We start from the raw sequence: 57671 nt of genomic DNA, 5'->3' as shown, positions 1-57671 counted from the left end.
TGAAGTACCCGAGGTATCCTGAACCGTACCACCTTGTGGTGTGGTTCCCGTTGCAATAGCTGTATTACTGATTTGTCCGGCGTTAATATCCGTTTGTGTCAATACATAGGTAGCCGTTGCGGTACCAGTTGCTCCCGGTGCTAATGTAGCCGGTGTTACCGCTGCATTCGTCAGTCCGATCTGCGTATCGTTGATGACCAATCCGTTTACCGTTACGTTTCCGGTGTTCGTTACCGTAAAGGTGTACGTGATCGTTTCACCAACCTGGGCAAATGTATCAGTATTCGTATCGTTAAATACTGCTGTTTTTACTAAAGCGATAGCCGGATTTTGTGTTAATGGTGTTACTGTACATTTTGGACATGAAGGGTCATATCCGTTGTCACCCGGTTGAGCCGGATTTGTCGGATCTTCCGATTCGTCTGTAACTGTTCCTCCAACGGGATCCTGACCGGTTACTGTTGCCAGATTGTGTACAAAACCATTATTCAAATCTGCTTGTGTAATCGTATGTGTTGCTGAAACTGTTGTATGTTGTCCGGCACCCAAAGTTGCTATTGTTGCCGGAGAAATACTTCCTGCATCGGCATTATTATCTGTAACCAAAAGGTTTGTAATAGCCACATTTCCGGTATTTGTTACGGTAAGTGTATAGTTAATAATGTTTCCTACAGCATTATAAGTACCGTTTAAGGCTTCTTTGGTTAATGTGATTTGCGGAGTCATTACAAAAACAGTAACTACTGCCGTATCACAATTGGTCGGATTTGCAATTTCACATATCTGATAGGTTAAGGTATGTGTACCTCCAGGCGTACCCGGAATGACATCCACGCTTCCGTTTGGATTTAAGATCAGGTTCGGGTTAGAAACCGTAGTCGTTAACGTTACCTGAGATGGGGTTACTGCTGTTCCGTTTAAGGTATCATTCGTATACACATTCACCACGTTTGTTGCGCCGGTATAACCGTTTACGTTTGTTGCCGAATCGTTAACCGCATCAATTACTGGTGCTACCACCGTTACCGTTACTGTTGCCGTATCACAATTGGTTGGATTGGCAATTTCGCAGATCTGGTAGGTCAAAGTATATGGTCCTGCCGGTGTGCCCGGAATAACATCCACACTTCCGTTAGGGTTTAAAATCAAATTCGGGTTGGAAACCGTAGTCGTAAGCGTTACCTGAGATGGGGTTACCACTGTTCCGTTTAACGTGTCGTTGGTATACACATTCACCACATTCGTTGCTCCGGTATAACCGTTTACGTTTGTTGCCGAATCGTTAACCGCATCAATTACCGGTGCTACCACCGTTACCGTTACTATTGCTGTATCACAATTCGTCGGATTGGCAATTTCACATATCTGATAGGTTAAAGTATATGGTCCTGCCGGTGTACCCGGAATAACATCCACACTTCCGTTAGGGTTTAAGATCAAATTAGGGTTCGAAACCGTAGTCGTCAGCGTTACCTGAGATGGAGTTACTGCTGTTCCGTTTAAGGTATCGTTGGTATATACACTCACCACGTTTGTCGCGCCGGTATAACCGTTCACGTTTGTTGCCGAATCGTTAACCGCATCAATTACCGGTGCTACCACCGTTACCGTTACTGTTGCTGTATCACAATTCGTCAGATTGGCAATTTCGCAGATCTGATACGTCAAAGTATATGGTCCTGCCGGTGTGCCCGGAATAACATCCACACTTCCGTTAGGGTTTAAAATCAAATTCGGGTTCGAAACCGTAGTCGTTAACGTTACCTGAGATGGGTTTACCGCCGTTCCGTTTAAGGTGTCATTCGTATACACATTCACCACATTCGTTGCACCGGTATAACCGTTTACGTTTGTTGCCGAATCGTTAACCGCATCAATTACCGGTGCTACCACCGTTACCGTTACTGTTGCCGTATCGCAATTCGTTGGATTGGCAATTTCACAGATCTGGTAAGTCAAAGTATATGGACCTGCAGGAGTGCCCGGAATAACATCCACGCTTCCGTTTGGATTTAGCGTTAAATACGGATTGGAAACTGTAGTCGTTAACGTTATCTGAGATGGAGTTACCACTGTTCCGTTTAAAGTGTCATTCGTATACACATTCACCACGTTTGTTGCGCCGGTATAACCGTTTACGTTTGTTGCCGAATCGTTAACCGCATCAATTACTGGTGCTACCACCGTTACCGTTACTGTTGCCGTATCGCAATTCGTTGGATTGGCAATTTCACAGATCTGGTAAGTCAGAGTATATGGTCCTGCAGGAGTACCCGGAATAACATCCACGCTTCCGTTAGGGTTTAAGATCAAATTCGGGTTGGAAACCGTAGTGGTTAATGTAACCTGAGATGGGGTTACCGCTGTTCCATTTAAGGTGTCGTTTGTATAAACGTTTACCACATTCGTTGCTCCGGTATAACCGTTTACGTTTGTTGCCGAATCATTAACTGCATCAATTACTGGTGCAACCACTGTTACTGTTACTGTTGCCGTATCGCAATTGGTTGGATTGGCAATTTCGCAGATCTGATACGTCAATGTGTATGGACCTGCCGGTGTACCCGGAATAACATCCACACTTCCGTTAGGGTTTAAGATCAAATTCGGATTGGAAACCGTAGTCGTTAACGTTACCTGAGATGGGGTTACCGCTGTTCCGTTTAACGTATCATTCGTATAAACATTCACCACGTTTGTTACGCCGGTATAACCGTTTACGTTTGTTGCGGAGTCATTAACCGCATCAATTACTGGTGCTACCACCGTTACCGTTACTGTTGCCGTATCACAATTCGTTGGATTAGCAATTTCGCAGATCTGGTAGGTTAAAGTATATGGTCCTGCCGGTGTGCCCGGAATAACATCCACACTTCCGTTTGGATTTAAGATCAAATTCGGGTTCGAAACCGTAGTGGTTAACGTTACCTGAGATGGGGTTACAGCCGTTCCGTTTAAGGTATCGTTGGTATAAACGTTTACCACATTCGTTGCTCCGGTATAACCGTTTACGTTTGTTGCCGAATCGTTAACCGCATCAATTGCAGGTGCTACCACCGTTACCGTTACTGTTGCCGTATCGCAATTCGTTGGATTAGCAATTTCGCAGATCTGGTAGGTCAAAGTATATGGTCCTGCCGGTGTACCCGGAATAACATCCACACTTCCGTTTGGATTTAAGATTAAATTCGGGTTCGAAACCGTAGTGGTTAACGTTACCTGAGATGGAGTTACCGCTGTTCCGTTTAACGTATCATTGGTATACACATTCACCACGTTTGTTGCGCCGGTATAACCGTTTACGTTCGTTGCCGAATCGTTAACCGCATCAATTACTGGTGCTACCACCGTTACCGTTACTGTTGCCGTATCACAATTCGTTGGATTGGCAATTTCGCAGATCTGGTACGTTAAAGTATATGGTCCTGCCGGTGTGCCCGGAATAACATCCACACTTCCGTCAGGGTTTAAGATCAAATTCGGATTGGAAACCGTAGTCGTTAACGTTACCTGAGATGGAGTTACCACTGTTCCGTTTAACGTATCATTAGTATACACATTCACTACGTTTGTTGCGCCGGTATAACCGTTTACGTTTGTTGCCGAATCGTTAACCGCATCGATAATGTTTAATCTTCTTGTCGGTATGATAGTCGATGTGTTGTTCGTTACATTAGGATCTGTTTCAGCTCCGGTAATGGTAGCTGTATTTCCATAATTTCCTGTTGCCGTAACGGTAGCCGTGATCGTTAATGTTGCTGTTGCTCCATTGACTAAGTTACCAATTGTCCACAAACCGTTATTAGCATTATACGTTCCTGTAGTAACTGTAGAAGACACATACGCATAGCCGTCCTGTAACTGATCGGTAACGCTTACGTTAGTCGCATTGTTCAGTCCGTTGTTTGTTGCTACAATAGTAAAAGTTATCGACTCACCTACCATAGGTGTCATATTATCGGCTATTTTTAAAACTGCCAGATCAGCAGTAACAGCCGGTGTGATCGTATTGTACTTGATATTATTACAATTCTCGGTTGTTGTTCCGTTCAAACATTCCACATGTGGATTTGTTGGTGGATTCGTTCCCGGATTTGTCGCATCCGGATCGGTTACATCGGCCGGTCTGATAATACTCGCCTCCACAGTTAACGGTTGTCCGCCTAAAGCAGCACCAACCGTTCCGGTAAAAGTGAACACAATCTGTCCGCCATTGGTCATATCCAGATTAGCCGTATAGTTCCCGGTAACCGGATCGATTGTGCCATTCACAACCACTACTGTTCCCTGGCTATTTACATAGGAAACCGTATTAATTGTAAAACCGGAAGGTACTATAAAGGTAAAGCCTGCACCGGTTACCGCACTCGGTCCGTTATTGACTACCGTTACGGTATAGTTCATTTGCTGCCCGACATTGACAGTTGTTGTGGAAGGCGTAATACTCACCACTTCTAAATCGGCTGCAGCAACAACCACATCCAGATTTTTTACAATTACCTGACCCGGAACAAAGCTCCAGGTATCCATTGATTTTTCATTTCCGAAACTGGAAGAACCGGTACCGCTATTTCCGCTGCCGCTGCTTCCGGAAGTATACAAGCCCCATTTGTGCCCGTTACTGTTACTGGAAATTCCGGTAATTCCGGATGCAATCGGGTTTGACTTATGTGTTGCCATACCGCCGGTTACATCGGAATCATCCCAATATACCAAATCACGGGTCGGCACATATACATCATAATTGGTATCCAATTGTTCAATAATAATTCCGCCGGGATTAATTTCCATATCAATAAAAGGGAAATGGACTTCCGCTCCGAATAACTGTACTCTGATTTCGCCAATGTTCGTTCCGGCCGGAAGTATGTTCCCGTTACCGTCTTTACCATCCCAGAATACCGTATTGGTTCCTACCGTACAGTTTCCGTTGATAATTCTCGTTGGAAAATCTCCTATAATTTCTATTCTGTATGTTCCGGAAAGATTGGAATCAAAGCCGATATGGGCTCCTTTATTACCGGACAAATCCGGTGTTCCTTCTACTCCTGTATAGGTAATATTTGTAGCTGTTGGTGTTAGCACGGCATTTTTCAGCCAGGTCATTCCACCACTCATATTACCGCTTGTTGGTAAATCTAAAGCAGGTTTACCGTAAAATATCTTATGGGTCACATTGGAAGCAGCATCAGCACTTCTCGGATCGTGAATCCGGAACTGGCTGTCCAACGGATCAGAAATATTCAAACTCTTATAAGACGGTGAGTTTGCCGTATTTAAAAATCCTTTGTTGTTTACAAAGAATGTAAATCCAACACCATTCGAACCATTATTAACTACTTTATAAGCAATACCGTCTCTTGTTAACACATACATGCTTCCGTAGAATGCTTTGTTAGCCGTGAATGCGCTTCCGGATATATGCAGGTTTAATACGTTTGTATAAACACGTCCGTTAACCCAGGCCGAGTTGCCGCTGTTTCTAACCGAAACATCCCAGGCAGCAATAAGTTCCGTATTGGTTCCCTGTGTCCAGTTGGCATCTGCTGCCACATCGGTTACACCCGGCGTACTGCTGCTGGTCTCTGAACCGGATGGCAGAAATTCAACTCTCCATACTCCTTCCTGTCCGGTACCAACAACCGTATTGAACGGCTGGTAACGGTTACCGCCTGCGGCCTGACCCGGATATAAAGGTCCGGCAAGCTCTTCTGTTCTGCTGGCAATCCTACCGATATTATTACTTGCCGTAATATAAACCGTTCCATCCGGAGCAATCAGTCTTATCTTACCGTTTCCGGCATTTTGAGCACTGGAAGCTACCGCAATCGTTTCGCCAACTTTGGCATAAACATAGTGCGTCCCTAATGTTTTAAACGGCCATGACCTGATAGTCGTTCCCCCGGCTTCATAACTATTACTGTATAAAAAAGCCCGGTTTCCGCTAACGCCGGACGGGTAGAAATCTTTACTACCTTCCGCCGACATTTGTGTCCAAAAACTGGTAATAACTGAAATAAAGAACAAGAAAATCATTTTTTTCAAAACCATTGTAAAGGATTGAAAAAAATCACTTCTCTGTCGATAGGACAAATGCTTGTCGCTATAACTGTAATTTTCGTTCATTTTTTTTGTTTTTAAATTTTACACCCTTGTAAGATTTTACAGGTGCGAAATTCCATAAACAAAAGGTTTTTAACGTTTCAGATATGTGGCGTGGCGTACATCCCACACAATTGAAACGCTTTAAAAAACACATAAAAACCTACAAATCAATACCTTACAAATACACCGCTAAAAAACACGTATTAATACGGGTATAAAAAAACCGGAACTGCTGTCCGGTTTTGTATTCTTTGTTTTTTTATTAATGATACTGCTGCCGGTATTCCGACGGTGTGCAATTCATCTGTGTTTTAAAATAGCGGTTGAACGATACTTTTGAGTTAAATCCGCTTTGAAAAGCAATTTCTTCCAACGTAATTTCCGTGGCTTCTTTTAAAAGCTGACAGGAATAGGTTATTCTGAAAGTATTGATGTATTGATAAAAAGAACGGTTGATTTTTGTGTTGAATAATTGCGTCAGATGGTGCTTCGGAATTTTGACTTTTTTGGAAAGGCTTTCCAGTGAAAGTTCCGTATCCAGAAAAACCAGATCGTCATTCATGGCTTTGTCCAGCCGTTCTTCATATTCTTCCAGCATGGCTGGTGTTAATGCCGATTTTTTATACTGTTGATTTTGTTTCTCGGTTTCCTGGTTCTGTGCTGCTGCTCCGGCACCGGCAAGAAGCCTCCCAATGCTGTATTTAAAAATAAGTGCCGATACCAAAAGCATACTTCCGTAAATGACAACACCCGGCAGCATAACCCCGATGTCTTTTCTTTCCAGTACTCTGGAAATCATGATACTGGCAAACAAACTGGCGATCAAGATCAGCCAGATAGCAGCAGACTTGACAAGGTTCCGCAGACTAAGATCGTTCGTTATTTTTTTCTGATTAAAGAAAATCACAAGGACATACACGAACATTGAGATTGTCTTGCTTCCGTAAAGCACTGCATAATAGGCTGAAAGATGCGCATTTCTAAAATCCGTTTCCGATAAAAACACGATATAACAAACGGTTGCCAGCAAAAAGGGAAAGGCATGCAACAGGATATTTTTCTTTTTTAGTTTTCCGGCATCATTTGAAAATGCAGCCAGGTATAAAAGCGGCCCGTACATCAATCCGAACGGTGCTCCCCTGTCGACAAAAGGAAGCGCATCAAAAAAATACCGCGCTATTAAAGCATACGCGGCATGCAGCATTAAACAGGCTGTAGCACAAAACAGTACTTCATTAAAGGAAGAACCGGATCTTGTTTTTTGGAGCACATATAATGTTAGTCCGCAAATGCAGACAATCATGATTAAAAGAAGAAAAAGCATAAGGGTTTTCCTTTTTATGAATGGTGTATAATTGTTTTATAATACGACGGAAGGTATCCCGTATATTCTTTAAAATAGCGGTTAAATGAGGTTTTGGAATTAAAGCCGCATTCGTATGCCAGTGATTCTATTTTTATTCCGGCATCATTTTTCAGACAGCCAAGTGCATATTCGATCCTTAACTCGGCGATATACTGATAAAAGTTTTTTCCTAAATAAACATTCAGCAGCCGGGTTAAATGGTGCCTGGGTATGGTTGTCTGACTGGCAAGCATGTCTAACGAAATATCCGGATTGCGGTATAAATCCGTTTCTCTGACACATTTGTCCAATGTTTCGATATAATTGGCAGACATCGTGTCGTCAAAACACTGCTGTGGTTCTTTTTTCGCGGTAAGGCTAATGGCTGTCTTGTCCTCATAGCACAATAAATAGATTCCGATAAGGAGCATAAAAGTGCCCAGCAGGAAAAACAGCATCCAGTTAAGGTCAAAGCCAAAATCGGTAGCATGCCATTTCTTTTTAAAGACCAGTAATCCGATTAACAGGGACGATATCAAACCGCCATAGGCTAACAATTGCACCAGCTCCTGTCCGATACTGATTCCTTCGGTTTTTGCGATATTTTTTTTATTGGATTTCCATATCAGGCAGGAATAAACAAACAGCGAAATCCCCACACTGATAAAATACAGCAGGAAATAGTTTACCCAAGGACCGGCATTTACATCCTGTTCTTTAAATTTTAAAATCGAGAAGGTCACGCTGCTTATTGCAAAAGGCAGGTAATGCAGCCAATACCCTTTTTTAATTGATTTCGCCACCGTTAAAAAAAGTAACGGTCCGTAGAGAAGTCCCAATGGCGGACGCTCATTAAAATAAAAACAACTAAAATGTACAGCTGCCAGTAATAAAACAAATGCCAATATGCTTTTTAAAGTTGTCATATTAAACATTGATTTTACATACCTGTATGCATAAATTAGGATTGACTTCATCTAAATTAAAATTAAGGTTTAATTAAAGTATCAATTCTAAATTTGGGGGACTACAAATATCAGAACTTATATAGGAACCCGATATAGCCATCCTTCTATTTTCTTGTAGAATTATTTCTACAAGAAAAAAAATTCCTACTAATATATTTTTTGTAATATTGAGCACTTTGGCAAAATCCATTCAAATTTCTACACTGTTCCGAAAAAAGCTATGAATGCTCTCACCCGATTTCTTTTTTTCCTTACTATCTTAAGCATTCAGCAGAGTTTTTGTCAGAACAGGTTGCCGTCATACTGGTTTACATCCGATAACGGCGAACTTCCTCAAAACAGCATTAAATCGATTGCACCGGATAAAGACGGCTTTATCTGGATGACCACAGAAGACGGCCTGGTCAGGTTTGACGGGCAGCAGTTTAAAGTGTATAACAGTGACAACATAACCGGATTGCGTTCCAACAGGATGATGTTCCTGAAAAAATCCCGGTTTAGTGATGGTTTATGCGTTAATACAGATGTAGGACAGACAGTACATGTTAATCAGGTACCGGAAGTATTACCTCAAAAGACAAAGGACCGCAATGAAAATCAGGAATTAGGGTATTTATTCAGCAACAATGTTGACATTTATACCTCCTATTTTAAAAACAGCCCTACATATAATATCCTACTGAAAAACTATTATTATAGTGTTACCAGGGACAGTATCCGCTTATATGACCTCAAACACAAGCGTTTGGGTGCCTTCAGCAACCGGTTCGTTAACGGAACAAAGTTCTTTGTTATTGACGATAAGCTCTTTTTAAAAAATAAAAAAGACTATTTTATCGTTTCGCCCACCAGACTGGTAAAGATCAATTTCAACATGCCCACCAACGGAGACGAAACTATTTATGCCAATAATGCCATCGACCAGGCTTTTATGTATCAAAATGGAAAATTATATTACCTGACGGCCGGCAAAAACGGTATAACGCCCAAACTGATACTCTCCGATTTTAATACCGTAAAAAATAATGTCAGCACCCTTTACTACGATCCGAAGTTAGGCATAGTCTATATCGGAAGCCTGACAAAGGGTTTTATGATTGTCCGCCCGCAAAACTTTAAAAGCTATACCGACATTCAGGATCCGGTGGTATACTCCAGTTTTGCTTATGATTCGGTTAGTGTTGTGACCGGAAGAGGGCAAATTATCAGCTCCAACGGAACGATCAGGCATTTAAAAACAGTCCTGAAAACCGATAAATTTTTCTCCATACTGGATAATAACGGGGATTTGTGGACCATTAATTATGAAAACAGCTTTCACCGCTATAAAAAGAGCAGCAACTACAGTTTATCTGATGACTGGTCCTTAAAATTCACGCCCAGTTTGCTTTATAAAGATGACAAAGGACTGATGTGGATTGGCGCTTCCAATTATAAAAAATATGATGAAGGAAAATTATACTATATCGATCCGGATGATGATGCTAAAAAATTAAACTGGGCAGCCGATTTTAATTTCTTGCCGAACAGTGCCCAAAAAATCGGGGCTCATAAATTTGTAATCGGTTCCCAGAACGGATTATATATAGTCGATTTAAAACAAAAAAGCATCGTTAAAAACCAGCTCATCGGCAATGCCTATATTCGCGGGATTCAAAGTTCCAGGGCAAATGAAATCTGGGTTAATACCTATAATAACGGTTTTTTCCTGATCCGGAACAACGTCACCACCCATTTTCCTTTTGACAGAAACAAATACATCCGTTCGGCTCATTGTATTGTTGAAGATGCAAAAGGATATATGTGGATTACAACCAATAAAGGTCTTTTTCAGGTAGCGAAAAGCAGCCTGATTGCGTATGCCGATAAGAAAAAAAGCACGATCTATTATCACTATTATGATAAGGCTTCCGGTTTTAAATCCAATGAGTTTAACGGCGGCTGTTCGCCCTGCGCTACAAAACTAGCCAATCATTATATCGCATTGCCGTCATTTGAAGGAATGGTCTTTTTCGACAGTCAGTCTGTGAGGCCGATATTGCCCACAAATCCTATCTATATCAATGAAGCCCGTATAGACAATAAACTGGTAACCTTTAAAGATACTATTGTTATAAACCGCAATTTCAGCCGTGTTACGTTTTTCCTGAACAGCCCTTTTTACGGAAATCCTGAAAATCTGAACATCGAAGTAAAACTGGATAATGCCGATAACCAGTACTGGACAAAAACCAATGATAATTATACCATTTCCTATACGTCATTATACCCGGGAGAATACAAATTAACCGCCCGGAAACTAAACGGATTTGATTCTGAATACCAATACAAGACCATCACGATCATCATACCGCCTGCTTACTGGCAGACCATCTGGTTTAAAATTTTGGTCCTGATCACATTCCTGCTGCTGCTGTATTTCGGTTTCCGGCAGCGAACAAAATACATCCGTCACCGAAATCTTTTATTAGAAAAGAAAATCATTTACCATACCACGGAATTAAAAAATACGATTAATGTTTTAACGAAGACCAAAGCAGATTTAAGCGAACAGATCCACTCCCATAAAAAACTGATCGGATCGATTACGCACGATATCAAAAGCCCGTTAAAATACATGGCTTTAACCGGTAAATACCTGTATGAAAACCTGGATCGTGACAATCCTGACTTTCAGGAGAACATCAAAACGATGTATACTTCTTCTTTTGAGCTCTTTCATTTTGTGAATAACCTGCTGGAATATTCCAAAACATACCTCAACAAGAATGATATCCATACGGAACGATTCAGCCTGCACCAGCTGATTAACGAGAAAATAAAGTTATTTGAGCCAATTGCCAAGTCCCGGAAAACGGTACTGGAAAATAATGTATCGGAATTGCTGCATTTAACGCTCAACAAGCAATTGTTTACAATTATTATTCATAATCTCCTGGATAATGCCGTTAAGAATACGGAAGCCGGCACGATCACTTTTAGCGGCTATAAAACCCTGGACACGATTGGCATTATTCTTACCGATACCGGAATTGGAATGAACCCGGAACTGGTAGCCTATTACCAGACTTTATCCCAGCGAATAAAATCGGAGCATTATGAAAAGCAGTTTACAAAAGGGATTGGTTTTACGATTATCATCGAGCTATTAAACCTGCTGAACGGTGATATTAAAATTGAAAGTGAGGAAAATAAAGGAACGGTAATCACCCTCCTTTTCAAACGTTAGCAGTACTAAACGCTTTCTTCATATAATTTGAAAAGATCGGCAAGGGAAACTACATTTTTGACATCCAGTTTTTCAAATATCCGTCCTTTATAGGTACTAACGGTCGACATCTGAATGTTCAGATGATTGGCAATTTCCAGATTGCCGTATCCGCTTACCAATAACCGGCTTATTTCCAATTCCCGATTGGACAGTTTTTCCAGCGGATTTCCCGATTTGTTTTTATTGAGTAAGTCGTTGATGAGTTTTTCTTTCAGATTCTCACTGATATAGTTGCCCGTTTTTAATACTTTTCCAACCGCCTCTACAATTTCTTCTTCATTGCCAAGCTTGTTAAGATAGCCGTTTGCCCCGGCATTAATATAGCGTATGGCATAAACATCTTCTTCGAAAGCAGAAAACATCAGAATCTTGATTTCCGGACGGATGCTTTTTATTTTTTCAATCATCGAAACGTTATTCCCGCCGGGAAGATTGATATCCAGAATCAGCAAATCGAAAGGTTCGTTCCTTAGTTTCTCCAATATACCGTTTAAAGTATCGGTCTGGACAATTTTAATATTTGGCAGCGAATATTTAAGAATCAGGGAAACGCCCTGTCTAACAACACTATGATCATCAGCTAAAAGTAAATTATATTCAGAAGTCATCGCTCAATTGTTGTATTTAGTAGCAAACATTAGTTAACCTTACAAATATATTGTTTTTTTCATGTTACCATCCGTTTCCTGTACGAAAAGGAAGAAAATCAAAAAAAACGTTCCTAATCAACTGTTCTTAAACCAATTAAAAAAAAAGTCTGTTTTTTTATGCAATTATAGTATTTTATCCAATGTATTGTCTTACTTTTGCAGCGAACGCACAGTAAATGTGGTTACACGTTCACCATAAAAGTCGACTGCTCCAGGTCGGCTTTTATACTTTTAAGCCCTTTCTGTCAGCGCTTTTTGCTTACTTTATCAGTATCTCTTTCATTTTTTTATAAAAATCTCAATTATTTTCAAAAGTAACGGAGAAAGAATCCTTTTGTTTAAATTTTTTTCAATAAAAGAGAATCTCCGGTAAAAAGTTTTCATAAAAAAGAACTTCGGTTTCGATATATAGCCTACCTTTGTCTTAATTTTAATTTTATATAAAATGAACATTTTTGTTGGAAGTCTTCCATTTAACGTAGAGGAAGCAGATTTAAGAGGATATTTTGAAGAGTATGGTACTGTTGACTCGGTTAAACTTATTACAGATAAATTCACAGGTAGAAGTAAAGGATTCGGTTTTATCGAAATGCCAAATGATGACGAAGCTCAAAAAGCTATCGATGAATTGAACGGAGGACAAATCGACGGTCGTACAATTGTAGTGAATAAATCAGAACCAAGACCACAAACACAAAGAAGCAATGGCTTTGGCGGTAACAACCGTGGTGGTAATGGTGGTTATAACTCAAACAGAGGTAACAATAACGGAGGCGGCAGAGGTCGTTACTAATTATTGGAATAGCCCAAAAAAATATAAACCATCTGTAGTAGATGGTTTTATTTTTTTACAGGCCTTTTTAAATACAGTAATTATCGTCATCCTGCGGTTCGCAAGCCGACAGTAATAATTCGTATTCCTCATTTTTCATGTTGTGAACATACTGATTGAGTTCCCGGGTATACAAATTCAGTAAGGCAGCCGATTTTTTCATGCCGTTAATCAATATCCGTAATTCTTCCTGATTGAGCTGGGTATCGTTTAAAAGATCCGAAACACCTAATATCTGCGTGACCGGCTGGCGGACTTCGTGTGAAATCTTAAACAGTATCTTTTCAAGTCGGCGAATTCTTTTTTCCCGCTGCTCTTCCTGTTTTCTTTTTTCGTCTATCGGCACCCGGATTGAAAAATATTGGATGATGGCGTTGTTTTCATCAAAGACCGGGAAGATAATCGAATAGACCCAGTAAAAGCTTCCGTCTTTGGCTTTATTGCGCACCTCTCCATCCCAAACGTTGCCGTTGCCTATGGTTTCCCACATCTCTTTAAAAAATTCCCTGGAATGATACCGGGAATTCAATATACGGTGGTTTTGCCCGATCAGGTCTTCTTCCCTGTATTTCGAAATCTCACAGAACTTCTGATTGGCATAAAGGATCGTTCCTTTTTTGTCGGTAATGGATGAGATTATATTAAAGTTGATATCATCTGAATTTTTATCTAATAAGATCCGGAGATCTTTTATATTCTTTTGCATTATGAATGTAATTTACTCAATAATGAAGACCAAAGTCTTCAACCCCTAAAACAGTAACAAAATTACAAAATGCTTTACCTGTCAAAACTTAAAAAAAACATAATTTTAACTATAATTAACGAGAATTTTACAGTTAACACACATCGTTATATTCCTGTTTTTTTAAGACAAAACAGGAACAAATTCTAATATATCCCTTAAAATAATGGCAGAATCCGGCTTATTTCTCTTTTCTATGACCCCGTCATCTGAAAATTACAGGTGTTCATTTTAATCACAGAAATTAACAATAAGAAAAATCTTAAAATTTTATAGTTTTATTTATGATGATGGCAGTAACCACTCTCATCTTTGGTTATACATTTACACCTCTTACCCAGCTGGGTTTTTCCTTTACATCTTCTTGGCAATCCTTTACAGTCTTCTAACGCAGCAAGAATTTTAATCTGGTATTTTTTACCGTTAGTTACAAATTTTGTATATCCGTTAATATCAAAATGAATTTTCTTAAATCCTTTAATTACGGTATTATCGTCATTATAAATGGCTAATAAAAAATCGTTCGAAAGACGTACTACTAAATTTTTTGTATAAGCACTTTTCATATCATTTACAACAACTTTAGCACAGTAATCGCCATTTCTTTTATTAATTTCAGGAATGAAATTTACTATTTCTGAAGGTGTTGTTTTAATTTTTTCAACAGTGTTTATTCTTATCCCATTTTTTTTTGCCCATAGGATGTTAATAAGCATAGCAATAATATTTTTAATAGTATTTTTTTTCTCATAAGCGTAACTTTTTAGTGGACTTCTACTACCTGCGAATAACAAATAATGCAATCTGTATAGCATAAATAAAAAAGAACAATTGAATTGTTCTTTTTTATTTATGCCGCCAGCAATAACCGCTCTCATCCAATGTTCTGGCTTTACAGCGTTTTCCTTTTTGTGTTTTACCGTAACATCGCTGCGAAATATTCCCTTTAAAACAATTTTCCATTTTATCCAGGATCCGGATCTGATATTCCTTTCCATTGGTTTCAAAAATCGAGTAACCGTCTTCATCAAAAAAAACTTTCTCAAAGCCTTCTACGACCGTTTTGTCTTCATTGTGAATTATTTTTAAATAACCATCTGCTATCGTAACCACAAGGTTCAGGTTGTTTGCACTATTGTTTTCCTTTACAGCAACATCGGCGCAGTAATCGCCATCCCAGTCTTTGGCACACGTTCTGGTATCCCTCACTCTGGATATAGTAGTCATAATACCCAATCCTTCCGTTTCTTCCGTTACCTCATCATTCGCATCGCCTTTACAGCCAGCCAGTAAAAGAAATAAAAAAGTGATACAAAAAAGTATTTTTTCTTTCATAAACATCCGATTTATATTAATAATCTTTTTGTTTACACCAACACATTATCAAACAGTTAGCTACCCTGCTTTTTTATAAGAACTACAATAGCATAAATGTAAAACATACCGGAATATGATCCGAAATTTTCCGGGCTAACGGCATCGTTTCAAAGTTTTTATAGAACAAATGTGTATTTTTAGTCAGCAGTTTTACTTTTTGTGAGTTGTAAAAAATATTATCAAACTCTGATGCCAGGCATTCCTGTTTTTTGCATTTTAACTTTAAAGAGGTCTTCTGATTCTTAAAAACCGAACGATATCCCATTGTTTTCAGCGGATTAAAAACGGTATGCGATTGCGGACAATTAAAATCCCCCACGAAAATCAGGTTGTTTTCAGGATACTGAGAAGGCAGTTTTTTAAAGTGCTTAATCTCCGTTTCCGGCTGTTTCTTCCGGGTTATCGCATGAAAGTTAACCACCGTAAATTCTTTCCCTTTATAGTCAAAACTTCCAAAATAGGGCTCTCTGTCAATCGCTAAATGGTATTTCTTTTCCAGCCAGATTTTCTTTTTCCGGACAGTGGCTGTTTTCCATATAAAAGCATAACGTTCTTTTTTATGAGAACTGCCCGAAGTAGGATCGCTAATCGCATAGTCCCACTGGGCACCTTTCCGGTTAAGTTCATCAGCCAAACGGGCTACAGCCTGCGCGCCGCCATATCCGGCAACAACTTCCTGAATTGCAACAACATCATACTGTTTCACTGTATTCGCAATAAAAGCAATGGTTTCATCACTTTTACTTTTCCCGAAATTGGAAAGGTTCCAGCTGCACAGTTTTACCTGTGACCAGGAAAGACAACTCCATAAAATAAAAAACAGGGCTATGATTTTCTTAGGCATATAGGCTCTATAAAGGGGTTAGAATCTACTAAAATAACTATTTGATCGTAATGTTTGGCGGTAAACTTATTTTCCTTTGTTTATAAAGTCTTTAATTACTTTTTCCATATTGGACGGTAATTCGGCTCCTCTGATCTCAAAGCGTTTCACTTTCATTTCCTGTAACCACTTTCCCCAGTAAGCTTTAATTACATCTTCTTCATAAGGATTTTTAGAATCCGGATTAATTCCCAGTACCAGTACTTCCAGGTTCGACAAATCCTCATTGGCTTTGATAAATCCAAAATCGTTATTGTTCATCTTTTCTTTCCATTGCGAAACGTTTAAACCGTTCTGTTTGATCGTTTTGGAAAGAAGGAAATTGGTTCTGTTTCCTTCTTTTATTTCCGAATTTTTATAAAAAATATAACCGTCCGTCAAAATAACCAAAATGTTCCGGTAATCTTCATCGATGCAATAATCGGTTACCTTATTCTTAAAAAAACGCCAGATATCGGAGCCCGGATAATCTTTTTCTTTTATAGCCAGTTCGTATATCTGTAACGGATTGGTTTCATAAGTAGTTTTTACGTTATCGAGCAGTTCTTTTGAAATATTGTCCTTATCAATCTTTGTTTTCAGCTTATCGGATATCGCATTGATTTCGGTATTACTCGGTTCGGGATCAAAAAACAGTTGCATTTTATCATTCGCCTGACGCACTCTTTTACCTCTAACGTGTTCGGTGAAAGCCTCCGAAACCGATTTGATATAACCGATATCCCTTACATAGTATTCCATTGTTTTATCCGGATGCTTAACCGGGTCAATCCGGTCTGATAAATCCAGGAGAATGCTCACGTTATAGTTTTCCGAAGCATTTTTAACGCCATTGCCTGGCTTATCCGTTACTTTATCTTCTTTACAGGAAACAAGGCATAAGGCAAATACTGCCAATGCAGCGAATTGTATCTTTCTTTTCATAATCTTAAATTTTAGCATAAACCAAATGTTGAAAATCCGGATCACTTAATCTTAAATCGCTTAAATGCCTGTCTGAAACCGATTCACAATCTTCCAACAATTCAGTTTTCTCTTTATGCGGCAGTGCAATTTCGGTATTGATAGCCTGATACCATCCTTCCTTATACTGGTGGTGGTAATGAAGGTATTCCTTAACCGGGAAAACAAATCCGTCAATTTTAGACTGCAATTCCGAGATCTTACCATTGATCGCCGTTACCTGTTGTTTAAAGTCGTTCAGTTTTTTGGTATTGGCTGCTTTTAAGCCGTCCATGTTGAACAGTTCTTCTCTTTTCCCTCTGATAAAGGCTTTTATTTTATCCATGTTTTCATATTCTTTCATCATAAAGTCAAAAACCAGTCCCCAGATAATATATACCACAAATCCGGCAAAAATAATCATCCAGAATTCCGCTTCACCCAAGGCAATTTTCAGGTTATACAAAGCCGAATCGGAGGTCTTGTTGAATTCATATATTTTCTTTTCGATCTGGTAAGCCAATAGAGCATCAAACAAAAAGGTGATCAGGAAAAGGGCTGCAATTTTAAACAGGTTTTTGATTCCCTTGCCCTTTTGCACCATGTGAATCACATAGCCCAATCCCATAAATACAAACGGGATTGTAATGACCAGGACTCCTTCGAGCCAGCTGGCTTTAAAGGCATTGTTTAAAGCATCGGCATCAAAAATGGCTGCTGTCAGACTGTCATTGGAAAACTCTTTAAAAAAAGCCGAATAGGAAGCCGAAATATAGAATACCAGAAGATACAGCGTAATGGGCAATAAGAGCGCCAAACCGATATAGAATTGTGCTTTCAGGCTTTTCCCGTCTTCAATACCATATTTTTCAGGATTCTGTTTGACCTCAACAATTTCTTTTCGCACAGCTTCCATATCTGCGTCTATCTCCTGCTCCTTTTTTTCATAAATGCCAATAGCCGTTTCGCATTTTTTAAGCTCGGTTCTGCTTTTTTCCTGTTCTTCCCTATAGGGCTGTTTCAGTCGCTCCTGCTCCAGTTTCTGCCTTCTGCACTGATCTTCAAAACTGTTAAACAAATTTTGCAGACAGGCTTTTAATACTATCGGCTTACCGGTAGCCTTTATAGAAGCGGCAAAACCACTCTGGTAATAGGTGATCCGGATCTGTTCTTTGTCTTCTTCCCGGTCTTCCGGCTTACCGTTTTGGGAATCTTCAACTTTTTTTAAGCTAAACAATTGCTGTAGTGGTTTCATCGTTTATGCGTTTAATTGATTAATAATTTCTTCCTTTTTAATTCCTTTCTGGACGCAATCAATCAGATAATTCACCAGCTCTTCTATGTTTTCCTCAAGAAATTGAAACTTTTTACAATACTTTTTTAAGGTATTCTTTTCATCATCGGTAATTTTTCCGTCTGCCCACATAATCCGGGTAAGGTCATAGAGGTACTCGATTCGCGTTTCCAGATCTTCCGGAAGCACTGTTTCAGTACTGACCGGATTCATAAAAAGTTTATCCAGTTCATCCTTCGGGATGCCTCTTTCGTCTGCAAAATGATAAAGCATCTGTAGCTCTAAAACATCAAAGCTGTCATCGGATAACGCCATCTGATACAGTCGGAGAAAATGACTTTTTAATTCAATTGACATGGCAATAGTTGTATTCATCTATATACATTTATTAAGGTTGTTTATTTGAGGTTGTCGCTATGCAGATAGCCTATAGTGCCTGTTTTTTCTGCTTTGACTTTGATCCAGGCTTCCGTTGTTTCGATATATAAAACCCGGCTGCCTTTCATTACTTTTTCCAGTATTTTATAATTGGTTCCGGGACCTTGCCGGAGATTGACAAAGGCAACGGTTATAAATATGGGCTGATTGGTATAGTACAACGTTTTTTTAGTCGTTTTAACAGCTTTATCGATTATAACTACCGGTTTTCGGTCTGCCTTTTTCCGATACGTTCGCGCTTCCCTATCACTGCTTTCATTACTGCAGGCACCACAGGTTCCGCCAGCTTTACAATGCTTACAACGGCTACAATTCGTACAGGCAGAACAATAACTGGATCCGGAGCATCTTCCTCCGTCACTCTCGCAACAGGAAGCAATCAGGTTGCTTTTTACCTGCGCAGTAACAGGTATTCCCATAAAACCTGCCAGTAAAAGCAGTAACAGGGTTTTGGTTTTATTCTGTTTCATAAAGCGCTGCAGTTGTCAGGAGTTCTTTTTCAAACAGATAGATGTCGTCAACCGACTGGATGTGCTGCTTTACTTCATTTTTTTGCTCATGAAATAATCCGATATATTTTTTACCGCCATTTAAATGCAAACGGCACAATGGCTTGCGATTGTTATCGTCCAGTAATATTCCGAAATACGATTGGGTATCCCGGCAAACGATCCTGTCTGTAGGCAGTTTTCTTCTCAAAATAGCCACTACAATTCTATAGCCTTCCATTTCTTCTTCGGTCGTGTTGATCTTAGTCTCTTCAACGGCTTCAACCTGGTCTGTTTTTTGTTTTTGTGCTTCCTTATTTAAAGCAGAGTTCAGCCGGTCGTTGATTTTATCACTAATCAACTGGTTATAGGCGCGATGTACCAGTCCTTTGAATTCTTCCATTACCTTTTCGGTTAATCGTCCTGCGTATACCCTGTTAGCAAAAAGTCTTACAAATTCATTCGACGGGGTTTGCAGTTCTTCGCTGATCTGTTTCTGGATCTCCCGGGTATATTTTAAAGCACTGGCATTGTCTACAATTTTATCGACATCAAAATGGGATTTGTGGAATTTATTGATTTCGTGAACCGTATTCTCTTTCAGATTGGTAATATCAAACTCTAAAAATGGTTTTTCATCCATTTTGTTTTTTTCTTCCAGATCCGTATAAAACTGATACTGGATCCCGTTTGTCAATAGCGCAAATCTTGTTTTGGAAACATGGAAATAGCGAAACAGTTGTGAATTGTGTACCGTAAGGTCTTCTTTCCAGTTTTTGCATTCTACAATAAGAATCGGCTCTTCATTTTGAAAAATAGCATAATCCACTTTTTCGCCTTTTTTCAGTCCGATATCTGCTGTAAATTCCGGTACTACTTCTGTCGGATTAAAAGTGTCATAACCTAACAGGTTTATAAACGGCAATACAAAAGCGTGTTTTGTTGATTCTTCCGTTTCTATTTTATCTTTTAACTGATTGATTTTATCCGCTAAGGATTTGATTTGGGTAATTAGTTCCATTATTGCTTTATATTTTGTTTAACACTTCAAAACTATACCTACTACGGATGAATCCATTACGGGTTTCCGTAAAAGCAATTTTTAAATAGCCGGAAATAAAAAACGCCCCCGGAATGGAGGCGTTTTTTTGTACTTCATTTTTTCTAAATTAATCCCAGATCTTTTGAAATCGCTACAAGATGCGGGTTGTTTTTAGCCTTGAGCGATGTTTTTAATCGATTGATACGTTTTTCGATACTGCTCCGGCTATAATTCAGATCATCGGCAATTTCATTCTGATCGGCACCTTTTGACAGCGCCGCAATGATCTTAATATCCAGCTCGTCAATTTCATCCAGCTCCGTTTCCGCCTTACTGTATTTCAATTCCGGCGATACAAACTTCTCATCACTGCCGGAAATCACTTTTATAGCCTGCCTGAATTCCCGCATGCTTTCCCGGCTCTTACTGATATAGGCATTACAATCCAGTTCTTCTAACAAATACTTAATGACATACGGTTTTGTTTCTACAGAATAAACAATGACTTTTATATCCGGTTGTTCTTTGCGGATCGCAGCGATGAGTTCTTCACCCGAATTTAATTTGTTCTCGCGAAACATGTTCTCTACAAAAGACAAATCGCTGATTAACAAATCAAACGGCTCTTTATCAAAAAGGGCTCTTTTAACTTTTAACAAGGCATCGTCACAATACTGTACATGCTGAATATTCTCTTTTGGTGCGAACTCTTCCAACAGTTGTTTTACTCCTAAATTCACAGTATCAAAATCTTCGGCAATTAAAATCTTTCTAAACATATTCATGTAATTTACTTTGGAAATGAAAAACTTACTTTAAATCCTTTCTCAGGAACAGATTCAAAAGTATAGGTTCCGTTAATGCTTTCAATACGGGTTTCCACATTTTGCAATCCGTTTTTTAAAGTCAGGTCATTTTTAGCAATACCAATACCATTATCGGAATAATCGATCTGGATTTTGTCGTCATTCATCTGGAACCGTATCACCACTATCGTACTCTTACTGTGTTTTTTCATATTCACCAGCAGTTCCTGTAAAACACGATATACCACAATTTTCTTTCCGGGTTCTGTCGCATTCCAGTCGATCGTATCGATTCCGTTAGACATCACATTCACCGCATCGCTTTTATATCCTTTAATCACGTCCCTCAGCTGGTCCGGATAATTTACTCCCGTATCGACCGAACTGTTCTCACGGGATATATTCCGGCTTCCTTTATAGATCTTATCCAGGTAATTGAGCAGTACTTCCTTATTGTCTTTATCTGATAAATCTTTTAATTCAGCAAAAGTCATCGTATTGAAAACATCGTTTGCCAGCTCATCATGTACTTTTTTAGACAGCCGGGTTTCCGTTTTGTATTTTTCCAGTTGTTTTTCATTCTGCAAACGGGCTTCGTTTCGTACCGCTGTAAGCTGTTTTTCTTTTTTGTGGCGCCAGTACATTATAAAAACAATCAGCACCACCACAAAAATAACAAATGCCATAACCAGCCTTTGGTTTTCCGATTTGGCCAATTGCAGGCTTTTTTCCGCCTCACTGGCTTTTGCTTCCTTATAATCGTATTTGTTTTTGGCAAATGTGTTTTTATTGGATTGCCGCACTTTAGTGATACTATCATTCAGAGTACTGTACCTGAAAAAATACTGCCGGGATTCCATACCGGAACTCAAACCGGTCAATAGTTTCAGGGCTTCTAACCGATCGTCAATTCTGTTAATATCGGTTGCTCCATGATAAGCTTCCAGGGCATATTTTTTTGAAAGTCCCGGATCCGTGTCTTTATAGTAGTCGGACAAGTGAATACTGCTGATAATTAAATCGTCTTTAATCTGATTCGATTTTCGCAAATCATAGCCTTTTTTAAAATACTCCAGGCTTTTATTGTCTTTCATTCTAAAATAAGCCAGTCCCAGATTATCCAGTATTTTAGCCTGAGTGCTGCTATTTGAGGTCTGTTTTTCGGTCTTTTTTAAAACGGCAATAGCGGCCTCATAATCACCTTTGGAAATTAAGGTCAGTCCGATATTGTTGGCTATAATCGCTTTATTCTCTTTGTCTTCCGATAATTTATACGCCAGATTGTAATACTTTAAAGAGCTGTCAAAATCGTAGGTATTTCTATAGGAAATACCGAAATTATTATAAATTATCTCATAATAATACGTCATATCGGAGTTTTTTAAAAAATCCAGTGCATCCGTATTAATCGATTCCATTTCAAAATAGGCATTGGACTTTTCCAATACATCTGAAATCAAAAGCTGGGTATAAACAACCTCAAGGCTATCTTTTTTATTTTCAAAAATAATTTTTGCCTCATCCAGACAAATCAAAGCATCCTTGTCATTATTCGCATGATAATGATCATATAATCCTAAATTTCTGATCGCATTGCCCAGATGAAAAGTATCTTTCTTTGTTCTGGAAAGCTTTATATACTTTTCAATATATGCTTTTGCACTATCGGGATAATAGCTGTTTAGTAAAGCAGCTTTAGTCTTCATTGTCTTTAGTCTCAGCGAATCAATATTATTCTGACCGGCTAATCGTTCGGCAAGATTAATTTCTTTTAATCGGAATTCTTTTGTTGTATCAGTTTCAATTTCGCTATTCTGAATATGCATATTAATACTGTCCACAACCGGCGGATACCTTTGTGAATTATTCTTTTTTTCTTTTGAACAGGAAAACAGAACTATTACAATTGGTACCAATAAAAACGGGAAACAAAACTTTTTAAGTATCATTTCCCGAAATTACTAAATTTTATAATTAAATTATATTCTCATTTATTATGGTTTTTTTGGCGGCTTGATTGGTAATGTACCATCTCCTCCTGTATCGCCACCTCCAACATTAGGCGGAATCGTATCGCCGTCTTTTGCATAAACCCCTTCATAAGGATTCTGAAATACTGTTTCATTTTGTTTTTGAGTTGGTTCAAACATTGCCTCATTGTCTGTTGTGCATGATACTAACAACACTCCTGTTACTGCGAATGCAGCTATAAAAAATACTTTTTTCATGATTTTAATAATTAAAATTTGGACATGGGCGTTGCTGTCCGGAGTACTATCCGGATCCTTTTTTTCAGGACAACGCCGTTTGATTTTTCTTGTGGGAAGTGTAGTGAAGCAGTAAAAACGTAGTATAGATTATACTTCCCGGATAATTACATTACGTTTTTCCGCATCACTATGTTAGAAGTAGTTTTGTACATTTGTCTCTAATGCATGTCAAGACGTGAACTAATTCTGAGGCAAAGAAATGTCCAATATTTCAGGTACTTACAATGGAATTCCGGTAATTCCGGCAATTCCTGAAGATTCCGTTTTATTCCAATAAATTCTGATTATTGCTTATGAGAAAAAATATAATTGAAGCCTATAAAGCTGCCGTCAGGGCAAAATATAAAGAGGAAAAATTTGGGGAAATACCAAATCCATCTGCTGCAAAATTGAGAGATTTGTGCATCAGGATTTTTACGGAAACTAAAAACCCGGAAGATTTATCAGCTTTCAGGATTTTCTTTGGATTTGAGTTTAAGGAAGACGAAGTTCAAAAAATAAAAAAAGATACCGATCGCTTTAAGCCGATAGGAACTTTTTTAAAAGGTGAAACGGAACTTCGGGATGAAGCTATTGACATGGCCGCAATTTTAGTGGATTTTAAGCCAAGGCCGCTTCAGAAATTTACAAAAGAATTTCAAAAAGCAGCAAATCCAACTTCTGCCGGAGCGGAAACAGATCCGGGTGAATCTGAAACTATGGCTAATGAAAAGGAGAATCCTGATACTATCCAAGGCTTTGTCAATATAGATGATGAAAAAAAAGACGGGATACCACCGGTTCCGCCAAAAGGTTCTCTGACCATTAATGAACGGAGTGCAAAATTCTTATGGGCTATTGGTGGTGCAACAGTGCTGATATTGTTGATCTGGGTCATGACGGAACACTTTTTTACACCTAAAAACTGTATGATATGGACCAGTGACCATTATGAAGCTATTGACTGCAATACCACAGCAAAATCGGGAAAAATTATCGCTTTAGATGAAAAACTGCTACTGGAATTCAAACAGCTGCCCATCAGTTCTTCTCTTGTATTTTTTGACGAAAGCGGCCAGCCTATAGTCTGGTATTCCAAATCGCCGGAAAGAAATATAGAATTGTTCAATAGTCCGGGGAAACATCCGGTAACCGGGGAAACATTAAAAAAGATAACACCCAATATCATTAGTACCTATATCGATTTAAATCCGAACAAATAAAAAAAGGCGGGGCACGTTGTGTCCCGCCTTTTAAATATATACGTATTATATCGTTAAAAAACAGAAAAGCCTCATTATAATAATGAGGCTTTTCTTAATACCAGTTTTGTTTTTTCTTTTTGGAAAGTGTCTTTCCATCGCGTCTTTTTACATTGGATTTACCTTCAAAACTTAATTGTTTTTTCTTGCTTTTTGTAAAAAACCTAATAACTGATTCAAGTAAATTAGACATGAGAGTTTAAATTTGCTCTTCAAATGTATAAAAATTCATTAAATTAAAAATTTTTATGACTATTTTTTACATTAAAACAACATCAAATAGTAAAAAAATAGTAATTAACACAATTTTTGAAAAATAAAACAATTTGTAATGATTCTAAATTATACTATTTTTCTTATATATTTAAATTTATATAAGTTTTTTAATACAGTTTTTCACTTCTCCTATCCGATATCAGGTTACGGAAAACCGTAATGCCGCTGTCATACGCTTCAATAAGTTTGTACTGAACATTATGCCTTGTTCCAACAGGCATATAAAACGTATAATCTAAATATAAAAAAGTATGGCATTCATTAACAGTTTAGCAAAAGGTTTTATCAGGTCGGCCGTTAACCAGGCGGGCAGGGATTATGGAAGATCCTTAAACAATCGTGTTTATATCGACTCTCAGGTCACTTCTTTAAACCTGATTTCAAATACGACCCAAAATACCGATCTGAAAGAAGAAAGGGAATATATTTATGTAAAGTTCATTTGGGCTATTATACTTTCATTAGTGTTACCGCTGGTGGGAAGTTTAATTGTCATCTACCGGGGTTATGTGAACTATACCAAAAACTATAAGATGATGTACCGTATAAAAGAGGAAATGATGTATTCCAGGGACAGAAGATTCCGGAACGGACTTAGGCCGGAAGGCTACCGCGATGTAAAGGTAAACGAGAAAGTAGCTATTGACGAACAAAAAAAAGCCAAAAACAGGTATAAGGCTATCGGCTATTTTATAATTGGAGGAGTCATTTTTACGATATACTTTATCCGGTTTTTTGTAATAAAGTAAAGATTGAGGTGGTGTTATTGGTTGGATTAAACAGCATAAAAAAAGCGGCTTTATTTCTAAAGCCGCTTAAAGTAAGGGTGGATCATAGGTCAAACCCCGAACCACATATCTTTAGATATCAAACCATTACATTAATCCCTAACCCTTTATGGAGATCGAACCACAATTTTTTCTAAATATTCCCCCCTTGTTAATCCCTTTCTAATAAAGGGATTTTTCATTTTTACAGAATTGTTTTATCGCATAGTTTGTATTCTATTTTATCAAAAAAATCACCCATAAAAATATAATTCTGATAATTTCAGATAAAAAAACAAGAATCATCTTAACTTAGCGCATCTTTATACAAAATACAAAGATGATTGACGCAATGCGTAAATTAGAGCGTTAGCCGTCATTGTACAGCAACCATAACCAATAGACAAACAAAGATTGATGACAGAAAAATTTTCGACAATAAATAGCACACTTTCGCCAAATGGACTTAGTGAACTTATCAGGCAAAAATATGGACTAAGCGACAAAACGGAATGTAGCATCTTCCGCCTTGCAATGAACCATTTATACCTAGTTCATGATAACGAAAACAAATACGTTTTTAGAGTTTATACCTGGAATTGGCGGACAAAATCAGAAATAGAAGAAGAATTAAGACTTTTAGTTCATCTTAAAGAAAATGACAAACAGGTTGCTTATCCAATAGTAGACAAATCAAACGAATACATACAAGAAATTGAAGCGCCGGAAGGAAAAAGATTTGGTGTTTTATTTTCATATGCCAAAGGCAACAAGACAGCAAGATTTTCAGCTGAAACAAGTTTCTTAATTGGACAAGCACTAGCAAAAGTCCATCAATCGACAGAAAATTTTGAATTGTCGAGAATGTCTTATAATTCTCAAAACTTACTTGACAACTCTATTATAAGAATAAAAAAGTTCTTCGCTAAAGCCAACAGCGAAACTGAATTTTTAGAAAAACTCTCAATTTTTTTAACGTCGAAAATGCCCGGAATGGACAAACAGAAAATGAGATATGGAAGTGTTCATCTTGATGTTTGGTTTGACAATTTACATATTTACGATGAAAAAGACGTGACCTTTTTTGACTTTGATTTTTGTGGAAACGGCTACTTATGTTTTGACATTTCTTATTTTTTATACCAGTTACTTGCAACAAATTTAAACGAAGAAGAATATCAGATAAAAGCCGAACGTTTTTTAAAAGGTTACGAATCCGTAATTGAGATTAGTGATGAAGAAAAAAAGTTTTTGCCTTTTGCCTGTTTAGCAATTATGACCTATTACATAAGTGTTCAGTGTGACAGATTTGAATATTGGACTAATATTTTCTTAAATGAAGACCATTTAAAGCGAATGGTAGGAAATATGAAACGGTGGATGGCTTATAATAAAATTGAAATGTAATAACAATTGGAAAACAACGAACGGCTCACAAATTTTTTAGCTCTCATGGGTGAAATCAGAATAAATTGGAGCAATTGTCCGGTAAACAGGACAATAATGTTGATGCTAATAAGATTTGCCTTGAAGAAAAAGCGTTTTACGAACTTGTAGAACAAAAAAACACCATCATCGGAATATATTAAATGTTTTCAGTTAGGTATGATGCAATACGAAGTCGAAAAAAAGATAGAGCGCAATATGATTTTTTTAAAGGACAGACCTGGTATAGATAACGACTATAGAAAAGATAGAGATGTTGATATGGAAAGATAATAATCAATTCCACTATTTACACCTCCTTTTTTAATCTGTCTGATACTAAGCAATAAATATTAATTTAATAATGAGGAAAATATGAAACAGGATTTAGTTTGGTATGCCGTATATGGGTCAAATTTGCATGAGGATCGTTTTATGTGTTACATTAAAGGAGGTAAGCCTTCCGGAAGTAATAAAGACTATGAACCTTGCAATGATATATCTAATCCGGTCAAAACACTTCAATATAAAATAAACTATGAACTAATATTTTCTAAAAATTCTAAGACATGGCAAAATGGCGGCGTGGCTTTTATAAATAAGATTAAAAACTCTGAACAAAACACATATGCAAAATTGTATTTAATCACCAAAGAACAATTCAATCATATAGCAAAGGGTGAAACAAGTTCAACTGAGAGAATAAATATTGATTTTGAAAATACAATTAGTACCGGATCTTCAGTATTCAAGCAGCATTCATGGTATGGTATGGCATTATATATAGGTGAAATAGAGGGTTATCCTATTTTAACTCTGACAAGTGAGTATGAATTAAAAGATTTTAAGAAACCAAGCTCCGATTATCTTAGCCAAATTATAAAGGGTTTAAAAGAAACACATTCATTATCTCATGATGATATTTTTGAATATCTGAAATCTAAAAATGGTATCCTAAAAGAATATCTGGATTCAGAACTTAGTTCCATTATCAGTAAAGTTCTAGGATAATAAAACTTAAAAATGTTCTACCTATGTTGTACCCAATAAAAAAGCCTGTGCTTTATATAGCACAGGCTTTCGTTGTTTAAGGGTGAATGATGGGTCTCGAACCCACGACCTTCGGAACCACAATCCGACGCTCTAACCAACTGAGCTACAATCACCATTTGATTACGGGTGCAAATATACGCCATTTCCCATATCCTGCAAATATTTTTTAAAGAAAATTATATTAAATTTTCTAAACTATTGACAGCCAAATACCTCTCTGCCGTAAAACCTTCACCAAAATCGGTCCCGATCAGTCTTCCCAGGTCCTGAGAGCGGTAATTCAGGCTTTCCAAAAAGTTTTTTGTGGCTATCGGCGTCACCGGTTCGTTAGAATTCGGCTCATAAAACTGGGAACTGTATGCCATTATTGCGGCAACCTTTGTATCCATAAACCCGGTTACGTCCACTACAAAATCGGGAGTGATGTTTTTCCATTGTATATAATGGTACACTACTTTTGGTCGCCAGGCTTCCTGAGCTGCACCATCTACTTCCGTTTCGATACGTCGCAATCCGGATAAAAAGCAGGCATCCGAAACCAGCTTGCTACCTTTTCCATGGTCGATGTGACGGTCGTCAACAGCATTGCACAATACTATTTCAGGACGGTACTTGCGAAGCATTTTAATGATCTCCAATTGGTGCTTTTCATCGTTTACAAAAAAGCCGTCACGGAACCTGAGATTCTCTCTTACGGCAATCCCTAATATTTCCCCCGCTTTACGCGCTTCTTCATCGCGTATTTCGGCAGAACCGCGCGTTCCCAATTCCCCGCGGGTTAAATCAACAATGCCTACTTTTTTCCCTAAGGATATTTCTTTTGCTATGGTAGCGCCACAACCCAACTCTACATCGTCAGGATGCGCTCCAAAAGCCAGTATATCTAATTTCATTTTTAAATCTTTATATCGTAACTATTATAGCAACACTTTTTTCATCGTCATGGATTTGTTCAGCGTCTCGAAAAACTCTTTTTCAGGATCACTGTCCTTTGTAATACCACAACCGATAAAAAGGTGTACATTTTCTTTTTTTAACTTCATGCATCTCAAATTGACATACAAATCGGAATGCTCACTTCTTCCGGTCGAAAAATTCTTGTTGAGCTCTCCCAAAAAACCGGAATAAAATTCCCGGTCGTAACCTTCATTTTCAAGAATAAAATCTTTGGCAAGATGTTTCGGCAAACCGCAGACAGCCGGCGTGGGATGCAAAATTTCCACAACCTGTTTCAGGCTTTCCTTATCGTTTAACCGTGCCGAAATATCCGTTTTGATATGCAGCAGATTTCCCGCCCGTGCCGTATACGGACTGGATACCACTTCCTCCGAAACACGGTCTTTAAGCTTATCCAGAATAAACTCGGTTACAAAATGCTGCTCCTCTATTTCTTTTGGTTCCCAAACCACATTCTCCGTTCCTTCATATAACTGCGTTCCGGCAAGTGCCACCGTTTGCAGCTGGTAGTCCTTCACTTTTAACAGCTGTTCCGGCGTTGCTCCCATCCACATCCCTACTTTGGGATGATAAAAGCAATACTTAAAGGCATTAGGATAATTAGACAGCAGCCTGTTAAACAAATGCTCTGTTTCCTTATTTTCAACGGCTACTTTCTCTTTGCGGGACAAAACCACTTTTTGGAAATATCCTGACTGTATCGCTGCTACCCCTTTTTCAACCAGTGTCTCAAAATCGGCTTTAGCCTCCTGCTCAAAATCCTTTGGAATATTTACGTCTTCCGGCAGCGCATTCTTTTCATATTTTTCAATGATGATTTCCGCATAATCCTCCGGAATTAAAACATAATTCTCCCCGTCGAAGGGTGCAAAAACAAATCCCGTTTCGGCAAACGTTTCGGCATGATACAAATGATCATTGCTCTGAAACAAGCCAACTATTTCATCGGAACCGGGTTTGGAATAGATCACAAAGGGCAAATTTATCCCTTGCTGTATCTTTACTTTAAGGAATAAATCGGTCATGACTCTCTTTTTGGTAAAACCATATTGGTGAGCTTACACAGGGAGATCAGGTTCCCTTCTTCGTCGGTAATTTTAATTTCCCATAAATGAAGACTTCTTCCTTTATGTATAATCCGGGCAGTTCCGTAAACGATTCCCTCCCGTTTGCTTTTTAAATGATTGGCCGAAATTTCAATCCCTCTTACCTCTTGTTTTTCAGGATTTACAAACATAATAGAAGCGGCACTTCCCACGCTTTCTGCCAGGGCAACCGATGCCCCTCCGTGTAATAAGCCCATCGGCTGGTGTACTCTTGGATTAACAGGCATTTTGGCTACTAAAAAATCTTCTCCGGCATCTATATATTCTATTTCTAAAGTTTGCATCAAAGTGTTCTTCGACAAATGATTGCAAAGTTGCAGTACTTTTTCTTTATCAAATGACATAGTGTAGTTTTTGAAGGGTAAAAATACAAAATCAAAATCGAAGAGAGAATAAATTACCTTGCTTAACGTTATACATAAATTCTCTTTTAAGTATAATTTAACATCTAAAAATTAGTATTTTTACCAAAATTCAAAACCATGCGCCATTATTACTATTTTCTTTTAGTGACTATATTAATCTCTTTGAGTTCCTGCCGTAACGATTTCTCGTTTGAACCCAGCAGCGGAAATTTAGAATTTTCTAAAGAAACGGTTTATCTGGATACCGTTTTTACCAATATTGGTTCCAGCACCTATACTTTAAAAGTATACAACCGTAGTAATAAGGATATCAAAATCCCAAGTGTACGCTTAGGAGAAGGAGAAAATTCAAAATACCGTTTAATGGTCGACGGTATGCCCGGTAAAGTATTCAACAATGTAGAACTGCTGGCAAAAGACAGTATGTATATTTTTGTGGAAACCACTATCAATTATAATGAGTATGCCAATCCGGATGCCCAGTATTTATATACCGATAAAATCGAATTTGATTATGGTGCCAACTATCAGAAAGTAGACCTGGTAACGCTGGTTAAAGATGCCTATTTCATCTATCCGGGACGTACGAACGGCATTTACGAACAGGTGGAAGCCGGTATCGACAACGAAGGTAACATCCTTACCACAAGAGGCCGGAACCTAAATGAGGTGCATCCTGATAACGGGAATGAATTCCTTTGGAAAAAAGACAAACCTTATGTAATATACGGCTATGCCGCTGTTCCGACCGGAAAAACACTGACAGTTGAAGCCGGTGCCCGAATCCACTTCCATGCCGAATCCGGACTGATTGTACAAACCGGAGGCAGCTTAAAAGTGGACGGTTCAAAATCGACAACGGAAGCCTTAGAAAATGAAGTTATTTTCCAGGGAGATCGTTTAGAACAGGATTTCTCTGAAATTCCGGGACAATGGGGAACAATCTGGCTGCGCAACGGCAGTACCGGACACCATTTAAAAAACCTGACCATTAAAAATGCCGTTGTAGGCTTATTAACCGAAGGAAATGACGGTACAGACGAAACACTGAAACTGACCAACGTTCAGATATACAACAGTGCCAACGTTGGCCTGTTGGCCCGTAATGCCCATGTTAAAGGGGATAATGTTGTAATCAACAAAGCCGGACAGGCCGGATTAGCCTGTACCTATGGCGGGAAATATGCATTCCGTCAATCCACCTTTGCCAACTACTGGTCCCGCCCGAACCAGGTTGCAGTTGCAGTCGATAACGGTCCTGCCGAACAGCCGGTTGCTTTGGAAGCAGCCCAGTTTGACAACTGTATTATCTTCGGTTCCAGCAATATTTCGCTTTCAATGAGTAAAAATCCTGCCGCAGCTTTTAACTATAAATTCAACAACTGCCTGATTAAATTCTTTGATGTAGCACAACAGTATGCCAACAATAGCCTATACCCTATTGCCAATACAACAGATTACGCAAATTGCCGTATTGCTGTAAATTCCAACAGTAATTCTTTTAAACCGGAATTCAAAAACACCGCTAAAAACCAGCTGAACATCGGAGAAAACTCCAGTGCCAGAGGATATGGTGTAGCGGTAGCCAATCCGTTTTTAGAAGATATCTTAGGAAATTCCAGACCAAACGGCGGTTCCGATCTGGGAGCTTATCAATATATTCCGGAATAAAACCCCGGTAAAATATTCCTTAAATTAATTCTGATTTCAAAATTGGCTAATTGACCGAATTAGATTAATTTTGCATTTTTAAAAACAACACACAAACAACACACACAATGATTCATTTCTTCGGAAACCAGACCAATACGGTTTTTGCAGTACAATCGCAAAGCGAGCTTTCTGCTCAGGACATTACGAAATTAAACTGGCTGTTTGCAAGCGCTACTGAAAACCCTTGCACAGTTCTTAACGATACAAAGGCATCTCTGGATGCTTTTTTTGTTGGCCCACGTGCAGCAATGATCACACCGTGGAGTACCAATGCTGTTGAGATTACCCAGAATATGGGTATTTCGGGCATTATCCGGATTGAGGAATTTGAAAAAGTAACGGAAGATTTTAACGATTTCGATCCGATGCTTTTCCAGAAATATACTGCGCTTCATCAGGATATTTACACGATCAACATCCAGCCGGAACCTATTTTGGAAATTGAGGACATCGCGGCCTACAACCAAAAAGAAGGATTGGCATTAAGTCAGGAAGAAGTGGATTACCTGAACAACTTAGCCGTAAAATTAGGGCGCAAGTTAACCGATTCGGAAGTATTCGGATTCTCACAGGTAAATTCGGAGCACTGCCGTCACAAAATTTTCAACGGAACATTTGTGATTGACGGTGAAGAAAAACCGACTTCCTTATTCAAATTAATCAAAAAAACATCCGAAACACATCCTAACGATATCGTTTCGGCCTATAAAGATAACGTGGCTTTCGTAAAAGGACCGCGCGTACAACAGTTTGCACCTAAAACAGCCGACAAACCGGATTTTTATGCTATTCAGGAATTTGATTCGGTTATTTCGTTAAAAGCGGAAACACACAACTTCCCTACCACGGTAGAGCCTTTCAACGGGGCAGCAACCGGTTCGGGAGGAGAGATCCGTGACCGTTTGGCAGGTGGCCAGGGTTCTTTGCCATTGGCAGGAACAGCAGTGTATATGACTTCATATTCCCGTCTGGAAGAAAACCGTCCGTGGGAAAATGCCATGAACGAAAGAAAATGGTTGTACCAGACTCCAATGGACATCCTGATCAAGGCTTCCAACGGAGCTTCCGACTTTGGAAACAAATTCGGACAGCCGTTAATTACCGGTTCGGTATTGACTTTTGAACACGAAGAAGATGCCCGCAAATTAGGTTTCGACAAAGTGATCATGCTAGCCGGAGGAATCGGATACGGAAAAGAAAGCCAGGCAAAAAAACAAAAACCCGCTGTAGGTGACAAAGTAGTCATTTTAGGTGGTGAAAATTACAGAATCGGAATGGGTGGTGCTGCTGTTTCATCGGCAGATACCGGAGCTTTCGGTTCAGGAATTGAATTAAATGCGATCCAGCGTTCCAATCCGGAAATGCAGAAACGTGCTGCCAATGCCGTTCGCGGATTAGTGGAAAGCGATCACAATCCTATTGTTTCCATCCACGATCACGGTGCCGGCGGACATTTGAACTGTCTATCGGAATTAGTGGAAGAAACCGGAGGAAAAATCGATTTAGACAAACTTCCTGTTGGTGATCCTACTCTTTCTGCTAAAGAAATCATCGGAAACGAATCACAGGAACGTATGGGATTGGTTATCGGTGAAAAAGATTTGGAAACGCTACAGCGTATTGCCGACAGGGAACGTTCGCCAATGTATGCTGTGGGTGACGTAACCGGCGATCATCGTTTTACTTTCGAATCGGCTTCTACGGGTGCCAAACCAATGGATTTTGCTTTGGAAGACATGTTTGGAAGTTCTCCGAAAGTGATCATGAACGACAGCACCATCGACAGAAAATATCAGGATTTAGAGTATACAACAGCCAATATCCCGGCCTATTTAAACCAGGTTTTACAATTGGAAGCCGTAGCGTCAAAAGACTGGCTGACCAATAAAGTAGACCGTTGTGTGGGCGGACGTGTTGCCAAACAGCAATGTGCCGGACCATTACAGTTACCATTAAACAACGTGGGTGTAATGGCTTTGGATTTCCAGGGAAAAGAAGGGGTTGCGACCACTATCGGGCATTCGCCGGTTTCGGCTTTGGTTAATCCGGTAGCAGGTAGCCGTAACGCTATCGCAGAAGCTTTATCAAACATTGTCTGGGCACCGTTAAAAGACGGACTGAAAAGTGTTTCATTATCTGCTAACTGGATGTGGGCTTGTAAAAACGAAGGCGAAGACGCCCGTTTATATGAAGCGGTAAAAGGCTGTTCCGATTTTGCTATCGAATTGGGTATCAATATTCCAACCGGGAAAGACTCCCTTTCCATGAAACAAAAATATCCGAACGACGAAGTAATTGCACCGGGAACGGTTATTATTTCTGCCGGAGGAAATTGTGCTGACATTACTAAAATTGTGGAGCCTGTTTTACAACGAAACGGCGGAAGCATTTATTATATCAACCTGTCTCAGGACAGCTTTAAATTAGGTGGTTCTTCTTTTGCACAGATTTTAAATAAAATCGGTGAAGAAGTACCAACGATCACCAATGCCGGTTATTTCAAAAAGGCATTCAATACTATCCAGGATTTAATCAAGGCCGGTAACATTAAAGCCGGACACGACATCGGAAGCGGCGGTTTAATCACTACCCTTTTGGAAATGTGTTTTGCAGATGTAAATCTGGGTGCTGCTTACGATTTATCCTCTTTACAAGAACAGGATACCGTTAAAGCCCTATTCAACGAAAACATCGGATTGGTTTTCCAGGCAGATGCTGAAGCTGAAACAGTGCTAAACAACAACGGTATTGAATTCTTTAAAATTGGTGAGGTAACGGAAATCAATACCGTAACCATTACCAATAATGAAGACGTTTTTGCATTCAATGTTACAGAACTGAGAGATACCTGGTACAAAACCTCTTTCCTTTTAGACCAGAAACAGTCTAAAAACGGAATGGCGCAGGAACGTTATAACAATTATAAAAACCAGCCGCTAAACTATACTTTCCCGTTACATTTCGACGGTAAGAAACCGGTTATCGACGCATCAAAACCACGTCCGAAAGCCGCTATCATCCGTGAGAAAGGAAGTAACTCCGAGCGTGAAATGGCAAATGCGATGTATTTAGCCGGATTTGACGTAAAAGACGTGCACATGACCGACCTGATTACCGGGCGTGAAACATTGGAAGATATCCAGTTTATCGGTGCCGTAGGAGGTTTCTCCAACTCAGATGTTTTAGGTTCTGCCAAAGGCTGGGCCGGTGCTTTCCTATACAATGAAAAAGCCAATACGGCATTGAAAAACTTCTTTAAGCGCGACAATACGCTTTCGGTAGGTATCTGTAACGGCTGCCAGTTATTTATGGAGCTGGAATTAGTCAACCCGGAACACGAAATACACGGAAAAATGCACCACAATACAAGTGCAAAACACGAAAGTATCTTTACTTCCGTTACCGTTCAGCCAAACAACTCGGTAATGTTATCCACATTAGCAGGAAGCACATTAGGGGTTTGGGTTTCACACGGTGAAGGAAAATTCAAATTACCGTATGCAGAAGAACAGTACAATATTGTTTCCAAATATGCTTACGACAGCTATCCGGCAAATCCAAACGGTTCGGATTACAATACTGCAATGATGTGCGACACTACCGGTCGTCACCTGGTAATGATGCCGCATATCGAACGTTCCACGTTCCCTTGGAACTGGGCACATTATCCGGCAGGACAGCAGGATGAAGTATCGCCATGGCACGAAGCATTTGTAAATGCCCGTAAATGGATCGACAATAAAAACAAATAAAAACAAAAACGCCCCGAATCATCGGGGCGTTTTTAAATAGTAGAGGACTGATTTGAGATATTTGATATATGACGTTTGATTTGAGATATATGAGATACGAAGTTTGAGATATGGGATTTGATTTGATATAAAAAATAAGGCGGGCAAAATAAATTTGCCCGCCTTATTTTTTATATCAATGTACTTATTACTCTTCTTCTTCCACAGTATGGGATTTGGAGTACACTCTCCATTTTTCAATACATTCCTGCATATCCTGCGGCAATTCGGTATCAAATCGCATAAACTCTTTGGTTACCGGATGCTCGAAGCCTAATGTTTTAGCATGCAGTGCCTGTCTTGGCAAAGTCTTAAAACAGTTGTCAATAAACTGTTTGTATTTTGTAAAGGTAGTACCTTTCAAAATCAGGTGTCCGCCATAACGCTCATCGTTAAATAAGGTATGTCCGATATATTTCATGTGGGCACGGATCTGATGGGTACGCCCTGTTTCCAGTATACAGGAAACCAATGTTACATATCCGAACCGTTCCAACACCTTATAATGCGTTACCGCATGTTTTCCAAACTCTTCACTGTCATAAACCGACATTTGCATACGGTCTTTCATGTGACGTCCGATATAGCCTTCAATCGTTCCTTCCTCCTCTTCAATATTCCCCCAAACCAGGGCAACATATTCTCTTTCGGAAGTTTTATCGGCAAACTGTTTCGTCAAGTAAGCCATCGCCATATCCGTTTTGGCGACCACTAACAATCCGGTAGTATCTTTATCAATACGGTGTACCAATCCCGGACGCTCACTGCTGTTTAGCGGCAGGTTCTCAAAATGATAAGCCAGCGCATTTACCAGAGTTCCGGTATAGTTACCGTGTCCCGGATGGACTACCAGTCCGGCAGGTTTATTGATTACCAGCAATTGATCGTCTTCAAAAACAATATCCAGCGGAATATTCTCCGGAATAATCACATTTTCAAACGGCGGCTGTTCCATTAACACACGCACCACATCAAATGCTTTTACTTTATAATTGGATTTAACAGGGATATCGTTCACAAAAATGTTACCATTTGTTGCCGCCTGCTGGATTTTATTTCTTGTTGCATTCTCAACAAGATTCATTAAAAATTTATCCACACGCAAAGGAGCCTGCCCTTTTGCCGCTTCAAAACGATAATGTTCAAATAATTCACCGTCTAAATCGGCTTCTTCGTTTATATTATTATTCTGCATTACTTTCTGTTGTATTTTCTTTTACAGGAATACTATCCGTTGCTGTTTCCTCTACAAATCCTGTTTTACCGTCTCCCAAAACCAAATCGATTTTTGAAGCTTTCAATACTTTATCGCCGGCTTTTAACTGTTTTCCACCCTGTTTCATCTCCAAAACAACATCTTTAGCCATATACGGAACATATTTCACGTTTCCTTCTTCCAGACCTAAAGCCCGTAAAGTTGACAGCGACTGACGGTATGTTTTCTGGATAAGATCCGGCATGGTCACTTGCGAGTAACCGCCAGAGTTAATCTTAACATACACTTTTCTGCCGTCTTTTACCGTTACTCCCGGCAATGGATCCTGCTCTACTATAGAATAAGGCGGGAAATCGGCTTTGAAATCAACAGTATCGAGTAAATGAATTTCCAAATCAATGTCATTTAACTTCTCCTCTGCTTTATCAATAGTCATTTTTGACAAATTAGGAACCGGAATTTCTTCCCCGTGATTGGTAGCATATCCTAACCATTGCATCACTAATACCACAAATACAATCAGGATAATCAGTGCTAATGCTAAATTTTTAAAGAATGTAAAACTGGTTAAAAACTTTTTCCAACTCATAAATAATCGAATTTTGGCAAATATATAAAATACTAAAGGTTTTTACTTTCTTTAAAGCCTTATATTTTATTATTCAATCCGGAATGATTCAACAAATAATAATACTTTTGTAATATACTTAACTAATAATTCAAACGTAGCAAAATGAAAAATGTTGCCATTATTATGGGAGGATATTCCAGTGAATATCAAATCTCTTTAACAAGTGGAAATGTAGTCTATAAATTTCTGGACCAGTCAAAATACAACGCCTACCGCATCCATATTTTTAAGGACAAATGGGTAATGGTAGACGAAAATAATGCTGAATTTCCGGTAAACCGTCATGATTTCTCTGTGGAGTATAATGGTGTAAAATTACAATTTGATGTGGTTTTCAATGCGATACACGGAACTCCGGGCGAAGATGGATTAATGCAGGCTTATTTTGAATTATTAGGTATTCCGCAAACGTCCTGCGATTATTACCAGGCTGCTTTAACGTTTAACAAAAGAGATCTGCTATCCGTCTTAAAACCATACGGCATCAAAACGGCTACTTCTTTTTACTTAAACGAAGGCGATAGCATTGACGAGCAAACAATCATCAAAACCGTAGGACTCCCTTGTTTTGTAAAGCCAAACAAAGCCGGTTCCAGCTTTGGAATTTCCAAAGTAAAGTCGGTGGAAGAATTATTACCGGCAATTGCAAACGCCTATAAAGAAGATAACGAAATTATCATTGAAAGCTTTCTGGACGGAACCGAAGTTTCGGTGGGTGTAATCAACTATAAAGGGGTGACTACGGTACTTCCGATAACGGAAATCGTTTCTGAAAATGATTTCTTTGATTATGAAGCAAAATACCTGGGCAAATCCCAGGAAATCACTCCGGCAAGAATTTCACCGGAAATGACCGAAAAAGTAAGCGCGGTAGCCAAACGCGCCTATGATGTTTTAAAAATGAAAGGTTTTTCCCGTAGTGAGTTTATCATTGTTAACGACGAACCGTATATGCTGGAAATGAATACAATTCCCGGATTAACAACCGAAAGTATTTTACCGCAACAGGCAAAAGCAGCAGGAATTTCTTTAACCGAATTGTTTGACAATGCTATCGTATTAGCATTACAATAATTCCAACGCAAAAAACCAACCAAATGAGAAAAGCAATATTTCCCGGTTCATTCGACCCGATCACTCTGGGACATTATGATATTATTAAAAGAGCCCTTCCGCTATTTGATGAAATCATCGTTGCCATTGGGGTCAATGCCGAAAAAAAATACATGTTCTCTTTAGAAACGCGTCAAAAATTCATTGAAGATGCTTTTCAAAACGAACCGAAAGTTTCGGTAGTGACCTATCAGGGATTAACAATTGACCTGTGCCAGAAGTTAAACGCACAGTTTATTCTCCGCGGACTTCGCAATCCGGCGGATTTTGAATTTGAAAAAGCAATTGCCCATACCAACAGAAAGTTATCCCATATTGAAACGGTATTTCTATTAACGGCTGCCAGTACTTCCTATATCAGTTCCAGCATTGTCCGCGATGTTATCCGTAACGGCGGTGATTATACTGTTTTAGTACCGGATTCGGTAAAAATAAAATAAAAAAGAAGCGCCTGTCCGGGCGCTTCTTTACTTTTTGTCATGCGGGAAACGTTTACTGTTTCACGATTTTTTTCACTAAGTTTCCTTCAGCAGTTTCCAGATTCAACAGGTAAACACCCGTTGCAAAACCGGAAATATCAATTTTGCTTCCTGTATTGGTTTTTAAAGCAAATTGTTTACCGGTGATATCAACCAGCGTTGCTTTCTGGATCTCCAATTCGTTTGGCAGCTCTACTGTAAACAATCCTGACGTCGGATTAGGATAAACCATTACTAATTTTGAGGCAAATTCATTAACACCCAATGTCGTTCCTACTGCATTGATAACCATGTGTACATTTGGAAAACCGGTTCCCACCGCTGCCACATCTGTTGGCGTTATTATCGAACAGGTGGTCGAAGCAATATAGCTTGGTCCTGTTTGTCCGGCCGAATTGGATCCTAAAATGATTCGGATACCGGATCCGGTTGCCGCTGCGGCATATCCTACTTCTACGATTAACGTTGCATTTGCAGGAACTGTAGCCGTTAACGGAACGGAAACAATAGTCCCTACATTTGCAGTCTGAACGGTATAATCCGCCTGTCCTAACAAAGTATATCCGGTATTCGGGAACCCTGCAGGGAAAGCAGCCGTTGTACTGTATGCCTTAACGGTCACTACATAACTGCTGGCTCCGGTCAGGGAATTAACGCCAAACTGGATCGCCGACAAATTAAAAGCAGCCGTAACCCCCAATGCATTCAGGTTAAAACTTCTGTAATACCTGTTGTCACTGGATGTTGCCGTAGTACTGTTACCACAAGCTACTGTATTTCCATTGATTGCCTGCGAATTAGAATGTGTGAGCACAATTTGCGCCTCAACTGCAAAAGACATTAAAAAAAACAAGCATAAAAGAGTAATTTTTTTCATATTTTTATTTTTTAATTGATTAAGCAACACTAAGCTAACGATAAAAAAACAGAATACCTAAAAAACAAACCCCTTTTATAAAAATATCATAAAAAACACCCGGATATAAAATGAAATTCATAAAAATCCTACTGATCCTCCCCTTTCTGCATTCCCTTCCGACAATGGCACAGCAAAAATTTCCGACACCTTATGAAAAAGGAAATGGCAACCAGACGGCAACCTATGAAGAGACCATTGCCTATTTCCAGTTACTGGATCAGAATTTTGAAACCATTGCCATGAAAACCATGGGACAAACAGACAGCGGCGAACCGCTGCATATTGTTACGTTTAATCCCGGAAAAAACTTCGACTTTCCGGAAATACAGAAAAACAAAGCCGTTCTTTTAATCAACAACGGAATACATCCCGGAGAACCGGACGGTATAGATGCTACCATGATGCTGTTCCGGGATCTGGCTACCGGAAAAATCACTGCTCCCAAAAACACGGTTGTCGTAGCCATTCCGATTTACAATATCGGCGGAGCCTTAAACAGAAATTCAACTTCCCGCGTTAACCAAAACGGACCGGAAGAATTCGGATTCCGCGGAAATGCCCGGAATTATGACCTGAATCGGGATTTTGTTAAATCGGATACCCGAAATGCCCGTAGTTTTGCGGAAATCTTCCAATTGGTTTATCCGGATGTTTTTATCGACAACCATGTTAGTAACGGTGCCGATTATCAATATACATTAACCTATATTTCCACACATTATCAGAAATTAGGCGGTACTGCCGGAACATATTTCAATACCGATATGTATCCCGCCATTTTAAAAGACCTGCAGTCCAAAAAAATTGAACCGGTTCCTTATGTGAATATTTACAATAAAACACCCGAAAACGGCTTTGCCAAAAACATGGAAACAGCCCGTTTTTCTACCGGTTATGCCGCAATGTTCAATTCCTTCGGAGCCATGGTGGAAACCCACATGCTAAAAAAATACAGCGACCGTGTAAAGGTGACGTACGAATACATGATAACTACCTTAAACTATACCGATAAAAACTTCCAGACGATTAAGAAAATCCGGAAAGAAACCCTTGCCAGCTATACGCCAGACCAAAAATATACGGTAGAATGGGAAATCGATTCGGCCAAAGTAACCCAAATCCCGTTTTTAGGATATGAAGGCAAATACAAAGCCAGTGCTGTTTCCGGCAAACCGAGATTGTATTACGACCGTTCCAAACCATTCAAAAAGATGATTCCCTATTATGAAGTTTACAAACCTAAAAAGCAGGTTACTATTCCGGAATATTACGTGATCCCGAAACAATGGTGGAATGTTCTGGACCTGCTGAAACTGAATAACATTGAAATGAAACAGCTGAAACAGGATACGCTCATTACTGTGGAAAGCTACAGAATAGCCGATTATAAAACCGGAAACAGTGCTTTTGAAGGTCATTACGGCCATTCCAACACTACCGTTACCGTTGAAAAAAAGCCCGTTACGTTGAAAAAAGGGGATTACCTGATTGCCACCCAGCAGAAAAATGTAAAATTCCTGTTGGAAACTTTAGAACCGGAAGCTGTTGATTCCTATTTCAACTGGAATTTCTTTGATGCCGTTTTACAGCAAAAGGAATACTACTCTCCTTATGTATTTGAAGATGTGGCAAAACAGTTACTGGATGAAAACCCGGAACTGAGAGCAGCACTGGAAAAAAAGAGAAAAAGCGATCCTAAATTTGAAAGCAGCGGTGACGCCCAACTGGACTGGGTCTATAAAAACTCTAAATATTACGAGAAATCACACCTGCAGTATCCGGTATACCGCATCATGAAATAAAACCAATAAAAAACCAGAGCAATGCTCTGGTTTTTTGTTTATAAAACTTTTTCTGCCTGAAACAACAGCTTAATATTTTCATAGGAATTGGTCAGCGCTTCTTTCACCTCATCCGGTTTCAGCCAGGCAACTTTTTCAATACCTTCTTCAATTTGTCCCTGTGGTATCCCTTCAAAATTCGTTTTCATCTCAAACCAATGGGTTACTTTCAGCTTATACCGCCCGTTGCGCTTAAAAACATGATAGGTTTTCTGTAACTTCTGCGTAATTTTCAAACCGTCAACACCGGTTTCTTCTTCCACTTCGCGCATGGCCGTTTGTTCGATCTCTTCTTTTTTCTCGATTCCGCCTTTGGGAAGGTCCCATTTGCCGTTTCTAAAGATAAAAAGTACCTCTCCTTTCCGGTTGTACACTAATCCGCCGCCCGCTTTTACTACCGGAATCTTCTCCTTGAGTTTCTTCAGGATTTCCTTTTCGTCCGGATAGTATAAAAAAGCTTTCTGAATTTTGTTTTGAAACATTTTAACAATAACTTGCTTTATATCAACACTTTCCAAAAGAAAAAGTTGAAAATCGGTTTCTTTAACAATTTCATTTGTCAAGAAAAGTGGTTTGTCGTTCACAAAAACTTTATACATTTGTACTATGATTTTTAATACAGACACAGCTAAAAAAACTGCCGAATTGCTTTTACAAATAAACGCAATTAAATTAAATCCAAAAAATCCTTTTACATGGGCTTCTGGATGGAAGTCGCCTATTTATTGCGACAACCGTATAACCCTCTCATTTCCACCGATAAGAAATTATATCCGTGAGGAATTTGCGAAAAACATTGAAAAAGAGTTTGGAAAACCGGATGTAATAGCCGGAGTAGCAACCGGAGCCATTGGCATTGGTATATTGGTTGCAGAATATTTAGGTTTACCATTTGTTTATGTTCGTCCGGAACCTAAAAAACACGGAAGACAAAATCAGGTAGAAGGCTTTTTACAAAAAGGCCAGAACGTGGTTGTGGTGGAAGACCTGATCAGTACCGGAAAAAGCAGTCTTATGGCTGTTGAAGCTTTAAAAGAAGCCGGTGCAAATGTAAAAGGTATGGTGGCCATTTTTACGTATGGTTTTGAAATTGCTACTGAAAATTTCAAAGAAGCCAACGTTAACCTCTATACTTTGGGGAACTACGACACCTTACTGGAAGAAGCAGTTGCCAAAAAATACATTACCGAAGAAGAACATGAAACCTTAAAAGAATGGCGTAAAAGCCCTTCAACCTGGGGAATTGAAGTTTAATCAAGCATAAAAAGCACTAACGATACTTATATATGAATTTAGAAAGTCCAAAAGTTAACGTAGAGAAATCAGCCGAGTACCTATTCGATTCTTTAACAGATGTTAAGAATTTCGAGAAATTAATGCCTGAAAATATAGCTAAATTCGAAGTATTGGATGAAAACGCTTTTATTTTCGGTTTAAAAGGTATGCCGGAAATTAAATTAAAAATGAAAGATAAAGTAGCCCCAAACAAAGTTGTTTTAGGAGCTGCCAGCGATAAACTGCCTTTCACTTTAACAGCAAATATTAATGCCCTTACTGCAAACACCTCGGAAGTTCAATTGCTTTTCACAGGAGAATTTAACCCGATGATGGCCATGATGGTAAAAGGACCTATCGGTAAATTTATCGAAACTTTAGCCGGAAACATGAACAAACTGTAAGCCGGAATTCCTTATAAAATTTTAAAAAACCTTTTAGTTAAACTAAAAGGTTTTTTTATGCCCCAGGGTGATCCGTTAGATTTCCTTACTGCTTCTGCCATCAATTGCTAATACTATTAAAAAATATATTTTGTACCGATTGGTAAAATATTATATCTTTGCCCTCAAATAAACTAGCATGTCCGGAAGACCTAAAATATTCGACAACGAGGCGGTAATCGAGAAGGCTGCCGACCTGTTTTGGTCACAAGGCTATGAAATTACCTCAACGGAAGATCTGCTCCGGGCAATGGGCATTGGCAAAGGCAGCTTTTATTTAGCTTTTAAAGGCGGCAAAAAGGAACTTTATGAAAAAGTATTGGAAAAGGTCAGTCAAAAAGAACTGAATACCTTAAAAGACAATATCGCCAAAAGCCTGGCTCCGGTTGAAGAAATCAAAAAACTGTTCCGCAGTATTGCAAAAGCACCAAAAGCAACCAATCTGAAAGGTTGTATTTTCGGTAACACCCTTGCCGAATTTTCCAATAACGATGCGCAAATAATGCAAATTGCCGCCCGGCATTTAAAGGAACTTGAAACCGTTTTTCAGCTTACCATTGAACAGGCACAGGCCGCAGGCCAGATGCAGTCTAAAGACGATTCCCATCTGCTCGCCCGTTATTTAATAACCACCTGGAACGGATTGGGTATCAGCAGACGCCTGTATCCGGATCCCAAAGCACTCTCCGGACTTATTGAAATGCAGCTTGGCATTTTAGACTAATTTTTTTAACCAATTCTGTACCGATTAGTACAAAATAAAATAATATCCCTATGCCAGAAAACAACACACCGCTAACCGCCTGCACTGTATTTTTATTTGCAATTGCCAGCGGGCTTGCCGTTGCCAATGTCTATTTTGCCCAACCCCTGTTGCACCTCATCGCATTGGACTTCAAAATAAAAGAGCACAGCATCGGACAAATCGTAACCCTTACACAGATTGGCTATGGCCTCGGATTATTTTTTATCGTACCGTTGGGCGACATACTGAACAGGCGGAAACTAATCCTGTCGCAGTTTTTCATCTCCATAGTAATGCTGCTGATAATCAGCTTTACCTCCCATCAGTTTGTTTTTATGGGTGCTTTGCTTGTTCTGGGACTATCGGCCACTGTTGCTCAAACCATAGTCGCCTATGCTGCATCATTAGCAACACCTTCACAAAACGGCCGTGTTGTCGGTCTGGTCACAAGCGGTATTGTTATAGGGATCTTATTAGCCAGAACTGCGGCCGGATTCCTGGCAGATGTTTCCGGATGGCGTTCCGTGTACACCGTCTCGGCCTCAGCAACCACCCTGATTACCGTATTTTTGTGCTACCAACTCCCAAAACAGGATTATCCTAAATCCGATACCAGCTATCGCAAACTGCTGCACTCCCTTTTCACGCTTTTCAAAGACGAACCAATAATGCTGAAACGTTCGGTAATTGCCTTATTCCTGTTTGCCTCTTTCAGCACCTTATGGACGTCGCTGGTCTTACCACTGAGCACCACTCCGTTTTCTTTTTCGGCTACAGAAATCGGATTATTTGGATTGCTGGGAGTGATCGGTTCGTTAAGTGCTGCCCGAGCCGGAAAACTAGCCGATCGCGGGCGGGCACAACAAACTACCGGAATAGCGCTTGCTGTCCTGATACTATCCTGGCTGATTATGAGCTATCTGTACAATAACATCCTCCTCCTCATTACCGGTATTATCCTGCTGGACTACGCTGTACAGGCAGTACATGTAACCAACCAGTCCATACTGTACAAAGCATTGCCGCAAGCCGTAAGTCGTACAATAGCGGCTTATATGATTTTTTATTCCATCGGAAGCGGTATCGGCGCCCTGCTCTCCACGCAGGTGTACAATAAATCCGGCTGGAGCGGCGTTTGCCTTTTAGGAGCCGGATTTAGCAGTATTGCGCTTATTTTTTGGCTGCTGACATTAAAAAAACAGAATAAATAATTGTAAATTTGATACTTTACACATCCCAAATACGCCATTCCAATGAATCTCCGCAAGCGCTTTACCATCCTCCTTACCTTATCACTTGCCCTGAACACTTCCGCTCAGACAACTAACTTAAGGGCTCAGATCAATGAGATTATTAAAGACAAAAAAGCTACTGTGGGTGTAGGCATCTATAACCTGACCAATAACGATACGCTAACGATTAACAATACGCATCATTTCCCGACCATGAGTGTGTATAAATTCCATTTGGCATTGGCCATTTTACACCAGGTTGATAAAGGAAAATTAAGGCTGGATCAGGAAATATTCGTAAAAAAATCGGATTTACTGGAAAACACGCATAGCCCGTTACGGGAGAATTATCCTTATGGCAATATCAATATCAAATTGAGTGAACTGATCAGCTATACGGTCTCTTTAAGCGACAATAATGCCTGCGACATACTGTTTCGCCTGGCTGGCGGTACTAAAAAGGTGGACCGTTACATCAAAAGCCTGAAAATCCCGAATACCAGTATTCAGGCAACGGAAGCCGAAATGCATGAAAAATGGGAAAACCAATACCTGAATACGACCACTCCGTTTGCTGCGGTTTTACTACTTAAGAAGTTTTACCAGCTTCAGGTGTTATCGCCAACATCCTATGACTACCTGTTAAACGTGTTACAGGGAACCAAAACCGGACCGGATAAAATAAAAGGGCTGTTGCCTCAAAACGTAGTTGTGGCACACAAAACCGGAAGTTCCTTCCGGAAAGAAACCGGGCTTAAAGCCGCCGAAAACGACATCGGGATTGTATACCTTCCCGGCGGACAGGCATTTGCCATAGCCGTTTTTGTTAGTGATTCCATGGAAAGTGACACCACTAACAACAAGATCATTGCCGCAATTTCAAAAGCAGCCTTTGACTATTTTTCAATCAAGTAGTCATGAATATCATTACCCTCACAGCCGAAAATATTTCCAAAGAGCACATTTGCTGCGCCATTAGTGATAAGAAATTATCCAGCGGCTATGCGGCAAAGAAAGAATGGCTCACTTCGCAGTTTAAAGAGGGCTATATTTTTAAGAAACTCGATGTGAGCGGTAAAGTTTTTATTGAATATGTCCCGGCAGAAAAAGCCTGGGCTCCTGTTCACGCGCCAAATTATATGCTGATCAACTGTTTCTGGGTTTCCGGTCAGTTTAAAGGCCAGGGATACGGTAAAGCATTATTTCAGGAATGTGTCAACGACAGTAAGGACAAGGATGGCATTATGGTCATTACCGCTGCAAAAAAACAACCGTATATGTCCGACAAAAAATTCTTTGCAAAACAGGGATTTCTATTGGCCGATACGGCACTTCCCTATTTTGAGCTCTGGTACAAACCATTACGGGAAAACGCAGCAATTCCAAAATTTAAAGACTGCTGCAAAAAAGGGGAATGCGACACTTCAAAAGGCATTGCGGTATATTATACTAATGCCTGTCCGTTTACGGAATATTATGTAAATGAAGAAACAAAAAACGCTGCCCTGGAAAAAGGTTACCCCATTACAATTCACAAAATAACAACGCGGGAACAGGCACAAAACCATTTTGTCCCTTTTACAATTCACAGTGTTTTTCTGAACGGAAAATTTGTAACACAGCAAATACTGAATAAAAGACTGTTCGAAACCTTTGTTTAACAGCGAGTACTTAGGCAGTATACCGGGAGATTATTAATAGAACTTCCCGTCCACATAAAACCAGCTTCCGTTTTGCTGCTTAAAAGTCGATTTTTCATGATGTACCTGGGGCTGTAACAACGCATCTAAAAAGTAAGCTTTAAACTCCACCGTATTTTCCGTTGCTTTAATTATTTCCAATTTCAGCCACTGGTTCGAAACAGCCCATTGCTGTATGTCCTTTTTAGAATGGTATTTTCGCCGGGAAATATGCGTTGTAGCCAGTAAATAGTCAACTGCATGCACTGCATAAGCCGAATACCGGGACCGCATCAGTGCTTCGGCTGTGGGAGCCTTTTTAATACCTTTTACATACGGTTCGCAGCAATCCCGGAAAAGCAGGCCGGAACAGCAATAACATTTTTCGGTCATGATTATTCGGATTGGATTTTTTTTAATATTTCTTTTAATTTCTCTTTTCGCAACTGTGCAGCATTTTGTTCTTTTACCTTTTTATGCTGGATCTTTTTACTGTGCTTTTTTCTGTTTTCCTCGTTTTGACGGCTCATATCAGTAATCTGCTTTTTATTTGCTGTAGTGTTTTATTAGTGGTCAGCAGTTCGTTAATAATGGTTTCCCGAAGAGCATCCAGATCTTCATATTCCAGGTATTTTGCCCAGGCTTCACTTTCAAATAACTTCCGGATCTGCTGCATGTATTTTGTGGTTTCGGCAGCATTGCGCAATACTGCCTTACCATCATATAAAGGATTGGATTTGTGTTCAAAAACAGCCGCTCCGCTTGTAAAATCGACAGTTATATAAAACAAATTATCCGAATCATTATTGGGATAGAAATCACTCCATTTTGCATACCCGATACGCTCCCGTGTTCCGTCAGTCGTGGCTAAAGGCAGCAAACGCCATCGGCAATTTGCGGCTCTTCCCCAATGATTGGAATAGCGGTAAACACCTTCTTCCGTAAAATAATAGCTACTGCCCGATTTACTTTTATAATTCGTCTGTATAGCGCTTACCTCATTTGGAGCTACTTCAGTAAAAATGCAGAAAGTGTGTTTAAAAAAATTGGTTTTATTATATGATTTCCCATTCATGCTGCAAAGATAAGAAATGCCTTTTTAGGATTTTATTATACTATGATTTACCTGAAGAATAGTATATTTGTAGTAATTACATTATATTTTTAATCCCCAAAAATTTATTTTATGAAAGATACCGTACTAACAATAGGCGCTTGTTATGGAGGTCTTGCTGTCATTTTTGGTGCTTTTGGCGCCCATATCCTCAAAAAGAAAATGAACACGGAAACCCTGAAAAATTTTGAAACCGGAGTAAAATACCAAATGTATCATGCACTGGCATTGGTTTTCATCAGTCAGTTTTTTGCTTTCACCAAAACTACCGAATCGTTAACGGCATTCTTTTTTATCGCCGGTACTTTTTTATTTTCATTCAGCATATACGGTTTGTGCCTGAGCAGCATTGGCGGTAAAAAGCTGAAATTCCTGGGACCAATAACACCCCTTGGCGGTATGTTGCTGTTTTTGGGCTGGTTTTTCCTGGCCATTTCCAAGGTGGTTTAAAATAATACATAATAACCATAAAAAAAGCCACTCTTCCGAGTGGCTTTTTCTGTATTATTTCTACCCGATTAAGGGAAAATACCTCTTTGTTTGTAAGCCATTTCAATACGCGCTAACGCTTGAATGTAAGCTGCAGTTCTCCAGTCGGTTTTGTACTGACTTCCTGTTAAAACTACTTTGTTGAAAGCATCTTCCAGTTTCTTTCTTAATTTGATGATTACGTCATCCATAGTCCAGATTTCTCCGTTACGGTTTTGTAACCACTCGAAATAACTTCCGATAACACCTCCTGAATTACATAGGATGTCCGGGATGATTTCAATACCTTTTGCTAATAAGATTGCTTCTCCGTCAGTATCTGTTGGTCCGTTAGCACCTTCAGCAATTACCTGAGCTTTGATTGTATCTGCATTTTCAACAGTAATCTGGTTTCCTAAAGCAGCCGGGATAATGATATCACAGTCAATTCCGAAGAAATCTTCTGCTTTATAATCCTGAGTTCCTTTGTAACCGGAAATTGTATTGTTGTCTGCCTGGAAACGCAATAAAGCTTCCGGATCGATTCCTTCCGGGTTATAGATTGTTCCGGTTGCATCCTGAACACCAACAAGGATTGCTCCGTTTTTGTTCATAAAGTGTGCAGCCCAGTACCCTACGTTACCAAATCCCTGAACAATATATTTTTTCCCTTCTAAAGAAGTTCCTCTCAATTTTGCCCAGGACTCCAAAGTAACCACTACTCCAAATCCTGTAGCTCTGTCTCTTCCTTCCAAACCTCCTGAACCTACAGGTTTACCTGTAACTACGTGTTGGTTTTTAGAACGCTCAGCCGGTGATTTTGTAGACATATAGGTATCTGCAATCCAGGCCATCATCTGAGCTGTCGTGTTAACGTCCGGTGCAGGAATATCATGCTCAGGTCCGATATTATCACCTAATGCATACGCAAAACGACGGGTAATACGCTCTAATTCTGAAGTAGAATATTTTTTAGGATCTAACTGGATACCACCTTTACCACCTCCGTAAGGAAGACCAGCTAAAGATGTTTTCCAGGTCATCCAGGTAGCTAATGCTCTTGCAGCATCGATATCTACAGTTGCGTGGTAACGCAAACCTCCTTTGTAAGGACCTAAAACATTATTGTGTTGTACTCTGTAACCTGTGAACATTTCTACCGTTCCATTGTCCATTTTCACAGGAAAGTGAACTACGATTTCGTTATTTGTAACAGAAAGGATTTTTTTAACAGTCTCATCCAATCCCATCACAGAAGCAGCTTTTTCAAACTGGTTCTTAACATTTTCATACATGCTAGCCTTCGGCTTTTGTGCTGTTGCCATACTATTTAATAATTTACAACTTATTTTTGTTTGTTTGTTAATTTGCTATATAAAAAAGCATACAAATATAGGGCATTAAAATTGAAGCAAAAACGAAATACTTAATAAATTAACATAATTTAAACGCCTATTTTTCAATCCGGATTTCAGAATTCTACATTTCCGTTTTAGCAGAAAATAGCGAACTTGTAACAAAAGTTACAACTTATTACATTCCAAAAAGATACCTTTACAAAAAATATGGCATGAAATCACTCCTATTCGAATCCTACGACTACATTTTTGAAGAACAGCTGCTCGAAGAAATCAGCACTGTTTCCAGTTACAAGAAGTTTAAAGCCGACGATTATCTTATCGAGATAGGAGAAAATATTGAATGGATGCCTTTGCTTTTAAAAGGTGCTATCAAAATAATGCGCGAAGACACTAACGGCGATGAACTGTTGCTGTACTTTTTAGAACGCGGCGATACCTGTGCGATGACCCTGACCTGCTGTATGGGGAAAAACAAAAGCAAAATCAGGGCTGTAGCCGAAACCGACGGCGAAATGGTTTTGATCCCTATTGGCAAAATGGAGGAATGGGTCGTAAAATATCCTTCCTGGCGCAACTTTGTGTTTGAGAGCTACAACATCCGGTTAATGGAAATGCTGGAAGCCATCGATACGCTTGCTTTTATGAATCTTGACGAACGCCTGTATAAGTTCATAACCGACAAAGCGAAAGTGCTGGGCACAACCGAAATTGCGACAACCCATCAGGAAATCGCCTCCGAAATGAACACCTCAAGAGTTGTAATTTCCCGGCTATTAAAGCATTTGGAAGACGAGCAGAAAATTAAGTTACACCGCAATAAAATTGAAATTCTGACCTTCTAAATGGAATCATTTTTCGGCTATATCGGTGCTTTTTGCATCGGACTTGTTTTAGGACTTACCGGCGGCGGCGGTTCCATACTGACCGTACCCGTTTTAGTATACTTACTGGGAATCCAGCCGGTAACGGCAACAGCCTATTCCCTGTTTATAGTAGGAACAACCTCCTCCTTCGGAGCATTCCGCAATTATTTCAAAGGGCTTGTAGCTGTAAAAACAGCTGTCCTGTTTGCCATACCCTCATTTATTGCTGTTTTTCTTACCCGCAGGTTTCTGGTTCCGGCTATACCCGAAACGATAATCAGCACCTCTGGTTTCACTTTATCCAAAGACACTTTTTTAATGGCGCTTTTTGCCGTAATCATGTTTTTTGCCGCCATGGCCATGCTTCGGAAAAAAGCAGCAACATGCGATACGGAAAGCAATTCCGGCAGTATTAATTACCGCTATCTGATTCCACAGGTATTCCTTATTGGCATACTCATCGGGATGGTGGGTGCCGGCGGTGGTTTTTTAATCATCCCGACCCTAGTTTTTTTCGCCAGACTCCCAATGAAGAAAGCCGTTGGTACTTCCCTGTTAATCATTGCCATCAATTCCCTCATTGGTTTTACCGGTGATCTGGAAAACCTGAATGTAGACTGGAATTTTCTTTTAACATTTACTTTACTGTCTGTTTTTGGTATCTTTGCAGGCATATTTTTAAATAAATATATTAACGAAACACAGCTTAAAAAAGGTTTTGGATGGTTTGTTTTAATTATGGCCGTTTACATTCTTCTGAAAGAATTCCTCCATATGTGACAAAAGTCACACTGTAAAAAAAGACAACACCCTATCTTTACCCTAATAAAAAAAATGCAATTATGAAAATAGAACAGATTTATACAGGATGTATCGCTCATGCAGCATACTATCTGGAAAGTAATGGTGAGGCCGCTATTTTTGATCCGCTACGTGAAGTACAACCTTATATTGATAAAGCCACTAAGGATAACGCTTCCATTAAATACATTTTTGAAACGCATTTTCATGCCGATTTTGTTTCCGGACATTTGGATCTGGCACAAAAAACCGGCGCTAAAATCGTTTACGGACCTACAGCCAATCCAAATTTTGAAGCTATAATTGCCGAAGACAATCAGGAATTTAAAATTGGCAACTATACCGTTAAGGCGATTCATACGCCGGGACACACGCTTGAAAGTACCTGTTATTTATTAACGGATGAAAATGGTAAACAACACGGTATCATTACCGGCGATACGTTGTTCATAGGCGATGTAGGCCGCCCGGATTTAGCACAAAAACTGGTTAGCGATTTAACTCAGGAAAAATTAGCCGGAATGCTGTTTGACTCGTTGCGCAATAAAATAATGCCATTGGCAGACGATTTAATTGTCTATCCAAACCACGGTGCCGGAAGTGCCTGCGGTAAAAACATGAGCAAAGAAACAACAGACACTTTGGGCAATCAGAAAAAAGTGAACTATGCTTTACGGGCCAACATGACAAAAGAAGAGTTCACGGCAGAATTATTAGACGGATTGGGTGCACCACCGGCCTATTTCCCTCAGAATGTTTTAATGAATATTCAGGGATATGACAGCCTGGAAACAGTTATGAATAAAGCCAACACACCAATGAATGCCGCTGCATTTAAAGCCGCTGCCGGTCAGTCTGAAGCTTTAATTTTAGATGTTCGCCATGAAAATGAATTTATAAAAGAGCACATACCGGGGTCTATATTCATCGGTTTACAGGGAAACTTCGCACCATGGGTGGGCGCTTTAATAATGGATGTTAAACAACCGATACTTCTGGTAGCGCCGGAAGGAAAAGAAAAAGAAACAATTACCCGTCTTTCCCGCGTAGGTTTCGACAACTGTCTGGGGTACCTGGAAGGTGGTATCGAAACCTGGAAAACAGCCGGTTTTGAAGTAGATACCATTATTTCCATCACACCGGAACAGTTTGCAGCAGACAAGGACACGTCCGGACTGGCTGTAATTGATGCCCGAAAACCGGGAGAATTCAGTGCCGAACATGTGGAAGGTGCCATTAATATCCCTTTGGATTTTGTAAACGATCAACTAGCCGAAGTTCCTAAAAATGCTGATTTTTACCTGCATTGTGCCGGCGGTTACCGTTCTGTAATCATGGCTTCCATACTGAAAGCAAGAGGATATCACAATATGATAAACGTCGAAAAAGGAATATCCGGAATAAGACAAAGTAATGTTCCGCTGACGAAATTCGTCTGTCCTTCGACACTAAACTAACCGAAACCCCAAAATTTGAAGCTTCAGATTTTGGGGTTTTTCATTTCATACTGTTAAAAATAATATATTTTACTTCCCCTTATAGGGAGTTTTTAAATACATTTGTAAGCATAACAAATTAAAAATAAAGATGAAGAAATTTTTTTTAGTACTATCAATTGCTGCATTTTTTGCTTCATGTAAAAAAGATGATGGTTTTACCATTATTGGAGAAGCTAAAGGTGTAGAAAATGACAAAATGGTTATCATTGCCACACAAAGCGATTTAGGCCCTGTATCTAAAGATACTGTAAAGGTTAAAGATGGAAAATTCGAATTTAAAGGAAAATCCGAGCATCCGGAATTTTGCTTTTTAAGAATTCAGGACATTGGCGATATGATCCCTTTTGTACTTGAAAATGGAAAAATTAAAGTTGAATTTGTAAAAGATTCTGTTCGTAATTCAAGAGTTTCCGGAACGGTTACAAACGATCAGTTCCAAAAATATAACGACGAATCAAAAGTAATTTATAAAAAAATGCAGACATTCCAGATTGCTAACAATCAAAGAATGGCTACAGCGCAGCAAACGAACGATACGGTTACTATAAATTCCCTTAGAAAACAATTCATGGTATACCAGGATCAGATGAATCAAAAATCGGAAGATTTTATTCAGAAACATCCGGATTCCTTTTTATCAGTAATGCTATTGGAAAACTTTGTAAAATTCCAGTCTTTACCGGTTGATAAAATTGAGAAATACTACAAATTGTTAACCGCTGATGCGAAAAACAACCAGCACGGGGATACCGTTAAAAATTTCCTTGCAAAACAAAGTGCTGTTGAAGTAGGAAAAATGGCACCGGACTTTTCTGCTCCAAATCCGGAAGGAAAAACCGTTTCCCTAAAAGAATCATTAGGAAAAGTAACCATCATCGATTTCTGGGCTTCATGGTGCGGTCCTTGTCGTGCTGAAAACCCTAATGTAGTAGCATTATACAATGAGCTACACGCAAAAGGATTAAACATCATTGGAGTATCATTAGACCAGGATGCAGCAAAATGGAAAGAAGCTATTGCAAAAGACAAATTAGCATGGACACAGGTTTCGAATTTGAAATTCTGGCAGGATCCAATCGCAGAACAATATAATGTAAAAGCAATCCCGCAAACATTTATCCTGGATGCCAGCGGAAAAATTGTAGCAAAAGACCTTAAAGGAGCCGAATTAAAAGCGAAAGTTTTAGCGCTTTTAGGCACAAAATAAGACACACTCCAAAAAATCTCCTCCGGGAGATTTTTTTATTTCTCTAAGAAACAATGCTTTAAAAAAAAGTGAGAAATTATATTAGAAATAAGTTTGCATAGTAAAAAAACAGTCCTATATTTGCACTCGAAATAATCAAGGAGAACACTTGAATAGCCAACGGGGAGATACTCAAGCGGCCAACGAGGGCAGACTGTAAATCTGCTGACTATGTCTTCGCAGGTTCGAATCCTGCTCTCCCCACAAAAAAGTTCTGATGAAAATCAGGACTTTTTTTTATGCCTGAAAATTACTTCCAAAAGCAATCCCAAAACGGCGCAACAAAAATTAAACAGTAGTCCAAGATTAAACTTCTGCTTTAGCCTTTCAACGGTAATACAAACTTAAAAGTACTTCCTTCCCCATGCTTGCTTTCGGCCCAGATTTCGCCCTGATGCCTTTTTATAAATTCACTGCAAAGCAATAAGCCCAATCCGTTCCCGATTTCATTTTCGGTCCCTTTCTGGATGACTTTTTCATTAATTTTAAACAACTTTTCTTTTATGCTATCCGGAATTCCAATGCCGTTATCGGTAATAGACACCTCAACTTTTTGATTTATCTTTTGCATCGTTACTATAATTTCACCTTGCTGGTCTGTAAATTTAATAGCATTTGTCAGCAGGTTTCGCAAAACAGTATCGATCATATCCTTATCCAACTCAACCATAATCGTTTCTGTCGCTTCAAACCTAAGATCGATGTTTTTATGTAATGCCGTATTTTTATTGAGCGCTACGTTGTCTTCGATCAGGCTATTTAATATCACTTTTTGAGGATTGTATTGGATCATCCCGGTTTGCACCCTGGACCAGTCCAACAGGTTTTCAAGCAACTTATAGATATTTTTGTTCGACTCATGAAGCATTCCGGTGATCTGCTTAATTTCTTCCCGGGTATAATCTTCAATTTCCTGCGCCATGATTTCCGACAGTACCAGTGAGGATCCCAACGGCCCTTTCAGATCATGGGCAATTATGGAAAAGAATAAGTTTTTATCTTTTAGAAGTTTCTGTATTTTAAGGTCCTGTTTCTCTTTTACCAGTAATAAAAACCCGACTGTACCGATAAGCGTGAGCAGGAATAAACCAATGCTGTACAAACTATCAAAAGTACTGTATCGGAAAAAATATTTTTGCGGGCTTATATAGCTATAAACAGCCCGTAAAAAGATTAAAATTTCAAATGCAACATAACACAGCAGGTAAAAAATCCGGAATAAATTATTGGCTTTTTCTGTAAAATAGCTGATAGTTGGCGGTAAATAAATCGCAAATATCCCTAAAGACATTATTACAATACGGGTATTAATCGAACTCTCTAAAAACGTAGCAATGTTAAAAACCAGCAGGGCTGCAATTGTTATCCCAACCTGAAAATGATAACGCCTCTTAAATTTTGCTTTGGTTAAGGACATTATCGCAATCGTTTCATAACAACCTCCCAAAAGAATGATTGTATTGGCAATATTGATAGAGATGAAATCCGGAACGATGTTTCTTAAAAAAATGAATACCCACCCTATTGTCAGTAATATTTTACCATAGCCAAAGGTTTTTAATTTTTTTCTATTCTCAATAGTAGCATACGACAACGAATAACTAAAAATTAGAATACAAACAAACAAGTTTCCCCAAAAATAAAGTAGGAAAACCGTTTTTGGATCTAAAGGTAAAAATTGGAACATTATAGCGTTTCGTATATTAAAAACCGGTCGCAAATATACAAATTCACAGTGGAATCAATACGGATATCCCCTATGTACAAAACAACGGACCAAATTACAAAACACTAACAGTAAACGATCTTTTCTATCCGGCTTAAAATAAGCCGCTGTAAAACAAAAAATCTCCGGCAATAACCGGAGATTTTCTATTCTTGAATATAAAGCCTTTTAAACCGCTTTATTTTGCATAAAGCTTCTTGTCGATGATACGCTCATAGTAATCCTGTAAAAACGCTTTACAGGCCACCTCAATAGCATCCATCTCTTTATTTCTGTTCCCGATCAGGTTTTTCTCCAAACCTCTGTCGTTTATATCATAAAATCCGGTCGCTTTCTTACCGTCAAACAGGCAGATATAATTTCCGCGCTGAAACTGGTATTGCGTGCCGTTATAGTTCATTACAAAAGGCTTGATCGATTTTTCATCCAGCAGGCTTCTTCCCCAGCTTCTAAACGGTTTGTCATACCCAATCATATCCAGTAAAGTAGGATAAATATCGATTTGCTGCGCCAATTCTTTATTAACACCGGTCAGACTGCCATCCGGCTTGTAAATCAATATCGGTACTGCCGAACGATTCACAACCTTATTGTATTCGTCATAGCCCACCTGGTTACAGTGGTCTGCCGTAATCACAAAAATGGTATTATTAAACCAGGGCTCTTTTTTAGCTGCTTCAAAAAACTTTTTAAACGCATAGTCCGTGTACCCTACGCATTCGTGCATCTGTATTGTCCCTTTTGGAAACTTCCCTTTATATTTTTCCGGAACCACAAACGGCTCATGGGACGAAACGGTAAAGATCGTTCCCATAAAAGGCTGTTTCTTCTTGTCGAAAGTCTGTTTCATAAACTGGAAGAACGGCTCAT

51 protein-coding genes and 2 tRNA genes (2 of these 53 running past the window's edge) are annotated in these 57671 nt (G+C 39.2%); 23 read left to right on the top strand and 30 right to left on the bottom strand.

What is annotated here, in order from left to right:
* The 3 genes from HW120_RS10065 to HW120_RS10055 all read right to left on the bottom strand — a co-directional run.
* Positions 1-6126: the 5' portion of a DUF7507 domain-containing protein gene (locus HW120_RS10065; RefSeq protein WP_177733757.1), read on the bottom strand. Its footprint begins 3336 nt before the window's first position; the window shows 6126 of its 9462 coding nt (coding positions 1-6126); its start codon is at positions 6124-6126; its stop codon lies beyond the left edge, outside the window.
* A 241-nt stretch (positions 6127-6367) separates the two neighbouring features.
* Positions 6368-7429, bottom strand: coding sequence for a helix-turn-helix domain-containing protein (locus tag HW120_RS10060; protein WP_177733755.1), 1062 nt, complete (start codon positions 7427-7429; stop codon positions 6368-6370).
* A gap of 14 nt (positions 7430-7443) precedes the next feature.
* On the bottom strand, positions 7444-8376 hold the full coding sequence (locus tag HW120_RS10055) for a helix-turn-helix domain-containing protein (protein ID WP_177733753.1): 933 nt from the start codon (positions 8374-8376) through the stop codon (positions 7444-7446).
* Positions 8377-8638: 262 nt separating this feature from the next.
* Between HW120_RS10055 and HW120_RS10050 the strand changes: the two genes are divergently transcribed.
* Positions 8639-11647: a sensor histidine kinase gene (locus tag HW120_RS10050; protein WP_177733751.1), complete on the top strand. Its 3009-nt coding sequence runs from the start codon at positions 8639-8641 to the stop codon at positions 11645-11647.
* 5 nt (positions 11648-11652) lie between these two features.
* Here HW120_RS10050 and HW120_RS10045 read toward each other — a convergent pair whose 3' ends face one another.
* Positions 11653-12297 carry a response regulator transcription factor gene (locus tag HW120_RS10045; protein WP_177733749.1) on the bottom strand — a complete coding sequence of 215 codons (645 nt, stop codon included), beginning with the start codon at positions 12295-12297 and terminating at the stop codon, positions 11653-11655.
* A 487-nt stretch (positions 12298-12784) separates the two neighbouring features.
* On the opposite strand from HW120_RS10045, the gene HW120_RS10040 reads away from it, so the two are divergent.
* Complete coding sequence (locus HW120_RS10040) at positions 12785-13132, top strand: RNA recognition motif domain-containing protein (protein WP_177733747.1); 348 nt, start codon at positions 12785-12787, stop codon at positions 13130-13132.
* A 67-nt stretch (positions 13133-13199) separates the two neighbouring features.
* On the opposite strand, the gene HW120_RS10035 is transcribed toward HW120_RS10040, so the two are convergent.
* The 12 genes from HW120_RS10035 to HW120_RS09980 form a co-directional block, all read right to left on the bottom strand.
* The gene (locus tag HW120_RS10035) at positions 13200-13877 is read right to left on the bottom strand and encodes a PAS domain-containing protein (RefSeq protein ID WP_177733746.1); all 678 of its coding nucleotides are present in this window, start codon (positions 13875-13877) and stop codon (positions 13200-13202) included.
* 317 nt (positions 13878-14194) lie between these two features.
* Positions 14195-14794 (bottom strand): hypothetical protein, encoded by a 600-nt coding sequence (locus HW120_RS10030; protein ID WP_177733743.1) that lies wholly within the window; start codon positions 14792-14794, stop codon positions 14195-14197.
* Entirely contained in the window at positions 14763-15251 is a 489-nt protein-coding gene (locus HW120_RS10025; protein WP_177733741.1) for a hypothetical protein, read from the bottom strand. Before HW120_RS10025 ends, HW120_RS10030 begins: the two co-directional genes overlap by 32 nt.
* Positions 15252-15333: 82 nt before the next feature.
* Positions 15334-16137, bottom strand: a complete 804-nt coding sequence (locus HW120_RS10020; protein WP_177733739.1) for an endonuclease/exonuclease/phosphatase family protein — start codon at positions 16135-16137, stop codon at positions 15334-15336.
* Between the two features lie 66 nt (positions 16138-16203).
* On the bottom strand, positions 16204-17100 hold the full coding sequence (locus HW120_RS10015) for a hypothetical protein (protein WP_177733738.1): 897 nt from the start codon (positions 17098-17100) through the stop codon (positions 16204-16206).
* A gap of 4 nt (positions 17101-17104) precedes the next feature.
* The gene (locus HW120_RS10010) at positions 17105-18373 is read right to left on the bottom strand and encodes an ABC transporter permease (RefSeq protein ID WP_177733736.1); all 1269 of its coding nucleotides are present in this window, start codon (positions 18371-18373) and stop codon (positions 17105-17107) included.
* A gap of 3 nt (positions 18374-18376) precedes the next feature.
* Entirely contained in the window at positions 18377-18787 is a 411-nt protein-coding gene (locus tag HW120_RS10005) for a TerB family tellurite resistance protein (protein WP_177733733.1), read from the bottom strand.
* A 23-nt stretch (positions 18788-18810) separates the two neighbouring features.
* A complete protein-coding gene (locus HW120_RS10000) occupies positions 18811-19320 on the bottom strand; it encodes an SH3 domain-containing protein (RefSeq protein WP_177733731.1) in 510 nt (169 codons plus the stop codon).
* Complete coding sequence (locus tag HW120_RS09995; RefSeq protein ID WP_177733729.1) at positions 19307-20359, bottom strand: type I restriction endonuclease; 1053 nt, start codon at positions 20357-20359, stop codon at positions 19307-19309. The genes HW120_RS10000 and HW120_RS09995 overlap by 14 nt, the downstream gene beginning before the upstream one ends.
* Before the next feature lie 143 nt (positions 20360-20502).
* Positions 20503-21159, bottom strand: a complete 657-nt coding sequence (locus tag HW120_RS09990; protein ID WP_177733727.1) for a response regulator — start codon at positions 21157-21159, stop codon at positions 20503-20505.
* 11 nt (positions 21160-21170) lie between these two features.
* A complete protein-coding gene (locus HW120_RS09985) occupies positions 21171-23012 on the bottom strand; it encodes a tetratricopeptide repeat-containing sensor histidine kinase (RefSeq protein ID WP_218618712.1) in 1842 nt (613 codons plus the stop codon).
* Between the two features lie 168 nt (positions 23013-23180).
* Entirely contained in the window at positions 23181-23414 is a 234-nt protein-coding gene (locus HW120_RS09980; RefSeq protein WP_177733723.1) for a hypothetical protein, read from the bottom strand.
* A gap of 335 nt (positions 23415-23749) precedes the next feature.
* Between HW120_RS09980 and HW120_RS09975 the strand changes: the two genes are divergently transcribed.
* From HW120_RS09975 to HW120_RS09960, 4 genes are all read left to right on the top strand, one after another.
* On the top strand, positions 23750-24658 hold the full coding sequence (locus HW120_RS09975) for a hypothetical protein (RefSeq protein WP_177733721.1): 909 nt from the start codon (positions 23750-23752) through the stop codon (positions 24656-24658).
* A 566-nt stretch (positions 24659-25224) separates the two neighbouring features.
* Positions 25225-25722: a hypothetical protein gene (locus tag HW120_RS09970; protein WP_177733719.1), complete on the top strand. Its 498-nt coding sequence runs from the start codon at positions 25225-25227 to the stop codon at positions 25720-25722.
* Positions 25723-26157: 435 nt separating this feature from the next.
* Positions 26158-27147 carry a phosphotransferase gene (locus HW120_RS09965; RefSeq protein ID WP_177733717.1) on the top strand — a complete coding sequence of 330 codons (990 nt, stop codon included), beginning with the start codon at positions 26158-26160 and terminating at the stop codon, positions 27145-27147.
* A 393-nt stretch (positions 27148-27540) separates the two neighbouring features.
* A complete protein-coding gene (locus HW120_RS09960; RefSeq protein WP_177733715.1) occupies positions 27541-28176 on the top strand; it encodes a hypothetical protein in 636 nt (211 codons plus the stop codon).
* Between the two features lie 80 nt (positions 28177-28256).
* Here the strand turns inward: HW120_RS09960 and HW120_RS09955 are convergent.
* The 4 genes from HW120_RS09955 to HW120_RS09940 all read right to left on the bottom strand — a co-directional run bounded on the left by HW120_RS09955 (position 28257) and on the right by HW120_RS09940 (position 30625).
* Positions 28257-28332, bottom strand: a tRNA-His gene (locus tag HW120_RS09955).
* Between the two features lie 62 nt (positions 28333-28394).
* Complete coding sequence (bshB1, locus tag HW120_RS09950; protein ID WP_177733713.1) at positions 28395-29111, bottom strand: bacillithiol biosynthesis deacetylase BshB1; 717 nt, start codon at positions 29109-29111, stop codon at positions 28395-28397.
* A gap of 24 nt (positions 29112-29135) precedes the next feature.
* Positions 29136-30200 (bottom strand): isochorismate synthase, encoded by a 1065-nt coding sequence (locus HW120_RS09945; protein WP_177733711.1) that lies wholly within the window; start codon positions 30198-30200, stop codon positions 29136-29138.
* A complete protein-coding gene (locus HW120_RS09940) occupies positions 30197-30625 on the bottom strand; it encodes a PaaI family thioesterase (RefSeq protein ID WP_177733709.1) in 429 nt (142 codons plus the stop codon). Before HW120_RS09940 ends, HW120_RS09945 begins: the two co-directional genes overlap by 4 nt.
* Before the next feature lie 138 nt (positions 30626-30763).
* Between HW120_RS09940 and HW120_RS09935 the strand changes: the two genes are divergently transcribed.
* Positions 30764-32317 carry a hypothetical protein gene (locus tag HW120_RS09935; protein ID WP_177733707.1) on the top strand — a complete coding sequence of 518 codons (1554 nt, stop codon included), beginning with the start codon at positions 30764-30766 and terminating at the stop codon, positions 32315-32317.
* Between the two features lie 107 nt (positions 32318-32424).
* On the top strand, positions 32425-36111 hold the full coding sequence (purL, locus tag HW120_RS09930; protein ID WP_177733705.1) for a phosphoribosylformylglycinamidine synthase: 3687 nt from the start codon (positions 32425-32427) through the stop codon (positions 36109-36111).
* A gap of 187 nt (positions 36112-36298) precedes the next feature.
* On the opposite strand, the gene HW120_RS09925 is transcribed toward purL, so the two are convergent.
* Positions 36299-37345, bottom strand: a complete 1047-nt coding sequence (locus HW120_RS09925) for an RluA family pseudouridine synthase (protein ID WP_177733703.1) — start codon at positions 37343-37345, stop codon at positions 36299-36301.
* A complete protein-coding gene (locus tag HW120_RS09920) occupies positions 37335-37955 on the bottom strand; it encodes a PASTA domain-containing protein (RefSeq protein ID WP_177733701.1) in 621 nt (206 codons plus the stop codon). Before HW120_RS09920 ends, HW120_RS09925 begins: the two co-directional genes overlap by 11 nt.
* Positions 37956-38099: 144 nt before the next feature.
* Between HW120_RS09920 and HW120_RS09915 the strand changes: the two genes are divergently transcribed.
* Positions 38100-39071 (top strand): D-alanine--D-alanine ligase, encoded by a 972-nt coding sequence (locus HW120_RS09915; protein WP_177733699.1) that lies wholly within the window; start codon positions 38100-38102, stop codon positions 39069-39071.
* Between the two features lie 23 nt (positions 39072-39094).
* Positions 39095-39550, top strand: coding sequence for a pantetheine-phosphate adenylyltransferase (gene coaD / locus HW120_RS09910; RefSeq protein ID WP_177733697.1), 456 nt, complete (start codon positions 39095-39097; stop codon positions 39548-39550).
* Positions 39551-39602: 52 nt separating this feature from the next.
* Here the strand turns inward: coaD and HW120_RS09905 are convergent, their stop codons facing one another.
* Positions 39603-40466: a T9SS type A sorting domain-containing protein gene (locus HW120_RS09905; protein ID WP_177733695.1), complete on the bottom strand. Its 864-nt coding sequence runs from the start codon at positions 40464-40466 to the stop codon at positions 39603-39605.
* A gap of 110 nt (positions 40467-40576) precedes the next feature.
* Here HW120_RS09905 and HW120_RS09900 point away from each other — a divergent pair, with 110 nt between their 5' ends.
* On the top strand, positions 40577-42310 hold the full coding sequence (locus HW120_RS09900; protein ID WP_177733693.1) for a M14 family metallopeptidase: 1734 nt from the start codon (positions 40577-40579) through the stop codon (positions 42308-42310).
* A gap of 38 nt (positions 42311-42348) precedes the next feature.
* Here HW120_RS09900 and HW120_RS09895 read toward each other — a convergent pair whose 3' ends face one another.
* Positions 42349-42948, bottom strand: coding sequence for an NUDIX hydrolase (locus HW120_RS09895; protein ID WP_177733691.1), 600 nt, complete (start codon positions 42946-42948; stop codon positions 42349-42351).
* A gap of 7 nt (positions 42949-42955) precedes the next feature.
* Between HW120_RS09895 and pyrE the strand changes: the two genes are divergently transcribed.
* The 6 genes from pyrE to HW120_RS09865 all read left to right on the top strand — a co-directional run bounded on the left by pyrE (position 42956) and on the right by HW120_RS09865 (position 47705).
* The gene (gene pyrE, locus HW120_RS09890; RefSeq protein WP_177733689.1) at positions 42956-43603 is read left to right on the top strand and encodes an orotate phosphoribosyltransferase; all 648 of its coding nucleotides are present in this window, start codon (positions 42956-42958) and stop codon (positions 43601-43603) included.
* 32 nt (positions 43604-43635) lie between these two features.
* On the top strand, positions 43636-44028 hold the full coding sequence (locus HW120_RS09885; RefSeq protein ID WP_177733687.1) for an SRPBCC family protein: 393 nt from the start codon (positions 43636-43638) through the stop codon (positions 44026-44028).
* 178 nt (positions 44029-44206) lie between these two features.
* Positions 44207-44791, top strand: coding sequence for a TetR/AcrR family transcriptional regulator (locus tag HW120_RS09880; protein ID WP_177733685.1), 585 nt, complete (start codon positions 44207-44209; stop codon positions 44789-44791).
* A 50-nt stretch (positions 44792-44841) separates the two neighbouring features.
* The gene (locus HW120_RS09875; RefSeq protein ID WP_177733683.1) at positions 44842-46023 is read left to right on the top strand and encodes an MFS transporter; all 1182 of its coding nucleotides are present in this window, start codon (positions 44842-44844) and stop codon (positions 46021-46023) included.
* Positions 46024-46065: 42 nt separating this feature from the next.
* Positions 46066-46959 (top strand): class A beta-lactamase, subclass A2, encoded by an 894-nt coding sequence (bla, locus tag HW120_RS09870; protein WP_177733681.1) that lies wholly within the window; start codon positions 46066-46068, stop codon positions 46957-46959.
* A gap of 2 nt (positions 46960-46961) precedes the next feature.
* Positions 46962-47705 (top strand): GNAT family N-acetyltransferase, encoded by a 744-nt coding sequence (locus HW120_RS09865; RefSeq protein WP_177733679.1) that lies wholly within the window; start codon positions 46962-46964, stop codon positions 47703-47705.
* Between the two features lie 33 nt (positions 47706-47738).
* Here HW120_RS09865 and HW120_RS09860 read toward each other — a convergent pair whose 3' ends face one another.
* From HW120_RS09860 to HW120_RS09855, 3 genes are read right to left on the bottom strand one after another with little or no spacing between them, the layout of a single operon-like run.
* Positions 47739-48116 carry a YchJ family protein gene (locus HW120_RS09860; protein ID WP_177733678.1) on the bottom strand — a complete coding sequence of 126 codons (378 nt, stop codon included), beginning with the start codon at positions 48114-48116 and terminating at the stop codon, positions 47739-47741.
* Between the two features lie 2 nt (positions 48117-48118).
* Positions 48119-48253, bottom strand: coding sequence for a hypothetical protein (locus HW120_RS17790; RefSeq protein WP_262888412.1), 135 nt, complete (start codon positions 48251-48253; stop codon positions 48119-48121).
* A complete protein-coding gene (locus HW120_RS09855) occupies positions 48250-48798 on the bottom strand; it encodes a hypothetical protein (RefSeq protein ID WP_177733676.1) in 549 nt (182 codons plus the stop codon). The genes HW120_RS17790 and HW120_RS09855 overlap by 4 nt, the downstream gene beginning before the upstream one ends.
* Before the next feature lie 111 nt (positions 48799-48909).
* Here HW120_RS09855 and HW120_RS09850 point away from each other — a divergent pair, with 111 nt between their 5' ends.
* A complete protein-coding gene (locus tag HW120_RS09850; RefSeq protein ID WP_177733674.1) occupies positions 48910-49287 on the top strand; it encodes a DUF423 domain-containing protein in 378 nt (125 codons plus the stop codon).
* Between the two features lie 68 nt (positions 49288-49355).
* Here HW120_RS09850 and HW120_RS09845 read toward each other — a convergent pair whose 3' ends face one another.
* Complete coding sequence (locus HW120_RS09845; protein WP_177733672.1) at positions 49356-50630, bottom strand: Glu/Leu/Phe/Val family dehydrogenase; 1275 nt, start codon at positions 50628-50630, stop codon at positions 49356-49358.
* 245 nt (positions 50631-50875) lie between these two features.
* Between HW120_RS09845 and HW120_RS09840 the strand changes: the two genes are divergently transcribed.
* The 5 genes from HW120_RS09840 to HW120_RS09820 all read left to right on the top strand — a co-directional run bounded on the left by HW120_RS09840 (position 50876) and on the right by HW120_RS09820 (position 55279).
* Positions 50876-51508 carry a Crp/Fnr family transcriptional regulator gene (locus HW120_RS09840; protein ID WP_177733670.1) on the top strand — a complete coding sequence of 211 codons (633 nt, stop codon included), beginning with the start codon at positions 50876-50878 and terminating at the stop codon, positions 51506-51508.
* Entirely contained in the window at positions 51509-52309 is an 801-nt protein-coding gene (locus tag HW120_RS09835; RefSeq protein ID WP_177733668.1) for a sulfite exporter TauE/SafE family protein, read from the top strand.
* A 62-nt stretch (positions 52310-52371) separates the two neighbouring features.
* Entirely contained in the window at positions 52372-53787 is a 1416-nt protein-coding gene (locus HW120_RS09830; RefSeq protein WP_177733666.1) for an MBL fold metallo-hydrolase, read from the top strand.
* A gap of 130 nt (positions 53788-53917) precedes the next feature.
* On the top strand, positions 53918-55036 hold the full coding sequence (locus HW120_RS09825; protein ID WP_177733664.1) for a TlpA disulfide reductase family protein: 1119 nt from the start codon (positions 53918-53920) through the stop codon (positions 55034-55036).
* A 161-nt stretch (positions 55037-55197) separates the two neighbouring features.
* Positions 55198-55279, top strand: a tRNA-Tyr gene (locus HW120_RS09820).
* 115 nt (positions 55280-55394) lie between these two features.
* Here the strand turns inward: HW120_RS09820 and HW120_RS09815 are convergent.
* Both HW120_RS09815 and HW120_RS09810 read right to left on the bottom strand, forming a co-directional pair.
* Entirely contained in the window at positions 55395-56669 is a 1275-nt protein-coding gene (locus HW120_RS09815; protein WP_177733662.1) for a sensor histidine kinase, read from the bottom strand.
* Positions 56670-56979: 310 nt separating this feature from the next.
* Positions 56980-57671, bottom strand: the 3' end of a protein-coding gene (locus HW120_RS09810; RefSeq protein ID WP_177733660.1) for an LTA synthase family protein. The gene runs 1231 nt beyond the window's last position; 692 of the gene's 1923 nt are visible here — the last part of the coding sequence; its start codon lies beyond the right edge, outside the window — the gene reads right to left on this strand; the stop codon is at positions 56980-56982.

Origin of the sequence: Flavobacterium inviolabile (assembly GCF_013389455.1) — a bacterium.
Lineage (GTDB): Bacteria > Bacteroidota > Bacteroidia > Flavobacteriales > Flavobacteriaceae > Flavobacterium > Flavobacterium inviolabile.
This window is presented reverse-complemented; position numbering and strand designations above follow the sequence as displayed.

Excerpts from the sequence above, each read along its gene's own strand:
- HW120_RS09980 (WP_177733723.1), bottom strand. The coding sequence starts at position 23,414 with ATGAAAAAAGTATTTTTTATAGCTGCATTCGCAGTAACAGGAGTGTTG.
- HW120_RS09825 (WP_177733664.1), top strand. The coding sequence starts at position 53,918 with ATGAAGAAATTTTTTTTAGTACTATCAATTGCTGCATTTTTTGCTTCA.
- HW120_RS09990 (WP_177733727.1), bottom strand. The coding sequence starts at position 21,159 with ATGTTTAGAAAGATTTTAATTGCCGAAGATTTTGATACTGTGAATTTA.
- HW120_RS09855 (WP_177733676.1), bottom strand. The coding sequence starts at position 48,798 with ATGAATGGGAAATCATATAATAAAACCAATTTTTTTAAACACACTTTC.
- HW120_RS09865 (WP_177733679.1), top strand. The coding sequence starts at position 46,962 with ATGAATATCATTACCCTCACAGCCGAAAATATTTCCAAAGAGCACATT.
- HW120_RS10030 (WP_177733743.1), bottom strand. The coding sequence starts at position 14,794 with ATGAGAGCGGTTATTGCTGGCGGCATAAATAAAAAAGAACAATTCAAT.
- HW120_RS09900 (WP_177733693.1), top strand. The coding sequence starts at position 40,577 with ATGAAATTCATAAAAATCCTACTGATCCTCCCCTTTCTGCATTCCCTT.
- HW120_RS10010 (WP_177733736.1), bottom strand. The coding sequence starts at position 18,373 with ATGAAACCACTACAGCAATTGTTTAGCTTAAAAAAAGTTGAAGATTCC.
- HW120_RS09830 (WP_177733666.1), top strand. The coding sequence starts at position 52,372 with ATGAAAATAGAACAGATTTATACAGGATGTATCGCTCATGCAGCATAC.
- HW120_RS09860 (WP_177733678.1), bottom strand. The coding sequence starts at position 48,116 with ATGACCGAAAAATGTTATTGCTGTTCCGGCCTGCTTTTCCGGGATTGC.
- HW120_RS17790 (WP_262888412.1), bottom strand. The coding sequence starts at position 48,253 with ATGAGCCGTCAAAACGAGGAAAACAGAAAAAAGCACAGTAAAAAGATC.
- HW120_RS09970 (WP_177733719.1), top strand. The coding sequence starts at position 25,225 with ATGGCATTCATTAACAGTTTAGCAAAAGGTTTTATCAGGTCGGCCGTT.
- HW120_RS09995 (WP_177733729.1), bottom strand. The coding sequence starts at position 20,359 with ATGGAACTAATTACCCAAATCAAATCCTTAGCGGATAAAATCAATCAG.
- HW120_RS10015 (WP_177733738.1), bottom strand. The coding sequence starts at position 17,100 with ATGAAAAGAAAGATACAATTCGCTGCATTGGCAGTATTTGCCTTATGC.
- HW120_RS09935 (WP_177733707.1), top strand. The coding sequence starts at position 30,764 with ATGCGCCATTATTACTATTTTCTTTTAGTGACTATATTAATCTCTTTG.
- HW120_RS10040 (WP_177733747.1), top strand. The coding sequence starts at position 12,785 with ATGAACATTTTTGTTGGAAGTCTTCCATTTAACGTAGAGGAAGCAGAT.
- HW120_RS10050 (WP_177733751.1), top strand. The coding sequence starts at position 8,639 with ATGAATGCTCTCACCCGATTTCTTTTTTTCCTTACTATCTTAAGCATT.
- HW120_RS09850 (WP_177733674.1), top strand. The coding sequence starts at position 48,910 with ATGAAAGATACCGTACTAACAATAGGCGCTTGTTATGGAGGTCTTGCT.
- HW120_RS10020 (WP_177733739.1), bottom strand. The coding sequence starts at position 16,137 with ATGCCTAAGAAAATCATAGCCCTGTTTTTTATTTTATGGAGTTGTCTT.
- HW120_RS09940 (WP_177733709.1), bottom strand. The coding sequence starts at position 30,625 with ATGTCATTTGATAAAGAAAAAGTACTGCAACTTTGCAATCATTTGTCG.
- HW120_RS09885 (WP_177733687.1), top strand. The coding sequence starts at position 43,636 with ATGAATTTAGAAAGTCCAAAAGTTAACGTAGAGAAATCAGCCGAGTAC.
- HW120_RS10055 (WP_177733753.1), bottom strand. The coding sequence starts at position 8,376 with ATGACAACTTTAAAAAGCATATTGGCATTTGTTTTATTACTGGCAGCT.
- bshB1 (WP_177733713.1), bottom strand. The coding sequence starts at position 29,111 with ATGAAATTAGATATACTGGCTTTTGGAGCGCATCCTGACGATGTAGAG.
- HW120_RS09840 (WP_177733670.1), top strand. The coding sequence starts at position 50,876 with ATGAAATCACTCCTATTCGAATCCTACGACTACATTTTTGAAGAACAG.
- HW120_RS10005 (WP_177733733.1), bottom strand. The coding sequence starts at position 18,787 with ATGAATACAACTATTGCCATGTCAATTGAATTAAAAAGTCATTTTCTC.
- HW120_RS09945 (WP_177733711.1), bottom strand. The coding sequence starts at position 30,200 with ATGACCGATTTATTCCTTAAAGTAAAGATACAGCAAGGGATAAATTTG.
- HW120_RS09875 (WP_177733683.1), top strand. The coding sequence starts at position 44,842 with ATGCCAGAAAACAACACACCGCTAACCGCCTGCACTGTATTTTTATTT.
- HW120_RS09975 (WP_177733721.1), top strand. The coding sequence starts at position 23,750 with ATGAGAAAAAATATAATTGAAGCCTATAAAGCTGCCGTCAGGGCAAAA.
- HW120_RS09965 (WP_177733717.1), top strand. The coding sequence starts at position 26,158 with ATGACAGAAAAATTTTCGACAATAAATAGCACACTTTCGCCAAATGGA.
- HW120_RS10060 (WP_177733755.1), bottom strand. The coding sequence starts at position 7,429 with ATGCTTTTTCTTCTTTTAATCATGATTGTCTGCATTTGCGGACTAACA.
- bla (WP_177733681.1), top strand. The coding sequence starts at position 46,066 with ATGAATCTCCGCAAGCGCTTTACCATCCTCCTTACCTTATCACTTGCC.
- HW120_RS09915 (WP_177733699.1), top strand. The coding sequence starts at position 38,100 with ATGAAAAATGTTGCCATTATTATGGGAGGATATTCCAGTGAATATCAA.
- HW120_RS09920 (WP_177733701.1), bottom strand. The coding sequence starts at position 37,955 with ATGAGTTGGAAAAAGTTTTTAACCAGTTTTACATTCTTTAAAAATTTA.
- HW120_RS09895 (WP_177733691.1), bottom strand. The coding sequence starts at position 42,948 with ATGTATAAAGTTTTTGTGAACGACAAACCACTTTTCTTGACAAATGAA.
- HW120_RS10025 (WP_177733741.1), bottom strand. The coding sequence starts at position 15,251 with ATGAAAGAAAAAATACTTTTTTGTATCACTTTTTTATTTCTTTTACTG.
- HW120_RS10035 (WP_177733746.1), bottom strand. The coding sequence starts at position 13,877 with ATGCAAAAGAATATAAAAGATCTCCGGATCTTATTAGATAAAAATTCA.
- HW120_RS09845 (WP_177733672.1), bottom strand. The coding sequence starts at position 50,630 with ATGGCAACAGCACAAAAGCCGAAGGCTAGCATGTATGAAAATGTTAAG.
- HW120_RS09905 (WP_177733695.1), bottom strand. The coding sequence starts at position 40,466 with ATGAAAAAAATTACTCTTTTATGCTTGTTTTTTTTAATGTCTTTTGCA.
- HW120_RS09880 (WP_177733685.1), top strand. The coding sequence starts at position 44,207 with ATGTCCGGAAGACCTAAAATATTCGACAACGAGGCGGTAATCGAGAAG.
- HW120_RS09835 (WP_177733668.1), top strand. The coding sequence starts at position 51,509 with ATGGAATCATTTTTCGGCTATATCGGTGCTTTTTGCATCGGACTTGTT.
- pyrE (WP_177733689.1), top strand. The coding sequence starts at position 42,956 with ATGATTTTTAATACAGACACAGCTAAAAAAACTGCCGAATTGCTTTTA.
- HW120_RS10045 (WP_177733749.1), bottom strand. The coding sequence starts at position 12,297 with ATGACTTCTGAATATAATTTACTTTTAGCTGATGATCATAGTGTTGTT.
- HW120_RS09985 (WP_218618712.1), bottom strand. The coding sequence starts at position 23,012 with ATGCATATTCAGAATAGCGAAATTGAAACTGATACAACAAAAGAATTC.
- HW120_RS09925 (WP_177733703.1), bottom strand. The coding sequence starts at position 37,345 with ATGCAGAATAATAATATAAACGAAGAAGCCGATTTAGACGGTGAATTA.
- HW120_RS09960 (WP_177733715.1), top strand. The coding sequence starts at position 27,541 with ATGAAACAGGATTTAGTTTGGTATGCCGTATATGGGTCAAATTTGCAT.
- coaD (WP_177733697.1), top strand. The coding sequence starts at position 39,095 with ATGAGAAAAGCAATATTTCCCGGTTCATTCGACCCGATCACTCTGGGA.
- HW120_RS10000 (WP_177733731.1), bottom strand. The coding sequence starts at position 19,320 with ATGAAACAGAATAAAACCAAAACCCTGTTACTGCTTTTACTGGCAGGT.
- purL (WP_177733705.1), top strand. The coding sequence starts at position 32,425 with ATGATTCATTTCTTCGGAAACCAGACCAATACGGTTTTTGCAGTACAA.